Source organism: Flavobacterium sp. CBA20B-1 (assembly GCF_028473145.1).
Taxonomy (GTDB): Bacteria; Bacteroidota; Bacteroidia; order Flavobacteriales; family Flavobacteriaceae; genus Flavobacterium.
Genome location: NZ_CP092370.1, coordinates 1,036,599 through 1,094,269, shown reverse-complemented (window position 1 = coordinate 1,094,269; position 57,671 = coordinate 1,036,599). Strand labels below are relative to the sequence as shown.

52 protein-coding genes and 1 pseudogene (2 of these 53 cut by a window edge) are annotated in these 57,671 nt (G+C 33.9%); 25 read left to right on the top strand and 28 right to left on the bottom strand.

Annotated features, from left to right (window positions below; genetic code table 11):
• The 4 genes from MG290_RS05465 to MG290_RS05450 all read right to left on the bottom strand — a co-directional run.
• Nucleotides 1–183 carry the 5' portion of an MFS transporter gene (locus tag MG290_RS05465; protein ID WP_264562859.1) on the bottom strand. 1,473 nt of this gene lie to the left of the window's left edge, so only the first 183 of its 1,656 coding nucleotides appear in the window; it begins with the start codon at nt 181–183; its stop codon lies beyond the left edge, outside the window.
• Nucleotides 184–289: 106 nt separating this feature from the next.
• Nucleotides 290–1,882, bottom strand: coding sequence for a peptide MFS transporter (locus MG290_RS05460; RefSeq protein ID WP_264562858.1), 1,593 nt, complete (start codon nt 1,880–1,882; stop codon nt 290–292).
• A gap of 53 nt (nt 1,883–1,935) precedes the next feature.
• Entirely contained in the window at nt 1,936–4,107 is a 2,172-nt protein-coding gene (locus MG290_RS05455; protein ID WP_264562857.1) for a S9 family peptidase, read from the bottom strand.
• A 110-nt stretch (nt 4,108–4,217) separates the two neighbouring features.
• Complete coding sequence (locus MG290_RS05450; protein WP_264562856.1) at nt 4,218–4,715, bottom strand: hypothetical protein; 498 nt, start codon at nt 4,713–4,715, stop codon at nt 4,218–4,220.
• A gap of 149 nt (nt 4,716–4,864) precedes the next feature.
• Here MG290_RS05450 and MG290_RS05445 point away from each other — a divergent pair.
• The 3 genes and pseudogenes from MG290_RS05445 to MG290_RS05435 all read left to right on the top strand — a co-directional run bounded on the left by MG290_RS05445 (nt 4,865) and on the right by MG290_RS05435 (nt 7,585).
• Nucleotides 4,865–6,182: pseudogene (locus tag MG290_RS05445) on the top strand (hydroxymethylglutaryl-CoA reductase, degradative).
• Nucleotides 6,183–6,213: 31 nt separating this feature from the next.
• Nucleotides 6,214–6,648: a hypothetical protein gene (locus MG290_RS05440; RefSeq protein WP_264562854.1), complete on the top strand. Its 435-nt coding sequence runs from the start codon at nt 6,214–6,216 to the stop codon at nt 6,646–6,648.
• A gap of 28 nt (nt 6,649–6,676) precedes the next feature.
• A complete protein-coding gene (locus tag MG290_RS05435) occupies nt 6,677–7,585 on the top strand; it encodes a GYDIA family GHMP kinase (RefSeq protein WP_319800355.1) in 909 nt (302 codons plus the stop codon).
• A gap of 129 nt (nt 7,586–7,714) precedes the next feature.
• Here the strand turns inward: MG290_RS05435 and MG290_RS05430 are convergent, their stop codons facing one another.
• Genes MG290_RS05430 through MG290_RS05420 form a run of 3 tightly spaced genes read right to left on the bottom strand, consistent with a single transcriptional unit; the run spans nt 7,715 to nt 9,291 of the window.
• Complete coding sequence (locus MG290_RS05430) at nt 7,715–8,245, bottom strand: hypothetical protein (RefSeq protein WP_264562853.1); 531 nt, start codon at nt 8,243–8,245, stop codon at nt 7,715–7,717.
• A 16-nt stretch (nt 8,246–8,261) separates the two neighbouring features.
• On the bottom strand, nt 8,262–8,966 hold the full coding sequence (locus MG290_RS05425; RefSeq protein WP_264562852.1) for a DUF4369 domain-containing protein: 705 nt from the start codon (nt 8,964–8,966) through the stop codon (nt 8,262–8,264).
• 1 nt (nt 8,967) lies between these two features.
• Nucleotides 8,968–9,291: a YbaB/EbfC family nucleoid-associated protein gene (locus MG290_RS05420; RefSeq protein ID WP_257500764.1), complete on the bottom strand. Its 324-nt coding sequence runs from the start codon at nt 9,289–9,291 to the stop codon at nt 8,968–8,970.
• A 135-nt stretch (nt 9,292–9,426) separates the two neighbouring features.
• Between MG290_RS05420 and MG290_RS05415 the strand changes: the two genes are divergently transcribed.
• The 4 genes from MG290_RS05415 (at nt 9,427) to MG290_RS05400 (ending at nt 13,870) form a co-directional block, all read left to right on the top strand.
• Entirely contained in the window at nt 9,427–11,490 is a 2,064-nt protein-coding gene (locus MG290_RS05415; protein ID WP_264562851.1) for a S9 family peptidase, read from the top strand.
• A 114-nt stretch (nt 11,491–11,604) separates the two neighbouring features.
• On the top strand, nt 11,605–11,949 hold the full coding sequence (locus MG290_RS05410; protein ID WP_264562850.1) for a cysteine-rich CWC family protein: 345 nt from the start codon (nt 11,605–11,607) through the stop codon (nt 11,947–11,949).
• 53 nt (nt 11,950–12,002) lie between these two features.
• On the top strand, nt 12,003–12,941 hold the full coding sequence (locus tag MG290_RS05405) for a mevalonate kinase family protein (protein WP_264562849.1): 939 nt from the start codon (nt 12,003–12,005) through the stop codon (nt 12,939–12,941).
• Nucleotides 12,942–12,946: 5 nt separating this feature from the next.
• Nucleotides 12,947–13,870 (top strand): geranylgeranylglycerol-phosphate geranylgeranyltransferase, encoded by a 924-nt coding sequence (locus MG290_RS05400; protein WP_413614621.1) that lies wholly within the window; start codon nt 12,947–12,949, stop codon nt 13,868–13,870.
• On the opposite strand, the gene MG290_RS05395 is transcribed toward MG290_RS05400, so the two are convergent.
• Nucleotides 13,861–14,232: a hypothetical protein gene (locus MG290_RS05395; protein WP_264562847.1), complete on the bottom strand. Its 372-nt coding sequence runs from the start codon at nt 14,230–14,232 to the stop codon at nt 13,861–13,863. The two genes, MG290_RS05400 and MG290_RS05395, sit on opposite strands and share 10 nt — an antisense overlap.
• Nucleotides 14,233–14,284: 52 nt before the next feature.
• Nucleotides 14,285–14,755 carry a hypothetical protein gene (locus MG290_RS05390; protein ID WP_264562846.1) on the bottom strand — a complete coding sequence of 157 codons (471 nt, stop codon included), beginning with the start codon at nt 14,753–14,755 and terminating at the stop codon, nt 14,285–14,287.
• Between the two features lie 70 nt (nt 14,756–14,825).
• Here MG290_RS05390 and MG290_RS05385 point away from each other — a divergent pair, with 70 nt between their 5' ends.
• Entirely contained in the window at nt 14,826–15,734 is a 909-nt protein-coding gene (locus tag MG290_RS05385; protein ID WP_264562845.1) for a pseudouridine synthase, read from the top strand.
• Between the two features lie 64 nt (nt 15,735–15,798).
• On the opposite strand, the gene MG290_RS05380 is transcribed toward MG290_RS05385, so the two are convergent.
• From MG290_RS05380 to MG290_RS05370, 3 genes are read right to left on the bottom strand one after another with little or no spacing between them, the layout of a single operon-like run.
• Nucleotides 15,799–16,527: a tRNA threonylcarbamoyladenosine dehydratase gene (locus MG290_RS05380; protein ID WP_264562844.1), complete on the bottom strand. Its 729-nt coding sequence runs from the start codon at nt 16,525–16,527 to the stop codon at nt 15,799–15,801.
• 49 nt (nt 16,528–16,576) lie between these two features.
• Entirely contained in the window at nt 16,577–17,212 is a 636-nt protein-coding gene (locus MG290_RS05375) for a TatD family hydrolase (protein ID WP_264562843.1), read from the bottom strand.
• Nucleotides 17,213–17,215: 3 nt separating this feature from the next.
• Nucleotides 17,216–17,800 (bottom strand): DUF1684 domain-containing protein, encoded by a 585-nt coding sequence (locus MG290_RS05370; RefSeq protein WP_264562842.1) that lies wholly within the window; start codon nt 17,798–17,800, stop codon nt 17,216–17,218.
• Between the two features lie 59 nt (nt 17,801–17,859).
• On the opposite strand from MG290_RS05370, the gene MG290_RS05365 reads away from it, so the two are divergent.
• The 3 genes from MG290_RS05365 to MG290_RS05355 are packed head-to-tail and all read left to right on the top strand — an operon-like array spanning nt 17,860 to nt 19,897.
• Nucleotides 17,860–18,483: a hypothetical protein gene (locus tag MG290_RS05365; protein WP_264562841.1), complete on the top strand. Its 624-nt coding sequence runs from the start codon at nt 17,860–17,862 to the stop codon at nt 18,481–18,483.
• 41 nt (nt 18,484–18,524) lie between these two features.
• Nucleotides 18,525–18,986, top strand: a complete 462-nt coding sequence (locus MG290_RS05360; RefSeq protein ID WP_264562840.1) for a hypothetical protein — start codon at nt 18,525–18,527, stop codon at nt 18,984–18,986.
• Between the two features lie 44 nt (nt 18,987–19,030).
• Nucleotides 19,031–19,897, top strand: a complete 867-nt coding sequence (locus MG290_RS05355) for a hypothetical protein (RefSeq protein WP_264562839.1) — start codon at nt 19,031–19,033, stop codon at nt 19,895–19,897.
• Here MG290_RS05355 and MG290_RS05350 read toward each other — a convergent pair.
• The gene (locus tag MG290_RS05350; protein ID WP_264562838.1) at nt 19,894–23,586 is read right to left on the bottom strand and encodes a metallophosphoesterase; all 3,693 of its coding nucleotides are present in this window, start codon (nt 23,584–23,586) and stop codon (nt 19,894–19,896) included. The genes MG290_RS05355 and MG290_RS05350 overlap by 4 nt on opposite strands.
• 25 nt (nt 23,587–23,611) lie before the next feature.
• Here MG290_RS05350 and MG290_RS05345 point away from each other — a divergent pair, with 25 nt between their 5' ends.
• Nucleotides 23,612–24,793 (top strand): Pycsar system effector family protein, encoded by a 1,182-nt coding sequence (locus MG290_RS05345; RefSeq protein ID WP_264562837.1) that lies wholly within the window; start codon nt 23,612–23,614, stop codon nt 24,791–24,793.
• On the opposite strand, the gene MG290_RS05340 is transcribed toward MG290_RS05345, so the two are convergent.
• Nucleotides 24,780–27,170 carry a GAF domain-containing protein gene (locus MG290_RS05340; protein ID WP_264562836.1) on the bottom strand — a complete coding sequence of 797 codons (2,391 nt, stop codon included), beginning with the start codon at nt 27,168–27,170 and terminating at the stop codon, nt 24,780–24,782. The two genes, MG290_RS05345 and MG290_RS05340, sit on opposite strands and share 14 nt — an antisense overlap.
• Nucleotides 27,171–27,300: 130 nt before the next feature.
• Between MG290_RS05340 and MG290_RS05335 the strand changes: the two genes are divergently transcribed.
• The 4 genes from MG290_RS05335 to MG290_RS05320 all read left to right on the top strand — a co-directional run bounded on the left by MG290_RS05335 (nt 27,301) and on the right by MG290_RS05320 (nt 33,004).
• Nucleotides 27,301–29,307, top strand: coding sequence for a M43 family zinc metalloprotease (locus MG290_RS05335; RefSeq protein WP_264562835.1), 2,007 nt, complete (start codon nt 27,301–27,303; stop codon nt 29,305–29,307).
• Nucleotides 29,308–29,469: 162 nt separating this feature from the next.
• Nucleotides 29,470–29,835, top strand: coding sequence for a BlaI/MecI/CopY family transcriptional regulator (locus tag MG290_RS05330; protein WP_264562834.1), 366 nt, complete (start codon nt 29,470–29,472; stop codon nt 29,833–29,835).
• A 3-nt stretch (nt 29,836–29,838) separates the two neighbouring features.
• Nucleotides 29,839–32,214 (top strand): M56 family metallopeptidase, encoded by a 2,376-nt coding sequence (locus tag MG290_RS05325; RefSeq protein ID WP_264562833.1) that lies wholly within the window; start codon nt 29,839–29,841, stop codon nt 32,212–32,214.
• Between the two features lie 172 nt (nt 32,215–32,386).
• Nucleotides 32,387–33,004: a porin family protein gene (locus MG290_RS05320; RefSeq protein WP_264562832.1), complete on the top strand. Its 618-nt coding sequence runs from the start codon at nt 32,387–32,389 to the stop codon at nt 33,002–33,004.
• Between the two features lie 449 nt (nt 33,005–33,453).
• Here the strand turns inward: MG290_RS05320 and MG290_RS05315 are convergent, their stop codons facing one another.
• Nucleotides 33,454–35,916: a hybrid sensor histidine kinase/response regulator gene (locus MG290_RS05315; RefSeq protein ID WP_264562831.1), complete on the bottom strand. Its 2,463-nt coding sequence runs from the start codon at nt 35,914–35,916 to the stop codon at nt 33,454–33,456.
• Between the two features lie 72 nt (nt 35,917–35,988).
• Entirely contained in the window at nt 35,989–37,128 is a 1,140-nt protein-coding gene (locus tag MG290_RS05310) for an acyl-CoA dehydrogenase (RefSeq protein ID WP_264562830.1), read from the bottom strand.
• 92 nt (nt 37,129–37,220) lie between these two features.
• On the opposite strand from MG290_RS05310, the gene MG290_RS05305 reads away from it, so the two are divergent.
• From MG290_RS05305 to MG290_RS05290, 4 genes are all read left to right on the top strand, one after another.
• On the top strand, nt 37,221–38,309 hold the full coding sequence (locus MG290_RS05305; RefSeq protein WP_264562829.1) for an anhydro-N-acetylmuramic acid kinase: 1,089 nt from the start codon (nt 37,221–37,223) through the stop codon (nt 38,307–38,309).
• Nucleotides 38,310–38,361: 52 nt separating this feature from the next.
• Nucleotides 38,362–39,588, top strand: a complete 1,227-nt coding sequence (locus MG290_RS05300; RefSeq protein ID WP_264562828.1) for a Glu/Leu/Phe/Val dehydrogenase dimerization domain-containing protein — start codon at nt 38,362–38,364, stop codon at nt 39,586–39,588.
• Between the two features lie 123 nt (nt 39,589–39,711).
• Nucleotides 39,712–40,587, top strand: coding sequence for an energy transducer TonB (locus MG290_RS05295; protein ID WP_264562827.1), 876 nt, complete (start codon nt 39,712–39,714; stop codon nt 40,585–40,587).
• A 416-nt stretch (nt 40,588–41,003) separates the two neighbouring features.
• Nucleotides 41,004–41,708 carry a hypothetical protein gene (locus tag MG290_RS05290; RefSeq protein WP_264562826.1) on the top strand — a complete coding sequence of 235 codons (705 nt, stop codon included), beginning with the start codon at nt 41,004–41,006 and terminating at the stop codon, nt 41,706–41,708.
• 107 nt (nt 41,709–41,815) lie between these two features.
• Here MG290_RS05290 and MG290_RS05285 read toward each other — a convergent pair whose 3' ends face one another.
• Both MG290_RS05285 and ribD read right to left on the bottom strand, forming a co-directional pair.
• Entirely contained in the window at nt 41,816–42,424 is a 609-nt protein-coding gene (locus MG290_RS05285) for an IMPACT family protein (protein WP_264562825.1), read from the bottom strand.
• Nucleotides 42,417–43,466, bottom strand: coding sequence for a bifunctional diaminohydroxyphosphoribosylaminopyrimidine deaminase/5-amino-6-(5-phosphoribosylamino)uracil reductase RibD (ribD, locus tag MG290_RS05280; protein ID WP_264562824.1), 1,050 nt, complete (start codon nt 43,464–43,466; stop codon nt 42,417–42,419). Before ribD ends, MG290_RS05285 begins: the two co-directional genes overlap by 8 nt.
• 29 nt (nt 43,467–43,495) lie before the next feature.
• Here ribD and prmC point away from each other — a divergent pair, with 29 nt between their 5' ends.
• Both prmC and hisS read left to right on the top strand, forming a co-directional pair.
• A complete protein-coding gene (prmC, locus tag MG290_RS05275; RefSeq protein ID WP_264562823.1) occupies nt 43,496–44,338 on the top strand; it encodes a peptide chain release factor N(5)-glutamine methyltransferase in 843 nt (280 codons plus the stop codon).
• Nucleotides 44,339–44,415: 77 nt separating this feature from the next.
• A complete protein-coding gene (gene hisS / locus MG290_RS05270; RefSeq protein WP_264562822.1) occupies nt 44,416–45,789 on the top strand; it encodes a histidine--tRNA ligase in 1,374 nt (457 codons plus the stop codon).
• Nucleotides 45,790–45,930: 141 nt separating this feature from the next.
• On the opposite strand, the gene MG290_RS05265 is transcribed toward hisS, so the two are convergent.
• From MG290_RS05265 to recF, 7 genes are all read right to left on the bottom strand, one after another.
• The gene (locus MG290_RS05265) at nt 45,931–46,377 is read right to left on the bottom strand and encodes a carboxymuconolactone decarboxylase family protein (RefSeq protein ID WP_264562821.1); all 447 of its coding nucleotides are present in this window, start codon (nt 46,375–46,377) and stop codon (nt 45,931–45,933) included.
• 63 nt (nt 46,378–46,440) lie between these two features.
• Nucleotides 46,441–47,016: a Crp/Fnr family transcriptional regulator gene (locus MG290_RS05260; protein ID WP_264562820.1), complete on the bottom strand. Its 576-nt coding sequence runs from the start codon at nt 47,014–47,016 to the stop codon at nt 46,441–46,443.
• A gap of 2 nt (nt 47,017–47,018) precedes the next feature.
• Entirely contained in the window at nt 47,019–47,567 is a 549-nt protein-coding gene (locus MG290_RS05255) for a dihydrofolate reductase family protein (RefSeq protein ID WP_264562819.1), read from the bottom strand.
• Between the two features lie 61 nt (nt 47,568–47,628).
• The gene (locus MG290_RS05250; RefSeq protein WP_264563181.1) at nt 47,629–48,147 is read right to left on the bottom strand and encodes an RNA polymerase sigma factor; all 519 of its coding nucleotides are present in this window, start codon (nt 48,145–48,147) and stop codon (nt 47,629–47,631) included.
• Nucleotides 48,148–48,199: 52 nt separating this feature from the next.
• Nucleotides 48,200–49,294, bottom strand: a complete 1,095-nt coding sequence (locus MG290_RS05245; RefSeq protein ID WP_264562818.1) for a glycosyltransferase — start codon at nt 49,292–49,294, stop codon at nt 48,200–48,202.
• Between the two features lie 59 nt (nt 49,295–49,353).
• Nucleotides 49,354–50,364, bottom strand: a complete 1,011-nt coding sequence (gene murB, locus MG290_RS05240) for a UDP-N-acetylmuramate dehydrogenase (protein WP_264562817.1) — start codon at nt 50,362–50,364, stop codon at nt 49,354–49,356.
• Between the two features lie 39 nt (nt 50,365–50,403).
• Nucleotides 50,404–51,489 (bottom strand): DNA replication/repair protein RecF, encoded by a 1,086-nt coding sequence (recF, locus tag MG290_RS05235; RefSeq protein ID WP_264562816.1) that lies wholly within the window; start codon nt 51,487–51,489, stop codon nt 50,404–50,406.
• 116 nt (nt 51,490–51,605) lie between these two features.
• Between recF and MG290_RS05230 the strand changes: the two genes are divergently transcribed.
• Both MG290_RS05230 and ribH read left to right on the top strand, forming a co-directional pair.
• Entirely contained in the window at nt 51,606–52,379 is a 774-nt protein-coding gene (locus tag MG290_RS05230; protein WP_264562815.1) for a tetratricopeptide repeat protein, read from the top strand.
• Nucleotides 52,380–52,381: 2 nt separating this feature from the next.
• Entirely contained in the window at nt 52,382–52,870 is a 489-nt protein-coding gene (gene ribH / locus MG290_RS05225; RefSeq protein WP_264562814.1) for a 6,7-dimethyl-8-ribityllumazine synthase, read from the top strand.
• Between the two features lie 342 nt (nt 52,871–53,212).
• Here the strand turns inward: ribH and MG290_RS05220 are convergent, their stop codons facing one another.
• On the bottom strand, nt 53,213–54,322 hold the full coding sequence (locus tag MG290_RS05220; RefSeq protein ID WP_264562813.1) for an endonuclease: 1,110 nt from the start codon (nt 54,320–54,322) through the stop codon (nt 53,213–53,215).
• 8 nt (nt 54,323–54,330) lie between these two features.
• A complete protein-coding gene (locus MG290_RS05215; RefSeq protein ID WP_264562812.1) occupies nt 54,331–55,545 on the bottom strand; it encodes an RsmB/NOP family class I SAM-dependent RNA methyltransferase in 1,215 nt (404 codons plus the stop codon).
• Between the two features lie 103 nt (nt 55,546–55,648).
• Here MG290_RS05215 and MG290_RS05210 point away from each other — a divergent pair, with 103 nt between their 5' ends.
• Nucleotides 55,649–56,305, top strand: coding sequence for an HAD family hydrolase (locus MG290_RS05210; protein ID WP_264562811.1), 657 nt, complete (start codon nt 55,649–55,651; stop codon nt 56,303–56,305).
• 62 nt (nt 56,306–56,367) lie between these two features.
• Here MG290_RS05210 and MG290_RS05205 read toward each other — a convergent pair whose 3' ends face one another.
• On the bottom strand, nt 56,368–57,671 hold the 3' portion of the coding sequence (locus tag MG290_RS05205) for an efflux RND transporter permease subunit (RefSeq protein WP_264562810.1). The gene runs 1,873 nt beyond the window's last position; the window shows 1,304 of its 3,177 coding nt (coding positions 1,874–3,177); its start codon lies beyond the right edge, outside the window; the stop codon is at nt 56,368–56,370.

Genomic DNA, 57,671 nt, shown 5'->3' with positions numbered 1-57,671 from the left:
TCCTTTTTGGATATGATTAAAGCCTAAACCCTGATCATCTGTAGATCCAACCAAGTATAACCCCAATATATTGAACATTCCATACCAAGCCCAGCGTTCAAAGAGCTCCATATTACTTGCTAACCAAAAGTTTCTATTTAAGGATTTTATAGTTTGAAAAAATGATTTTGAATTATCTGACATAAATTAACAAATTTTTAATCTTACAAATAAAGTAAAATATTTAAAATGATGCACAAAAAAAGCGACTAAAAAAGTCGCTTTTTGAATATATGTTTTTTATATACGATTAATTAATGCCGTGCATTTTTTTCTTTAATATAGGGTTTAGTAAAATTAGAATTAAAGCTGTTGCACCTGGTATGATAGCAAATATCATAAAGAAATACGACATAGAATGTTCGGTTGTGATTTTATCAATTGTTGATCCAAGCATACCTGCAATAAAGTTTGCAATTGCTGATGCTCCGAACCAAAAGCCGAATAGTAATCCAAGTAATTTTTTCGGAGATAATTTGCTTACATATGATAGCCCTACAGGAGATAAACATAATTCACCTGTTGTGTGAAAGAAATAAGCTATAATTAGCCAAATCATGCTTACAGAAGCAGTTTTTGCGCCTTGAGGTATTGAACTTGCACCATAAGCTAAGGCAGCAAAACCTATACCTACCAAAATAAGCCCTATTGCAAACTTTATGGGGCCTGAAGGATTCCAAATTTTTTCCCAAAATTTACTAAAAACAGATGCTAATGTAATAATGAAGAATGAGTTAAGTATTTGAAACCATGAAGCTGCAACTTCTGTTTCTAATGAACCAAACTCTCGGGAAACTTTCCATAAACCTAATCCCCAAATTATAATAAACGATATTGCAGTAAAAATAATTGTTAAAGGATATTCTTTGAATAATTTTTTGGCAAGGTTTACAAGAACTATTGTTACAATAGCAATTGGTACTATGGTTAATATAGCATCAATCCATTTAAAAGTAATGGCAGCATTGCCATCTAAAACGCGTTGTGTATAATCAAGTGCAAAGATCGACATGGAACCACCAGCTTGTTCAAAAGCAAGGAAAAATACAATACTTGCCAACATTAAAACAGCGACTACAATTAATCGGTCTCTTACTACATTTGAAGGAGTTTCAACTTCAGCTTGCTCTTCGTTATTTGCAATTTTTTTATTGTGAAATTCTTGAGTATTTTTAGGACTTTCACCATTTATACCAAATACTTTTTGGGCAAAGTAGAACTGTAACATACCAAAAAACATGAATACACCTGCTAAACCAAAACCATAGTGCCATCCTACCTTTTCACCTATATAACCGCATAGTAACATTCCTAAAAATGCCCCAGCGTTAATTCCCATATAAAAAATGGTATAACCAGCATCTTTCTTAGCACTTGTATCAGGGTATAGGTTTCCAACCATTGATGAAATATTTGGTTTAAACATTCCATTACCTAAAATCATTAATGCAAGTCCCAAATAGAAAAAGTTCGGACTAAAACCTTCTAACGCCATTGATGCATGACCTAAAGTCATAATTAAAGCACCCCAAACAATAGCTTTTTTAGCTCCTGTTAATTTATCAGCAATCATTCCACCAATAAGAGGAGTAAGATAAACCAAACCGGTGTACCATCCGTAAAGAGTCATCGCATCCTCTCGGGTCCATTCCCAACCGCCTGAGGCTAAAGTGCTAACTAAAAAAAGTGTTAATAATGCTCGCATACCGTAGTAGCTGAATCGTTCCCACATTTCCGTAAAGAAAAGGACAAAAAGTGAAGCAGGATGACCCAAAACCGTTTTTGTGTCGGCTCCTTGTCTTTCAAGATGTTTAGTTAATTCTAAATCGTTTGTATTATTCATTATATGTTGCGTTTTGTAATTTTATTTCGTAAAAATAAGTTAAATTTTTTGAACTACAATTTCTCTAAAATGTAATCGGTCATTTTTGTATATAATTGTTCGCGGGTTTTGCCACCATAAATACCGTGATTTTTATCGGGATAAATCAACCAGTCGAAATTTTTGTTCAATGCAACCAGTTTGTTGATTAAAAGCATACTGTTTTGCACGTGTACATTATCGTCTGCTGTTCCGTGAATCAATAAAAAATTTCCTTTTAATTTATCGGCATGTGTAATTGGCGAATTGTTGTCGTAACCCGATGCATTTTCTTGCGGTGTAGTCATAAAACGCTCTGTGTAAACCGAATCGTAAAAACGCCACGATGTTACCGGAGCAACTGCAATGGCAGTTTTAAACACATCGTTTGCTTGGAAAAGTGCGTTACTGCTCATAAATCCACCAAAACTCCAACCCCAAATTCCTATTCTGTTGGCATCAACAAACGATTCTTTTGCCAGTTGTTTTGCAACAAAAATCTGATCTTCAACTTCAAATTTACCTAATTCTTTCTGCGTTACCTTTTTAAAATTGGCTCCTTTAAAACCCGTTCCACGCCCATCAACGCACACCACAATGTATCCTTTTTGGGCAAGCATCATGTGCCAGTAATCGTTTAAATCGTGCCATGAATCGGCAACTTCCTGCGAACCTGGTCCTGAATATTGATATAGTAATACCGGATATTTCTTTTTAGTATCGAAATTTTTTGGTTTAATCATGTATCCGTTTAAATCGTTTCCAACCTCGTTTTTAAAAGTGGTAAATTCTTTTTTAGGAAGATCGAACTTTTTCAGTTTGTCTTCTAAAGCCGCATTATTTAAAATTTCTTTTACGTTTTTTCCGGTCGATGCATCAACAAGTGTGTAAGAAGGTGCTTTGGTGCTTGACGAATGATTGTTGATAAAATACTTAAAATCGGGACTAAAAGTAGCGCTATTGGTTCCGCTTTGGCTTGACAATTGTTTTTTACCAGATCCGTTGAGCTGAATGCTGTACACATCGCGTTTTGTAGAACCGTTTTCAACCGATTGATAATAAATGGTTTCATTGCTTTTGTTGTAACCGTAATAATTGGTAACCTCCCAATTTCCGTTGGTTACCTGTTTTTTTAGCGATCCGTCGTTATTGTAATGATAAATATGGTTGTAACCGTCTTTTTCGCTGGTCCAAATGAAACTGTTGTCGTTTAAAAAAGTCAAATTATCGGTAATATCCACATACGCTTTGTCTTTTTCGGTAAGAATGGTCGATGTTTTACCCGAATTGGCATCAACAAACAATAAATTCAACTGGTTTTGATGGCGGTTCAGGGTTTGAACACTTAAAACATTGGTATTATTGGTAAATTTTATGCGTGGAATATAATAAGCAGTTTCGGCATTTAAAGTTACGTTTTGAGTAGATGCTTTTGAAACATCGTACAAATGCAAGCTTACTTTTGAATTGTTTTCGCCCGCTTTTGGATATTTGAAAACCTGTTGCTGCGGATACAAACTTTCGCCATAAACATCCATAGAGAACACAGGCACTTCGCTTTCATCAAAACGAATATATGCCAATTTTGTTCCATCGGCATTCCAATCAAACGCGCGTACAAAGGCAAATTCTTCTTCGTAAACCCAATCGGTAATACCGTTTATAATGGTGTTTTTCTCACCGTCTTTAGTAATCTGTGTCGTTTTTTTAGTAGCCACATCAAAAACATACAAATTGTTTTCAAACGCATAGGCTATTTTCGATCCGTTTTTGTTCAACAAAGGTTCTTGAATGGCGTTGTCGCTTACTTTTACAAGTGATTTTGAAGCGATATCGAACAAATAATAAACCGATGTAAACGAATGACGGTAAATAGGAGTGTAGTCCGTTGCAATTAATATTTTATCGTCGGTTATATTGATGGAATAATCTGAAATTTGATTGATTTCCGGAAAATCGGCAGTAGAAAATAAGGTTTGCACTTTTTCTAACGTAGTAAAATCAAACGCATCGATCGTAAACGTACCCGTATTTCGGTTATAATCCAAAACGCTGTATTGGTTTTTTGTATGTAGCGTATTTAAAGCATTTAGTTGGTTGGTTCTAAAAGTTCCGTTCCAAATTTGAGCAACTTCAATTTGTTGTTGCGCCTGTATCGTTGTAATTGGTGCTGCAATAAGTGTAAGCGGCAGTAAAATTTTCTTCATAAAATAAAGCTGAAAATTAAAAAGGAGCAAATTACTTCTTTTTTTTATTTTTTGGGTTGATTAGATTTAGAAATTGTTTTTTTAATTATTTCAGGAACTATAAATCAAGATTAATTACTAGAAATATTTCGTTTTTGAATTTCGATCTTATCTTTCCAAATCTTTCTATTGTTCACAACAAATTTTTCAATTCCATTATCTGTTCTTAGAAAAAGTCCGTTTGGAATGATACCTAAAGTGTAACAAAAGCCAATTTCTTTAATATCTTTTAATAAAATAATTTGGCTATGGTTTTGGATATTGAAATTATGAGATTTAAATTGAACACGATTTGTCAATAAGTACAATTTGCCTCCAACAGCCTCATTATTTACGAAATGGTTCGCACCGCCTGAGTAAATAATTTCTTGTCCTTCAATATTTTTAATTTGAGTTTGATTTTTTACTGTTTTAGAATTTACGAAGAGATATATTGCAATTCCAAAGAATGAACCAGATACTATTCCTGAAACAATTCCATATTTACTTTCATAAATTAGACTAAATACAATTCCCATTGAAACACCAAAGAATATTCCTGCTAAAATTGAATTTTTAATTGCTGCCATTTTAATTTATTAATTTACTATTAACTCTCAAATATACAAATCTATCCTTTCTGATAAAAAATCTGTGCATCTGTGGCAAAAAAGCCTCTGGCAAATCAAAATCTAAAACCCAAAACCAAAAAAATGTATCTTTGCAAAAAAAATTTCTCATGAATATCGTTAACGGTTTTTCTAAACTTACAAAAGAGCAAAAAATAAACTGGCTGGTTGAAACTTATTTTAATAACGACCAAACGGTGGTTCAATTGTTACAATCGTACTGGAATAGCAACAACGAACTGCAAAAACTGCACGATGAGTTTATAGAAAACACCATTACCAATTTTTATTTGCCAATGGGTATTGCGCCCAATTTTGTAATTAACAGCAAAACTTACGCGCTGCCAATGGTTATTGAAGAAAGTTCGGTGGTTGCAGCGGCAGCAAATGCGGCGAAATTTTGGAGTAAACGCGGCGGTTTTAAAGCAACTGTTCTATCTACCGAAAAAATTGGAAACGTGCATTTTATGTTTGCTGGTTCTGGCGAAAAATTAGTTCAATTTATCGAAAAAGTGCAACCTATTTTTAGAACGCGAACTGCAGCAATTACCAAAAACATGGAAAAACGTGGCGGCGGTATTTTAAATATTGAGTTGATTGACAAAACGTTAGAACTTGAAAATTACTACCAACTACACGCTACGTTTGATACAAAAGACAGCATGGGTGCTAATTTCATTAACTCGTGCTTAGAAGAATTTGCAAATGTGTTGCGTGAAGAAGTTTCCAATTTTGATTTGTTTTCTACCGAAGAAAAAGAATCGTTGCAGATTGTAATGTCGATCTTATCGAACTACGTTCCCAATTGTTTGGTTCGTGCTGAGGTTTCTTGTAAAATTTCCGATTTAAAATCAAAAGAAATAGAAAATCCGCAAGAGTTTGCCGAGAAATTTGTGCAGGCGGTTCGCATTGCCGAAATAGAAACGTATCGTGCCGTAACTCATAACAAAGGAATTATGAATGGAGTAGATGCGGTGGTTTTGGCTACAGGTAACGATTTTAGAGCAATTGAAGCCGGCGTGCATGCTTTTGCTGCAAAAGATGGAAAATATACATCGCTTTCTCATGCCGAAATTGTTGGTGATGAATTCCGTTTTTGGATGGATCTTCCGTTGGCGTTGGGAACTGTAGGCGGATTAACAAACTTGCACCCCATGGTAAAATTCGCTTTGCAGTTGTTGGAAAAACCCGATGCCAACGAACTTATGCAAATTATTGCCGTTGCTGGTTTGGCACAAAATTTTGCGGCCATAAAATCATTAACAACAACGGGTATTCAAAAAGGACACATGAAAATGCACTTAATGAATATTTTGAATCAAATGAATGCTTCGGCTGATGAAAAAGCGGCAGTTTTACAGCATTTCGCAGAAAAAAACGGTTTCGCACAGTGCTGTTGTTGATTTTATTGAGGGTTTACGAAAGTAATTTAATTGTACTTCAAAGTTTATAATCTCCCATGAAGAATATTTATTTAATTTTCATATCCTTTATTTTTCTATCTTGTTCTAATAGAAATGAAAGAGTTTTATCTAGTATTGAAGATTTTGAAAAGAATATAGGAAATTGGAACGATTTGACAGAAGATATATTAAAGGATGAGATTGTTAATCAAAAATTGGAAACTTTAATTAAAGTTACAGATTTAAACCAATCAATTTATAATAGATTACATAAAGAGAATGTTATTTACATAATTGTCACAAATAATCTTAACTGCCAAAAAGTTGAATATCAAAAGAAATGGTCAACTTCAGTTGGTACTCAATATTTAGAATGGACAAGTTGTGACTCTATTAAAACTCAAAAAGGTTATTATGAAGATTTAAATCCTATTCATGTATTTGGTATTGGTAATAAATGGTTGACTTGGATTGATTTAGATCCAATATAAACCGATTTTTTTATAAGTAAAAATAATTATGGAATTTTACAGCAACGGTAAACTCTTTATTTTAGGCGAATATTATGTGTTAGAAGGCGCAAAGGTTTTTGCATTGCCCACAAAGTTTGGTCAATATCTACATGTTTTTCCTTTAAAGACAAAAACCTTAAGCTGGAAAAGTTATGATGCTGATGGCTCGGTTTGGTATTACGATGAAATTGCTGTAAACGATATTTTATCAAATAATCAATCCAGCGATGACAAAGTGCGAAACACCCTGATTGATATTCTGCATCAGGCACATTTAATGAATCCTACCATATTAGAAAATAACGGCTTTTTAGTTGAAACGAAACTGACATTTCCACGGAATTGGGGCTTGGGAACATCATCTACTTTAATAAATAATATTGCACAATGGTTTCAAATTGATGCTTTTGAATTGCTACAAAAATCGTTTGGTGGCAGTGGGTTCGATATCGCTTGTGCACAAAACAACACGCCTGTAACGTATCAGGTTGTAAATAATGAACCTATTGTTGAACAGGTAACTTTCAATCCGAATTTTAAAGAGCATATTTATTTTGTGTATCTGAATAAAAAGCGCGACAGTAAAGATGCTATTGCTAATTTCAGAAAAAAGCAAAAGAATTTATCAGCAGAAATACAACAGGTTTCACAAATGACCAATGAATTATTACAGATTCAAGATTTACAGTTTTTTATTAATTTCTTAAAAAAATATGAACAAAATCTCGGCGAGATTTTAGAAACACCAACAATTCAAAAAGAATTGTTTCCAAATTTTAACGGGTTGGTAAAAAGCCTTGGCGGCTGGGGTGGCGATTTTGTTATGGTTGCATCAGAACAAAATCCTACAGAATATTTTAAAAATAAAGGATACGAAACGATTATTGCTTATAGTGATATGATTTTGGGTGGTTAAATTGAAGCATCAATTCATACAGATTTTTTAGCAGTTTTCTGATAATTATTAATCGTTATGCCATTAAAAATCTAAATTCGTTTTAAGTTGCTTTCAGCATGACAAACTTTATGAATATTTAATTTAATCTTATTGTTTTATGGTTGTTCCTTCTAATATTTCAAGAAAAACTTTCTTATGCTCTTTAATCTTATTTTCCTTTGTACTTAATGATAGAATATAACAATCTTTGTTATTAAACAACCTGACATTATAATATATTAAATCTTTATCAATCTTTAATTCAGAAGATTTCGCTTTATAAGAATTAATTACAGTATCATTATAAACTGTTGGTGTATCTACATTAAATATTTTCGAGTGCTTTCTATCTATTTCTTGAAACTTTTCTTCATCATCAATAAATATTTCGTCATAAACATCAATTCTAAAATCATCGTTTGTAACATACAAATATAAGTAACTTAAAGAATCTTTGAAGTTGATTTGCTTTAATAACGAATTAGGTATTAATTCCTTGTTAACTTTCAAATCATACTTACTTTTAATTATAAAATGATCTGTTTCAATTACTTTATAATCTTCAACAGGTTTATTTTCGACTTTATTACAACTTATAACAAGGAAAAATAAAGCACTAAATAAAAATATTATTTTCATAATTCAATAAATCAATTCACTGTTTATCAACCAATTCCAAATAATTTTTAAGAATAACGCCGTATTTACTTTTTGCTACGTGTGGGGATAGGTTGTTGTAAATAGTATCTAAATGGTTATTGTTCATAGTGGCAACATCGGTCAATGTAATGTACGGAGCTACTTCGTTTTTATTATTTTTCAGTGCAAAATTCACTGCATTCCAATAATACCTGCGTTTGGTGCGGTTCAATACATTTTCTAAACTATCTGCTTTAGCTGTTTGCTGGTTTTGTTGAGCCAAAATAATAGATCGAACCAAATCGATTTGTTTGTTGGTATAAATAGCTCTTGTTTCTAAGTATTTTGAATATAAATCTTGGTTTTTAGAACCCTCAACTACTGCTCCGCTTGAGAAATTATCTAACGAACTATTAATTTTTAAATCTCCTGGTTCGGCAAAAAACAAAATCAGGTTGTCCATAGACTGTGTCGTTCCACGGTTTAATCCCAAATATAAAACTTCGGGTTCTTGCAAATCAAATGATGTTTCAAAAGTAGAAGTTCCTTTCAACACCACACTGTCTAGCGTTATCAACATACTGTCTTTTAATTGCTGCACGTACAAAGTTCCTTGTTTCAATCCTTTTATTTCGCCGGTTATGTGTGTGTTTCCCGCTTTTTTGTCGCTACACGAAACCATCGCAGCCACACTTATTAGTAGTAAAAATAACTTTTCCATTCTACTTAAATAAATCCATTCCTGGAATATTTGGCATTCCGTCTTTTGCAGCAGCAGCAAGTTCGGCTTCATTAATTGCTCCGGCTTTTTCTAATGCCTTATTCAACGTTAAAATCAAATAATCTTCTAGTTGTTCTTTATCGCTTAACAATTCATCATTGATATCTATGGTTCTAATTTGTCGGTTTGCTGTGACAGTAACCTTCAATAATCCGTCGGCCGATTGTTCATCAATCAAAACCGTATTTAAACGTTGTTTTGTTTCTTCTACTTTTTTCTGGGCTTCCTGTAATTTTCCCATCATACCCATTAAATCTCCAAACATATCTTAAATTTTAATATTTAGTACAAAAGTATTAAATTCAACCGAAATCATTAATTATAAATTTATGAAACACTCAAGTATTTTTATGCTGGCTTTTTGTAGTATTTTTGCAGCATGTTCAACAACAAAGATAAAATGAAAAACACTATAAAAGAACCAATTGCCAAGATAAACCCTACCAATTTAGAAAAACACGGCGATGTTCGCACAGATAATTACTATTGGTTAAACCAGCGCGAAGACCAAGAAGTGATTGCTTATTTGGAAGCAGAAAACGCTTATTACAATGAAATGACGGCGCATACCAAAGATTTTCAGAAAGATTTGTTCGAAGAAATGAAAAGCCGTATTAAAGAAGATGATGCTTCTGTTCCGTATTTTAAAAATGGATATTGGTACATAACGCGTTTTGAAAAAGACAAGGGGTACCCTATTTATTCAAGAAAAAAAGGCACTTTAGATGCACCAGAAGAAATCATGTTTGATTGCAACGAACTGGCAAAAGGGCATGCTTATTTTCAATTAGGTGGATTAAATATTAGCGACGATAATAAATTTGCTGCTTTTGGAGTGGATACCGTTTCGCGCCGAGAATATACCATACAGATTAAAAATTTGGAAACAGGTGTAATTTTGCCTACCAAAATAGAAAAAACAACAGGTGGAAGCACATGGGCTGCCGATAACAAATCGTTGTTTTATTCGCGTAAAGATGAACAAACCTTGCGTGCCGACCGTATTTTTAAACATACTTTAGGAACCAATGTGGCACAAGATGAACTAATCTTTAATGAAAAAGACGAAACTTTTTCTACTTATGTATATCGATCAAAGTCGCGTAAATACTTAATTATTGCTTCTGAAAGCACTCTTACATCTGAATATCAGATTTTAGAAGCGGCAAACCCCAACGGAGATTTTCGGGTTTTTCAGAAACGTACGCGCGGATTGGAATACTCGATTTCGCATTACAACGATCATTTCTATATCGTTACCAATAAAGACAATGCTACCAATTTCAAGTTGATGATTACGCCCGAAACAGCTACCATCAAAGAAAATTGGAAAGATTTAATACCGCATCGCAAAGAAGTATTGCTAGAAGGAATCGATATTTTTAAAGATTATTTAGTGGTTTCTGAACGATTTAATGGGTTGTCACAAATAAAAATAATGCCTTGGCAAAACCCCGATGGCGTTTATTATTTGCCTTTTGACAGCGAAACCTTCACCGTTTATACAACTACAAATGTTGATTTTGATACAGAAATTCTTCGCTTTGGCTACCAATCGTTGGCAACACCTTCTTCAGTAATCGATTTTAACATGCGTACCAAAGAAAAAACGGTTAAAAAAGAACAAGAAGTTTTAGGCGGAACATTCAATAAAGACAATTATTCCGAAGAACGCGTTTGGGCAACGGCTGCCGATGGTACTAAAATTCCAATTTCTTTGGTTTACAAAAAAGATTTGAAGAAAGACGGAAAAAACCCGCTGCTGCAATACGCTTATGGTTCGTACGGTTCAACCATGGAACCTTATTTCTCAACCGTTCGTTTAAGTTTATTAGACCGTGGATTCATCTACGCCATTGCACACATTCGTGGAGGTGAAGATTTAGGCAGAGAATGGTACGAAAACGGAAAACTGCTTAAAAAGAAAAACACGTTTACCGACTTTATTGATTGTTCAAAGTTTTTAATTGATCAAAAATATACATCGCCTCAACATTTGTATGCCGAAGGCGGATCTGCCGGTGGTTTGTTAATGGGAGTTGTTTTAAACGAAGCACCTGAATTGTACAATGGTGTGATTGCTCAGGTTCCGTTTGTTGATGTAGTTACGACGATGCTTGATGATTCCATTCCGTTGACTACTGGGGAATACGATGAATGGGGAAACCCCAACGAAAAAGAATATTATGAGTATATGAAATCCTATTCGCCATATGATAACGTAAAAGCGCAAGATTATCCGAATTTATATATTTCCACAGGTTTCCACGATTCGCAAGTGCAGTATTGGGAACCAGCAAAATGGATTGCAAAACTGCGAACGCTGCGAACCAACAAAAAATTATTGTTTTTAGACACCAATATGGATGCCGGCCACGGCGGTGCATCTGGGCGTTTTGAAGCTTTAAAGGAAGTGGCTAAAGAATTTGCTTTCTTGTTAGATTTGGAGGGGATTAAGAAGTAAAGTTTAACCTTGTTTAAAAACATTTTTTTGTGTATTTTAAATAACGATTGAAACGGTACAAGCTATCAAAACCTCATAGGTATTAAACAATTACAGCTTTTAAAAATTAATCTATTGAAAACCGAAAACTGCACCCATTGCCACAAAACCATCACTTGTAATGTAGATGATATTGCAAACTGCGATTGCCAAAAAGTGGAGCTTTTAGATGAAACTGTTGCGTTTTTATATGAAAAAACACAGCACGATTGTTTATGTAACGACTGCCTAAAAAAGTTCGATGAACTCACAAAGTTTTCATTGACCAATAAGTTTCCAAAACGTCCAACAGAGTTGGTGGAAGGTTTGCATTTTTACATAGAAAATGGCTTGTTTGTGTTTACCGAGACCTATCATTATTTAAAAGGAAGGTGTTGCCAAAACGGCTGCCGACATTGTGTGTACGGAATTCATAAATAATTAACCAACTTATTAATTAAATTTGTACATTTGTTTTACAAAATAGAATGATTATGAAAGGTCCGTTGTTTTACTCAAAGATCTTATTGTTTGGCGAATACGGAATTATTAAAGATTCTAAAGGCTTAGCAATTCCGTATAATTTTTATAACGGAGCGTTGAAGATTGATGAAAATCAAACCGAGATTACGCAAAAATCGAACAAAAGTTTAAAAGCATTTGCAACCTACTTAAACCAGTTAATGGTAAACGAGCCAGAGTTGGTAAAGTTTGATATGGAAGCTTTAAACAAAGATGTAGAAGCTGGAATGTATTTCGATTCCAGTATTCCACAAGGATACGGCGTAGGAAGCAGCGGTGCTTTAGTAGCTGCGATTTACGATAAATATGCAACCGATAAAATCACTGTTTTAGAGAATTTAAATCGAGAAAAATTACTTGTGTTGAAGAAGATTTTCGGTAGAATGGAATCGTTCTTCCATGGCACATCTTCCGGATTAGATCCTTTAAACAGTTATTTAAGTTTACCTATTTTAATCAATTCAAAAGATCACATCGAACCTACTGGCATTCCATCGCAAAAAGAAGAAGGAAAAGGCGCTGTGTTTTTAATTGATTCTGAAATGGTTGGCGAAACCGCACCAATGGTCACTATTTTTATGGATAACCTTAAAAATGAAGGTTTTAGAAATATGATGAAATCACAGTTTGCAAAATATACCGATGCGGCTGTTGAAAACTTTTTGAAAGGCGATTTTAAGACCTTGTACCAAAACACTAAAGAGCTTTCTAAGATTGCATTGAGCCACTTTAAACCAATGATTCCTGAAAAATTTCACCACATTTGGCAACAAGGAATTGATAGCAATGATTATTATTTAAAGTTGTGCGGATCGGGTGGAGGAGGCTACATTTTAGGTTTTGCACCTGATTATGATAAAGCTAAGGAAGCGTTAAAAGATTATAAATTAGAATTGGTTTACAAGTTTTAAAAATGATACAAAAACGAAAACTCAAAAGAACATTATTAAAATTTCTAAGTTTCTTTTCGGTTGTTCGTGGATACAATATAGCTGTTGTAGTGTTGGCACAATACTTATCGGCAATCTTTATTTTTGGCTCTCAATCGAGAGCCATTACTGTTTTAACAGACGGTGGCTTGTTTTTAATCATTTTCAGTAGTTCGCTTGCAATTGCATCTGGATACATCATCAATAATTTTTACGATACCGAAAAAGATCTTATCAACCGACCTTATAAATCAATACTGGATAAAAAAATTAGTAAAACCACTCAGCTTCGGGTTTATTTTTTCTTAAATTTTTTAAGTGTTGCCATTGCTTGGTTGGTTTCGTGGCGGGCTGCATTTTTCTATGCTGTTTATATTTTCCTGTTATGGTTTTATTCACACAAGTTGAAAAGATTCCCAATCGTGGGAAATATCACGGCATCGCTCTTGGTTTTAATTCCATTTTTTGGGATTTTAATGCACTTTCAAAATTTTAGTTGGGGCATTTTCGCCCATGGCTTTTATCTCTATTTAATTCTTTTTATTAAAGAATCGGTAAAAGATTTAGAAAATTTAAAAGGTGATTTTGCTAATAATTATCAAACCATACCGGTACGTTTTGGAAGCAAAGTCTCAAAAAGTTTAATTACTTTTTTGGTTTTGCTAACTTTAGTACCTGCATTTGCGCTAATTGCTTACTATAAAATAGGTTATATGCAATACTATTTTTATGTAAGCAGTGGGTTGTTGCTGGCGTTTTTAATATTTTTATATCAAGCATCAACACAAATCGAATACAAAAAACTGCATATTTTATTAAAACTCATTATTCTTTTAGGAGTGCTTTCCATTGTTTTGATCGATCCAAATGTAATCATCCATGGGAAAAACCTCGTAGTGCCTTATTTATAAACAATTGCTTTAGGATTTGATCTAACGAGATATTTCCATATCATTAAAATTGCAACAATGATTGTTCCTAAAAAATAAGCAAGTCCAATAAACAGCAATCTTTGTGCTTCGCTGTTAAAACTTTCAAATTCATTTACTTCTGAAAAAAGAGCCAAAAGCATATACATAGACAACAAAATCAGTGTACTAGCTATCAATACACCTACAACATTGTTTTTAATAAAAAGTTGAAAAACGAGAACAGCCAATAACCCAATCGCAAATGGATTTAATAGGTTTGATGTTCCATGCCAATAAATAAGCACAGCAATTATCAATAGATATTCTACAAAATTTGAAAGAAACGAAATACTATTTTTCATAAACTAGGGTTTTAAATACCAACGCAATATTTAGGAAAAATAGTATGCGCTACTATAAATTTAAGTCATCACTATTGGTAACTTCTGCTGTATTTGTTGGTGTAAGCACGGGTTTTGGCTTCACACGGGCAAAAAAGAAAAAGATACATGTTACAAACCATCCCGCCCAAAACAAGTAGCCGCCTGCATGAAACTGACTGTTCATATACTGATGGCTGGTTGATGTGAAATCGTAAAAAGTATAGATAAGACCGATTAACCCCAAAATGATAAAAACTAAATTTACAATGCTAAAGTTTTTAAAAGTGGTGGTGCGTTTCACAATCCACAGAATAGAGATTAAAAGCAGTTGAATCACAAAAACCGCAGCAAAACCTTTATACCAATGTTTCATAAAAGCATATTCGGTATAAACAGTTGACACGCCAATGCGGCCAATAATTGACATTTTCGACAATAAAATTCCGGCAACCAAACTAATAATTGCCTGAATTAAAACAAGGATAACCCATTTATTTTTCATAACGTTTTTACAATTTAAAACTTATGGTAAAGATGCTAAATATTCTCGTATCTTTGTAAAAATTTTTTTAATGAATACGCAAGGCGGAAATAACGGCAATAAAAATAATAAAAAATCTTCTTTTTCTAAAAAGGGATCTTACGATAAAAGCAAACAAGGTGGGTCGGCATCGGGTTCAAAATTTGGTAAACCATTTAAAAAAGACGACAAACCGTTTAAAAAATGGACCAACGACAAGCCTTCAAAAGCCTTAAAAACTACAACTGTTATAGACGATACCATACGTTTAAACAAATATGTGTCCAATTCAGGTGTGTGTTCACGTCGTGATGCAGACTTGTACATTCAATCGGGTAACGTCACCGTAAATGGAGAGGTTATCACCGAAATGGGCTACAAAGTAAAACCAACCGATAAAGTGGTTTTTGACGGCGTTTTATTAAACCCAGAGAAAAAAGTATATGTTTTATTGAACAAGCCGAAAGGTTTTTCTACCTCAGACGATGAAAATGTTTCTAGCGTGTATGATTTGGTTCGCAATGCTTCCACATCGATCTTAAAACCAGTGGGCAGAATGGATAAAAGCACAGTGGGGCTATTGTTGTTTACAAACGACAACGAAATGATTCAGAAATTTACAAATGCCGCACAACACTCTTCAAAATTGTATCAGGTTTCGTTAGATAAAAACTTAAAATACGACGATTTAGAGAAAATTCAAACAGGTGTTTATATCAACGAACATAAAGTTTGGGTGGAAGAAATTTCGTATGTTGAAAATCAACCAAAAAGCGAAGTAGGCATAAAAGTAAAAACATCAAACGTAAAAGTGGTTCGTGCTGTTTTTGAAAAATTGGGCTACAACGTGATAAAATTAGACCGTGTGATGTATGCCGGATTAACCAAATGGGGTATTGCCCGCGGACAATGGCGTTTTCTTACCGAACAAGAAGTCATAAATCTTAAAAATATAAAATAAATGAAAAGCCGTTTCAAACAAAAGAGTGAAACGGCTTTTTATATAATGCTGGAAGAGTATTTTTTTACACCTCCGTTTTTGTAGTCAATAAATGTCTAATCACGGTTTCGGCGCTGTGAAGTCCAAACAAGCCCGGCATCCAACTATTGGTACCAAAAAATGATTTTTTAAAGTTGGTTCCGTCGGTCATTTTTAAACTGCTTTCATCAGGTTTTTCTAAAGAAAAAACGGCTTTCACTCCACTTTTAACGCCCATTTTTCGCAAGCGTTTACGCACTACTTTTGCCAAAGGACACACATCGGTTTTGCTAATATCTTTAACAACCACTTTGCTGGCAAGCATTTTTCCACCGGCTCCCATGTTTGAAATTACTTTTACACGTGCTTTTTTTGCGGCTACAATTAAGTGCAATTTTGGCGTGATACTGTCAATACAATCTAAAACGTAATCGTATTCGGAAGTTACAATTTCATGAGCACGTTCGGGAGATACAAATTCTTGAATACGTGTTAAATTTAATTTCGGATTTATATCCATTAAGCGGTTGCCCACAATCTCTACTTTTGGTTGACTAACCGTGCTGTGCAAAGCTGGTAATTGTCGGTTTATATTAGTGATATCTACCGTGTCGCCATCCACAATAGTTACATTTCCAACACCTGCACGCACTATAAATTCTGCTGCAAACGATCCAACACCTCCTAAGCCAACAATTAATACATTTGCTTTTTGCAAAGCTTCAATTCCTTCTGGTTTAAATAATAATTCTGCTCTTTCTTGCCAAACAGCCATCTAAAAATAAATTGTGTAAAATTTCTTCGATCGAAAAATCGATTCCGTTTTACTGGTTAAAAACTCGGTTATAATTTTCTGCAATTATAGGTTCTAAATTGATATTTAAAACACTTTTTGCTTTGCTATACACTTCAAAAATTGTTTGATCAATCATATCTGTTTCCAAAAAAAGCCGATTGAGCGGAATGATTTTCAGCACCATTTCCAAGTCGGGGTTTTGTAACAAATATTTTCCAAACGATAAATAAAACCCATTGTTAACTAAACTTTCAGCTACTTGACTGTTTTTTGAAAAGCCATGAATAATCATAGGAATAGTTAGTTTTAATTCTTTTTTAATCTCAATGATTTCTTGATAGGCAGCAACGCAGTGCAAAATTACTGGTTTTTTATGTTTTTCCGCCAAAAGCAATTGCGGAATCACTATTTTTTTCTGAATTTCAATCGATGTTGCAATCCGTTTGTCTAAACCGCATTCGCCAATTGCTTTAAAATTGGGAAGATGTATCGCATGCTCAATTGCTGCCATGTCATTCAAAAAGTTTTCTTCATTGATATACCATGGATGAATACCTACCGTGAAATGCGGTAATTCTGTATTTATTTCGTTTGGATATTGATTTACTAATTCTACAATTTCATTATTGTTTGAAAAATGGTGGGTGTGAATATTGTAATACATGAGCTAGAATTTTACACCTGCCGTAATTGCGGTATTCAAAAAGTTCACATCGGGCGTTATTGGGCATGAATAACCAATAGTATAAGCACAATATGGATGATAGGCTTTATTAAAATCAAGTACAATTTCGTTTCCATCAGGAATTTCAATATCTAAATAACGTCCGGCTCCGTAGGTTTCATTTCCACTGGTTTCATCGATAAAAGGCAGAAACAAGTGTTTTTTGAAGCCTTTTCGCTTTATAAGTTCCATATTTTGATACACTTCTAATTGATAATTTACATCATCAATCGTGAAATGTAAAATTCCAAAACGTTTGTAATTTGGAGTGTATTTTCCAGAAGTTGGCATTTTAAAAACAGTTTGCTTTTTTAAACGTTCTAATCGGGCCTTAACTACAAATTTTTTATTATATGGATAGAAATTTAAACCTTTAAAATCCTTCAACTCATCTGTTTTTAAAGGAGTTGTTTCTGGATTAAGATATGATTCGTTGAGTGCCTTTTGATAAGCAAGCACTTCCTTTTCAGATTGTTGAGAAAAAGTTAAATTGCTGCATAAAAGAAAAAAAATCAGTAAATTTCGCATGTTATTTTTTTATTCAAATTTACTATTTATTTTGTTTAACTCTTTAAATAAGAATTGAAATGAAAAATTTTAAAATTTATTGGTTGTTCGTTGCATTTTTTATGTTTAGTGGCATTGGTTTTGCCCAAGAAACGCAATCTGCACATACTGTTGACAGTGTTCAAACAACATTTTCTGTAGAAATTAATGCAGATACCACGCTAAAAGATCTTAAAGAAATTGAAGAAATGTTGCAAAAAAACTACAACATACATGTAACATTTGAAAATGTAAAGACAATTGATGATAAAATAGTTGCTATACGCATGCAACTCATAAACGGAAATCAATCGTTTATGAGATCAATTAAAAATTCGGATCGAGCTATTGACCCGTTTGCTATACGCATTACCAAAATTCAGGGTGATAAATACGATGTGCAACTCGCTACTAATTCAGCAAAAATGGGTCTAAATAGTTTGTCTAAAAATCCATTTTCAGCATTTGATTCTTTATCAGAAAAAACATTCGATTTCCAATCCGAATTTTCAAATTTCAGTGAAGAATTTGAACAAATGTATCAGCAAATGCAGGCCTCGCAAGAAAGATTCCAAGAATTTTTCAAAGATTTTAGAGAAGAAGCCAAGCAATTCTTAGAGGTGCCTGCAGAGCAAAATGAAAAACAAATTAAAAAGGAATTATAATAAACAATCACTTTTTTCGTTACAATTAGAAAAATATAAAAATGAAAAAAATTGTTTGTAGTATTATTGGGTTGATGGGTTTCTTTGCAAGTGCACAAGAATCTTATGCGAAAGTAGAAGAAACCGAAAAGAAACTGCCTAATAATTATGCGGTTACTTATGAACTTACTGGCAGTAGTACAGGTTTGATAAAAGTTTCGGGAAGCTCGTCACTAAACGATTTAAAAGAGATTGAGCAGCTAGCCGAAAACCATGGAATTAAAATTTCATTTGTAAACGAAAAATTCAACCAGAATCGATTAGAGTACATAGAGCTTATGTATTTGAGTAACGGGAAATGGGAAACTTTAACTTTTGGAACCGACGATTTAAAACTTTTGCCATTTGGCATTTCGTTTTTTCAAGATAAAAGACAAGGAAAAGAATCGAAGCGTTTTTCTATTAAAAATAATAAAAATAATAGAGCAGCATTTTCCGAGAATATTGATTATGAAATTATATAACTGAACAAGAAAGGCTTTTAAAGCCTTTTTTTATAAACCACCAAATGAAAAAATATATCGTGTTTTTTGGTATTTCGTTACTGTATGCGTGTTCCTCCAAATCGCAAGAGCATCAATTGAAAGAGGTTTTTTCATTGTATAAAAAACATACAGAAATATCAGGAATGATTTATCAAGAACCAACTCAGCAATTGTGGATGTTGCAAGATAAAGGCAATCCACCGGAATTGTATGTATATTCGGTTGATGGAACTTTTAAACATTCGGTTTTTGTGAATGATCAAAAGAATACGGATTGGGAAGATTTATCGCAAGACGGTTTTGGAAATATTTATATTGGCAACTTTGGAAATAACGAAAACAATCGTAAAGACTTGCGTATTCTAAAGATTGATGCCTCACAGCTGCATTTAAAAACGGTTGATGTGGTTCAAGAAACTACTTTTTATTATGAAGATCAAACGGATTTTCCACCGAAGAAAAGTAATTTGTGGTACGATTGTGAAGCCTTTGTAACCACTACCGATGCATTTTATTTGTTTACCAAAAACAGAGCAAAAGGATTTGATGGATCTTTTTTTGTTTATAAAATTCCGAATAAGGCAGGAAATTTCAAAGCTCAGAAAATAGCAGTTTTAAAAACCTGCGAAAATTTTAAAAGCTGTGCTATCACAGGTGCGGCAATGAACAAAAACGGCAACCAAATAGCATTGTTAACGCACGATAAGGTGCTCTTGATTCCATTTGAAAACGATGCTTCTTTCAATCAAGAAAATATTACGATAAAGGAATTGGGGCATTATTCGCAAAAAGAAGCGATAACTTATAAAAATAACCAAGAGCTTTTTGTGGCAGATGAAAAGGAAAAAGGTAAAGACGGAGGAAAAGTTTTTGCATTGCAATTAAACTAAAAAGTAAAACCAATACCAAAACTCACTAAACTGTTTTCTTTGCTGGTAAAAATACCTCCGTAGGCCGTAAAAGAATCTAAGGCATTTAACCATAAACCGCCGCCATAACTGTGGTACCATTTATTGTTTGGATCCCATTTATTCCATACCTTGCCCAGGTCGTATCCGGCATATAATCCATAACTCAACGGCAATATGCCATTGGTGATGTGTTTCATTTTATAACGAATATCTTGGCTGGTTACAAACGATGTATCGCCCATAAACCTTTGCTGGCGGTAACCTCGTAAACCATTATTCGCACCCAAAGTAGCAGCTTGGTAAAATTTATAATCGTTTCCAAAAACTTTCTCTAAGGTATAAGTAGAAGACCATGTAAGTTTTTTATTGTTCGAAATTGGCGTTACAAAATTTAATTTGGTGTTTAAATACTGATGTGTTTTACTAAAATCTTCCACAAAGAAACGGTTTCCAAACAGCAGCATAAATCCTAATCCAACCGTAGGTTCTTGCGTGTTGTCGTAATTCTCGAACTGGTATTTAATGCGTGTTCCCACAAAATCGGTTCGGGTGTAGGTATCAAATAGATTAATAAGCAGTTGCTCATCAATTAAGCGGTTATTGGTTTCTTCGATTTTAACAGATTCATACGTTGCACCAATTAAAAGCGAACTTCCGTTGCGGCCTTTCCATTCGTAAGCCGGTTTTAGTTCCATTTGCGAAGTTCGAACTCGGTAATAATTATCTCTAAAAGCATCTTTATTATAGGTTGCAAAATTATCAAATCCAAAAAAGTTTCTGGTAAAGTTTGATGAAGTAGCCAATGCCTCTATATTCCAATAGCCTGTGTTGGAATAATCTTTAAAACTGCCTTTATAAGCAGCAAAAATTCCTGATGTGGCAAAATTAAATTTAATACGCAGTTGATGCTTTTGCGAATAGGGGTTTTGGTTGAATTTTCTAATAGTGTAAGTTCCGTTTAAGCCCAACATCACTCCGTTGTCGCGGTTGTAACCAGCATCCGGCAAAATGGCTAAAATATTTAAAGGTGCTTTGCGGTAATCATATTGATTCAAATTGTACTGATCGCGCAACACCACTCGTGCATTTCCTTTTTCTTCGATTGTAATTGGTTTTGATGCATAATCGAATATTTTAGTGTTTGTTTTTGAATTGATTTGATACACATCATGGTTTTTTCCGCCGACTAATTTTAAGCGAATAGATGATTTTTCTCCGGTTACTTTGATAGCATCATCACCATCTAAACCATACACCCAGATTTCTTTTGTAGTTTTTGGATAATAGGTATAAGAATGCATCAATGTATCGGTAGATTTTTTGGTGCGGTAATGATCAATTGCTACTTTGTCTTTTGAAGTGTTTATAACCAATGAATCCTTTTTATTGGTTCCGGTTACAACGCCGTATTTAAACAATTCTTTGTAATATTTATCCGAAAAAGCAACTAATTTTGATCGGCGTTCTTTTAAAATTTCAATGATTTCATCACTGTATTGGTTGCGAATTTCCTTAGGCAAGCTGTTAAAAGCGTCTTCAATCACTTGATCATTCATGCCTTTTACCACTTCTTCGGCGCTTTGTTGCCAATCTTGTAAGGTGGTGTTTTGAAGAAAAACTTTATCCAGCGGAAAAGCCGACTTGGTAATCCATCGTGGTTTGCCATAATTGCCTTTAAAATGTTGCATGTGGCGCAACGGATTCAATTTATTTGCAAGCATGAGCAATTTTCCATCGATTTTTGCAAAAGCCTGGTCGCGGTCTCTTGGAATAGGCTGATAAATCACTTCGTGGTCGGTTTTTTGCTCCACCCAACGCCACTGATCGGCATGTCTGTCCCAATCGCCAATTAAAAAATCAAACATTCGGGCGCGTAGATACATTTTAGTATCAACTTTATATTTTGCATCTTTTTCCAAATTCACAAGCAATTCTTGGGTGCTGATGATATCTGCTCCTTTTCCCAAAGAAGGAACATCTGCCTGCGATTTGTGTGGGCGTTCTTCAATCATATACAATTCGTTTCCATAGGTAGCATTGTATTTGCCCAGTGCATTTTGTTTGGGAACGAAATAAAGCTTTGGATTGGTGTGATACAATTGCACTGCATCAGACAATTGGCCTAAGATAAATGCCGTGTAGGGGTGAGAAGTGGTGTAATAATCATCGATAAAGGTTAATACAAAAGTGTCGTCTAATTGATCTTCAATATAAGTGTCTTTAAAAATGGCCGACTGTAAAAACTGTTTGGAACTTTTGCGCAAGCCCCGCATTACAAATTGTTTTCCGTTTTTATCTTCTAACCATAACGACATTGATTGATTGCCACCACCTGAAATTACAGGTTTTAAACCACCGTATAGCGTTTCCAAATTAGCCACATTAGCGTTTACTTTGGTTCCGTAAATGCTTCGGTAATGATTGCCAAAAAGAAATTTATAGGTGTTTGATTTTTTTGTAGCTTCTAATGGATAAACCGATGCCATGATTGTTTTTTCGGTGACTTCAGGAAAATTTGCCTCGTAATCATCCGGACACATAATGGTTTTCTTGAAAACAACTTCCTCACCCAATTCGGTCATTTTATGAAGAAACACATCTACGTGATTGTCTTTGTAAATTTTTAAAGTAGCAAACCCCAAACTTCCGATGGAATAACTTGTTGGTTGCACGCTTCGTGCTTCTTCGGTTTTTGATCCGGCACCGCTGATGAGTTGTTTAATACCATCATTTTCGATATACTGCAAATTGTGTTCATGACCCGAAACAAAAACCACTTGCTCTTTATCTTTTGTAAGCGTTTTTAAGCGATCAATCATCATTCTGTAGTAGGTGTGTTGCGTATCTGCCGGACTTGCACCCGATGTTTTTCGAAGGTAGTTTGCAATACTTCCTAAAACCGGCATTGGCACTTTTTTATAAGGAAAAAGATGATTACGGGCAGAAAAAAAGCCTCCGTGTGTTCCATTTGTCAAAATAGGGTGGTGGATGGCTACTACGGTAACTTTGTTTTGATTTTTATTGATTAAACTTCGAAATTCTTCAAAAAAATCTTCACGCGTTTTAACGGCACTTTCTTCGTTTATATTGGGATATTTGTCCCAATTTTGAATAAACCATTCACTGTCAATGGTGATAATAATAAGTTGATCATTGATTTCAACCGCATCAATTGCTTCATATTTTTTTGGAAGAAAAGCGTTTTTACCCAATTTTTTTTCAACATATTCTTTTTGTTCCATTAAGCCATCAAGTCCGTGGTACCAATCGTGGTTTCCAGCCAAAAAAATTGTTTGCCCGTTTACAAATGCCGCCAAATTGATTTGTGCATCTAATTTTTCTTCGGCCATTTCCCGGTTTTTATCTATCGGTTTTGGCATTCCCAAAGGATAAATGTTATCGCCCATAAAAAGCAAGGTTTTCGGGTTGTTTTCCTGTTTTAAATAAGCTTCAACTGTTTGCAATAATTGCTGTGATTTTGGTTCATTGGCATTTCCTGCATCGCCCACAACAACAATTTCATGCAATAAATTACCTTTGCCATCGTTAGTAATCATATCGCGCGAAAATTCCTTACCCACTTGTTCATGAAATGATGCACAAGCATTCAGCAAAAAAAAGATAAAAACAAAAGCAGATATCTTTGCAATGTGTAAGTTAAATTTCATAATTTTAATTTGTAAAAAAACCTCAATGGAACTTTTATTAAAAGCCGAATCATATATTTTTAAGCTGTTCAAAGATAAACTATCTTCTGAATATATGTATCATGATTATTTGCATACTTTGCGAGTGGTGACAGCTGTAAATGAGTTGATCAGTGGCATGCCTATTTTAGAGCCCGATGCCACTGCATTGAGACTTGCTGCTTGGTTTCACGATTCGGGCTATGTGGATGGATGCGAAAATCACGAAGAAAAAAGTTGTGCTATTTTTAAAGATTTTCTTGCGGAACATCAATTTGAAACAGTAGATGCAAAGAAAGTGTGTAGCCTTATTTTAGCTACAAAATGTGCTCATTTTCCTGAGAATTTATTAGAAATGTGCATGAAAGATGCCGATTTTTATCATTTTACGCTAGATAATTACAGTGAATTGGCAGAATTGCTAAAAGTTGAAATTGAGAAAACCTGCGACAAACAAATTGCAGAAGTGGATTGGTGCAATGAAAATTTAATTTTTCTAACCCAAAAACATTATTTTTTTACCGATTATGCCAAACAAAATTGGCAGCCTAAAAAAGAAAAGAATCTTTCAAAAATCCGTGAAAACCTTGAAAAATTAAAGAGCAATAAAAAAGGCAAAAGCAAAGAGTTAAAAGCAAAGAAGTTAGAAAAACTAGAGCGACCAGAACGTGGTATAGATACCTTGTTTCGTGTAACTTTGAACAACCACACCCAATTAAGCGCCATTGCAGACAGCAAAGCCAATATTTTGTTGTCTGTAAATTCTATACTAATCACCATATCGCTAACGGTAATTATACCAAAATTAGACAGTCCAAGTAATGCACATTTAATAATTCCTACTTTTATATTGTTGATTTTTAGTGTGGTAACAATTGTTTATACCATTTTGGCAACAAAACCAAAAGTGAGTTCAAATACCATTAGCAAAGCAGATATTGAACAGCGCAAGGCGAATATTTTGTTCTTTGGAAATTTTCATCAATTGCAATTGACCGATTTTAACGAGGCGATGAACGATTTAATGAAAGATCGCGATTATTTATATGATACACTCATCAAAGATTTGTATTTTTTAGGTTTGGTTTTAAATAAAAAATACAAACGATTGAGTATAGCCTACACGGTTTTTATGTATGGAATTATAATTTCGGTAGCCGCATTTTGTTTTGCTTTTATACGGATTTAGTTAAATAATCTACATAATCGGTATAGGTGAACACTTTAAAATCAGCTGAGTTAAAATCTTTATTGATGCACACCCGCAATGCTTTCAAATCGGTGATGCCTTGCAAATCTTCAACAGTAATAAATTCGGTTTCGCCAATAAGATATTGTTTGTTTTTTAAAAAATCGATATAACTTAGATAGTCAATTTTGTCTGCATCGCTTAGATAAACAATGCTTAGTTGATTGGATTGTACCAAGCGTTCTTGGGTGTTTTTAATCAAAGCTTTTGCCAAGCGTTTTTTAATAAGTTCAAACCGAACATCGTCATTGCTTTCCACATCAAACCTTTTTTCATCCATTCTAAATTTAATCGAGATAGGTTCATTGTATGCTAAAATTAAACTGGTTAATTGCATATCAAAATGTAACTGAGGCTTTAAATACTGATGCATCACCACAGCTTTGCACATAACTTGCAATTGCCATAAGCGCAAATTGTGCAGGTACATAATGTCATAAATTTGTGTAGGTGTGATGCTGTTGCCAATAAACAAATTGTGTTCCACACCATCTGTTCTAAAACGTTCAAAATAATGGGGATATAATTTTTGTGCCGCAATTTGTTCACTATCTAAAATGTCGGTAAGTTGCTTGTTTACAGTCTGTAAAGCCAGTTCGTATTTTTTGCGTTGATGCCAAAAAAGCTCATGTTTTTCATCTAAATGCTCTTTATACTTTTCAATAATTGCGCTAAATTCGTCTTTTTCGCCTAATTGTTTAAAAAGAGGGTGAATGGTATCGGTTATGTAGCGATAAATTTGGCTTTCTGCTACAAAATGATGCGTTTTTAATTGATTTTGAAAATAAGCAATTTCGTTGATTCGTTGCTGAAATAATATGGAATTTTCAATGGGTTTAATGGCTTCAAGCACTTTCAAAATTTCTTTTAATTGCTTGCGCAAATCTGCAAGCATGGCTTTGTTCCGTAGTTTGGTTGATGATTGAATATCGGTTTCACCATATAACGGATAAATAGCATCAAAAACAATTTCTTTTAAAACGGCTTCTTTATTGTGTGTTTTTGCAAAATAATAGTTTTTTGCTTGTTCTTCAAACTTCCAGTTTACGCTTGGGTGAAAATTGGTGTATTCGCGCTGAATGATCGCATCAAGTTCATTTTTCACATCGATTTGATATTTAACAAACGTGTCGTTGATAAGTGGCATTACATCGTTTAACTTATTTGCATTTACTGTGTGCAAGGCAAAAGGAGTGCCGCTTGTGAGTTCTATATATGCCTGATAAGCATCGGTTTTTTTTATGGGAGCTAGGATAAAACTGCGAATGTTTTTTGATTCCAAATATTTTAAATAAGGCAACCAATCTTTTTGGTGATACAGTTCTAAAATGTCGGTTACACAGTAATAATTAATCGCATTGTTAAATTGTTTAAAAAACTTTTTTGCAGCAGTAACAATGTCTTTTGGAGTGTTTTTAGGAAGTTTAAAAACACTTTTAAAATCGGCTGCCAGCGGCAAATCGATAAAGTCAAAATGGATGTCGTTTACAAAGAAAATCCCATAATCAATATCTTTTTGTTTAAAAATAGATTGAAAAATTTCCTTTCCCGCCGTAATACTCATGCCTTCCTGACCGGGTTTTAAAAGATTTGTTTTAATGTTTGATATAGTGTTTTCGGTGGTTACATCGGTTAGCGTGATGATACCAAATCCTTTCAAAATCCAACTGTTAATTGGAAATTTTTCTTTCCAAATCGCGATATTATTGTAATTGCGTTTGAGTATTTTAATATCTTCTGAGGTAATTTCCTGCGCCTTTTCCGTTGGAATTAATTCGGTAAAATCTACATTTAGTGTGATTCTGTAATGCTTAATAACGCCGTTTTTATCAGGTATATCGTAAAACATTGGTCTTGAAACATCGAAATTTTCGCCATACCAACTGTTTAGAATAATACAGCAGCTAAAAATATAGTATTCATCGCTATTAAATTCGCGAAAATTAATTTCAAAAGCTTCACCCGCTTCGTTAATTATTTTTTGAAAACGCTGTGTGAAATTAAAATTGAAATTTTGCAATGGCAAACTCACCGCCTTTATTTCATTGTGCGTTAAAGCAGTAGGAAAAAGGTCTGCTAATAAGTTATGAATCAAAGGTAAATTATCGTAAATCTCTTTTTTAGAGGTAATTCCGGTATATAGTTGAGGTACTTTTGCAACATCTTCTAGTAATGATTGAGCATAAATAGCGCGATAAGGCGTTTCGGTTTCTTTTGCAATTTCCTGCAAAGCATCAATCACTTTATGAAAAGAAATAACAGAATACAACGGACTTTCGTTGAAATAATCAAGACCTAAATTCAACTCTTCGCTCATAGAAAAAACTTTTCACAAAGGTACAATTTTGGATGTTTACTGCTGGCACTCTGTGAATTAAAAACATGATTTTTATAAAAAAGAACGAAAGTTATAATATTTTATATATTTTTGAATAAAACAACCATTCATGAAAGAACTACTTACTTTAGCGCTGCTTTTTTTTACTATTTTTGTTAAAGCCCAATCAGAAAATACTTTAGATTCTTGTGGAACAATATATACTGTTGAAGAAAATTATGATAGCGATTTTGAGAAATTTTATCAAAGTAAGCTGCAATTGCAATCAAAAAATCCGGTAACATATTATATACCTGTCGTTTTCCATATCATACATATTGGTGAGCCTCTTGGTTATGGTTCAAATATTGCAGATATTGAGGTGTACAAAGCCTTAGAACGTCTAAATAACAATTTTAAAAACAACCACAATCATCCAAACAATAGTAATACAAGTATCCAATTTGTTTTAGCTACAAAAGCACCAGACGGCTCCTGTTCTAACGGTATCAATAGAGTGAATTTTGGCAGTAATCAAAATTATGTTGAATATGGAAATGCCTATAGAACTACAGATAATGGTGTAGATGCAGCTACGATAAGAAGTTTATCTAACTGGAATTCAACACAATACTATAACATTTGGGTTGTAAATAAAATTACAGCAGTGCCAGGTGTAGGTGGTTATGCGTATTACCCAACAGAGCATGGTACAACACACGATGGTACGTTTATATATTATCAGTATCTAATTTTTGAAAATAATCCAGTATTTACACATGAATTAGGACATAGTTTAAATTTAATGCACACCTTTCAAGGATCAACAGGAACAAACTGCCCAGCGCAAGTAAATGGCTGTGGCGCAGATGGCGATTGCATATCAGATACACCACCTCACTCTCTTAATCATGCCGATGATTTAGTTTTAAATGCACCAAATATTTGCTCAGGAGACAACAATTCAACTTATAAACATAATTATATGTCTTATGCAAGAGCTGCATATCGTAATGTATTTACGCCTATGCAAATTACAAGAATGCAAAGTGCGACGACTTTTTACAGATCATCCTACTTACCAGCTAATAATTCTGTATTCACCATGACACAAAAACCACAAGCTCAATTTTATATAAATGAGAGTAATTCAAATTATAAACAATTTTTTTGTGCTGGAACACCAATAAATTTAAAGAATTCTTCAACTTGTTTTTTAAATACTTTTAACAACACCCCTTTAGCAAATTACACCAGCAAATGGGTTATTACCAAAAATGGACAAACATTATATACAACCACAGAGCCAAATCCAACGATCACTTTAAATCAGGCAGGTACTTACAGTATTACCTTAACGGCAAAAAACAACATTGGTGCAAGTACTTTAACTAAAAATGTAGAGATTGTTGCTAATACTAATAACAGTTATTGTACTCCCACATCATTGAATGTAGGATACTCCCGTGTTTCAGTTAACAGCGTAAGATTTTATAATATATATAATACTTCAGAAATAGGTGTTAATCTAGGTTATAAAGATTATAGTTGTACACATATCACACAAGCACCTTATGATAAAATGAACAGTATTGAAATTATTGTTACTAGTAATCAAGTTTATTTTAATCAAATTTTGCATGGTTATATTGATTATAATGACAATGGAGTATTTGAAACATACGAATTGATTTTTCAGCAAATAGTGCCATCGATGGTAAATAATATGATGTACACTTTTACTTTTACTCCTCCTTCAAATGTAATAAAAGGTAAAATATTACGAATGAGAATAATTAGTGACAATAGTAATATTACTGCTTCAAAACTTGATTGTAGCACAGCTTATAAATATGGCGACATTGAAGATTATGGAGTTATATTTGAATCATACCTCTCAACAGCAGATTTGGGAAAGGAAAAGTATAATATCTATCCTAACCCTGCTGAAAATGTACTAAATATTAATTCTACCAATTTTGATGAAAAATCAATATCTATTTATTCTAGTGCGGGACAGCTTATTAAAAGTATAAAAGCTAACGATGAAGACTTGTCTATAGATATTTCTGAACTTTCATCAGGAACGTATATTTTAAAAATAAATAATTTTTCACATACATTTATTAAAAAATAGTTGAACCTCAAAAAAATATAATTTTACCCCAAATTGCAAACAGCAATTTGGGGTTTTTAATTTGATTCAAAAAAAAAAAAACTAAAAAATTAGTTTAAAAACTAAAAAAATAGTTGTGTAACTAAAATTTTAGTTTAAATTTGTATTATCAAAATTAGAATTATGGAAAAACTGACCAATAAAGAAGAGGAAATCATGCAAATTATATGGCAACTAAAAAAAGTATTTGTAAACGATATTTTAGACGAGATGCCTGAACCAAAACCGCATTACAACACCCTTTCAACCATTGTGCGGTTGTTAGAAGAAAAGGGCTTTTTGGCACATAAAAGTTATGGAAAATCGCATCAATATTATCCACTGGTTAGTTTAGAAGCTTATCGTGGGGTTTTTGTGAAAGATTCTATTAAAAAATATTTTGGCAATTCGGTTTCAAATATGGTAAACTATTTCGTTAAAGAAGAGAAATTAACACCAACAGAAATCGATGAACTAATGAAGATTATTGAAGACAATCAAAAAAATTAGCCTATGCATCCGTTCCTTGAATACTTATTAAAAGCAAATCTGCTGCTTGTTTTTTTCGGACTTTTTTATCTGATTTTTTTAAAACGGGAAACTTTTTACCAGTTAAACCGTTGGTATTTAATTGGATCAATTATTGTTTCGGCAATCGCTCCTTTTATATCATTCACAAAAACGGTATGGGTGGATCCAATTCCTGTGGAATATTATGTGAGTGATAGTACAAATGTAATAATTAATGAAGTAGTTGAAGAACCGTCGTTTTTAGAAGCAATCGATTTGCAACAAAGTGCCGTTTTCGTACTTCTTTTTATAAGTGTTGTATTAATATTCAGAAAAATGTTTGCGATTGCGAAATTGTATCGCTCCATAAAAAAACTACCAAATTTAGGCGATTCAAACATAAAAATAAACACAAACACCGAAACAGTTTATTCGTTTTACAAATGGATTGTGGTGCCAGAAAACTTTTTTCAATGGCAAAATCACCAACTGATTCTAGACCATGAAAGCATCCACCTAAACCAAAAACACACCTTTGATCTTATTTTAGTTGAAATGGTTGCTGCGGTTTTCTGGTTCAATCCGTTAATAAAAATTCTACAACGCCACATAAACAGCAATTTAGAATTTATAGTTGATGCGCAAATGGTTCAAAAAACCGAACCTGTTTTGTATCAGAAAAATCTTTTGCTGTTTCAGGCACAAAAAACCATTCAATTTGCAAATTCGTACAGTACAAGCGAAATAAAAAGTCGCATTTTACAGCTAAACTCTAAAAAATCAACCAATATGAAAAAATTAAAATTTTTATTAGCAACACCTGCTTTGATTGCCTTTTTTGCTTTGTTTCAGGTAGAAACGGTAGCGCAGGTAAAAGAAACTATTGAAGTGCAGGAAGTTTCTGAAGGTGACACGTTAGAAGATTCTTTTTACATTCAGATTCATAGTAAATATGACGATGAATACTATGAAAGTGTGACAAAAAAATTACTAAAAGAAATCGACTTCGAAGTTAATTTCTACGATTTAAAACGAAATAAAGATGGTGATTTAACAGATATTAAAATATCGTATGTTAAGGAGCATCCAATTATATTCGGAAGATATTCAGCTGAAAATGGTAAACCTTTTGAACCTTTTAAACTTCATATTTATAAAAAGGGTAGTGGATATACCTTAGATGTAGTCTCAGATAAAGTAGAATATAATGAAATCATTTTGAAAGAAGAAGAGGTGTCATTTAATGCAGAAACTCTAAAAACCAACAGACAAGTTTTTGATGAAGTTGTGTCAAAATTCCCTGTAATTATTGATGGCGTTGCTTTTAGTAAAAAACAACTTAAAAATTTTGATAATAGTAAAATTCAATCTATGAGTTGGAATGTTGATCCAAATGCAAAAAAAAGAATGACGCTGTTATTGTCAACTAAAAAAGAAGAACAAATTATCATATCGCAAACACCGCAAAAATATAAGTTTGTTATGCCTTCTTACAAGAAATCAAAGTTTGTAAATAATTCATTGAAACAAGGTAAAACAGTAATTATTAAAGGGGAACCAACCAAAGCAAAAATTATTGCGAACAACGAGGTGTCTAGCGAACCTTTACGTTTATCTAGCAGTATATATGACTATTCAACAGTTAATGTAACCAGACCCTATAATCCATCACAACATAGAACAGTTGAAGAAATTTATACTATATCAAAAAACGGAGAAGGTAATAACACTAAACGAACTGTTTATAAAGATGCTAGTGGTAAAATTTTAAAAGTTGAAGATGCAAACGATGAGAAATCAACAGTTGGATCTATTAGGTTTGTTACTAGTAATGTAGTTTATGTTATTGACGGAAAAATTGTAATTGAAGATGACTTCAGAAAAATTGATCCAAACGATATTGAACGTATTGATGTTTTAAAAGATCAAAAATCTAAAGAAAAATACGCTGCTACAACTAAAGAAGCTGTAATGGTAATTACAACAAAAGCTAAGAAGAAAGATTCTTTAAAGGTTAGCAATAGAGGAGGAAGAGAGTTTTTTGAGAAGTTAAAAAAAAGAGCAGAAGAGCTGAAGGCTGAGCAAGAGCAGAAACGTACAAATTTTTCAAATGCAAATAAACAAGCGCAACAAAAAAGGGAAGCCCTAATTAACAGAAAAAAGGAATTGCTTGCCGAACGTAAACAAAAGCTAAACGAGCGAAAAAAAGAAATAGAAAAGTTAAAACAAATTAAAAAAGATTTAGAAACAGTGACATCTATCTTCAACGACGTAAAAGAAATTAAAAAAATCGAAGATGAACAATTCAAAATCACTAAAATATCAGCATCTATAACGCGTGAAGATGGTACAAAAGTGGAGTTGTCTGAAGATTATTAACACACTAAATAGTTTTTTTATTAACCATAAACCATCACAAAAGTTGGGAAGTTTTAAAAAACCGCAATTACATATTCGCTAAAAAAACAACAAATATCCATCAAAAAAATTATAATTGTTTATACTAAAACCGTAAATTGCACGTTTTAAAACAAAAACAAAACAAAATTTTATGAAAAAGACATTTAAAAGTGTTTTAATAGCAACATGCCTTTTGGCTGTAAGTCAGGTCAATGCACAGTCAAATGCACCTGTTAGCGTTTTCGACAACCTAAGCATCGAAGCCCAGTACGGTTTAAACAACGCTTTAAGTCCAAACGAAGGAATAACAACCAGCGACTACAGCGGGTTCAACTTTATCCAAGCAGGTCTAACTTACCATATAGACGAGGTGTGGGGCGTTCGCGGAACATTTGCAAACTCCAACTTTAAGCACAAAGATTTCGACAATTTAGGTGTAAGCTACAGTAAATTAACCTTAGAAGCTACCTACAACATTTTTACAGCTGTAAACGGAATGATGCAACCCTTTGACGTAACCGCACACGCCGGTTTTGGTGCCACATCAGGAAAAAGCGAGCAAGGAAGCGGAAAAGACATGGTAGGAGTTGCACAAATCGGAATCATGCCAAAATACAACTTCAATTCACAATTTGCCGTATTTATCGATGCCACTTTCGTAAACCAATTCAGCCAAGATTACGGTTTTGATGGTTCAGCTATAAATCAAGGATCAGGAAGCTACTTAAACGTTGGTCTAGGCGTACAATACCGCTTTAAAAAACAATAACAAAAAACCTTCAGAAATCCATCCTTAACACCGATGGATTTTTTTTATGATAATAATTAGGGCAATCCCTTCCAGGGCCGGGCTTTCGCGAGTCGCTTTTGTTTTTTTGCAAAAAACAAAGAGCTCCAACAATCGCTCAATCCCTATTGCAAATCCCCAGTACAAAGAAACAATTCAGAAAAAAAGAAAACCTTGAAATAGATGAAACATTTCAAGGTTATACCAATATTTGCTAAAAAATATTTATTTCTTCTCGTTCTTCGGAAGATATTCATCTGTTTTTTTAGCAGCAGTAAGTTTTTTGTAGCCAAATAAAACCAGCACAATCGCCGCCATAGCTAAATATACGTATTGCATAATTTCAAATTAAAAGAACAAATGTAACTTATTTTTAGAACAATAAACTGTTAAAATTTAAACCACATAAAAATCTTTTAAAACCACCATCATTAAGCAATAACCGCTGCAATTTCATTTAAAATAGCAGGCGTTTCAGTCCGAATCGCTTCAATTTGATTGGCCATTTCATCAATCGATAATTCCTCCGTTTTTTGCTCTAAAAGAAGAAGACGGTTTACAATTTGTGCTATTTTTAATTGCCTAAACATAGGCAGCATTTTGTGAGCAGTTAGTTTCACCGTTTCTAAATCACTTGCTTCAAAAGCACGTTGAATCTTCTCTATATCGGTTTTATAACTTTCAAAAAAGGCATTTAGAATTTGTTGGGCAGCGTTTTTGTCGTTTTCTAACAGCGTAAATAAATCCGTTAAATCAAACAACTCGTTTTTTAAGGTCATCGTAGAAGAATTTTTGTTGGTAACAGTCTGTGAACGTTTATTTTTAATACGCAACATTTTATAAATCACATTATAAAGCGTGTTGATATTTAAAGGTTTTTTCATGTAAAAATTAAAACCCAGTTTTTGATATTCATGTTCGTCAAAATCAATTTTTCCAGTAAGCGCAATCACAGGAATATCTTTATAATTTTCTAACGAGCGAATATCTTCAATCACTTTAATGCCGCTGTAAAAAGGCATTTGCATATCGGTTATTATCAACTGATATTGTTCTTCTTGTAATATTTTTTTAGCCAATTTTCCGTTTTCAATCGTAGTGAGTTTTTTCACTTTATTGCTGAAAATCTCTTCGATTAATTTTAACTGCAGCGGATCGTCATCAATCACTAAAATCTTTTTATTTTCTAATTTTTTGGCATTGTCGTATTCAATCTCGTTAACGGTTTTCACTTCTTTACTTTCTTCAAACAATTCCAAAGGAATATCAATATAAAAAACGGTTCCTTTATTATACTCGCTTTCAAACGAAATAGCCCCTTTTAGCAAGTTTACCAAGCGTTTGGTGATGTTTAACCCCAAGCCAGAACCGCCGTAATTGTTCTCTGAATTGTCATGGGCTTGCATAAATTCTACAAACAAATCGTCTTTGTTTTCGGTTTTTATACCAATTCCAGTATCGGTAATTTTAAATTTAGCAATATTGTTTTCCAAGGTGGCATCAACAGTTACACTGCCGTGATGCGTGAATTTTATAGCATTCGAAATAACATTGGTGAGAATTTGTTGTATTCTAAAAGAATCGGAATAGAAAGCCGTGTTCAATTGCTCATCGATATTAAAAATTAAATCTATTTTTTTGCGTTCGGCACTGTTTTTTAGGTTGTTACAAATGTTTTGAAGCAATTCATTGAAATTAAATTTCCCTTTCTTTAACTTTATTTTGTTGAATTCCAAATTGGAAAAAAGCGATAAATCGTCCACCATTTTTTTGATGTATTTAGTGGAATGAATAATGTTTTTAAGAAATTCTTTTTGTTTAGGGGTTTTTAATGAATTTTGCAATAAAGCCGAAAATCCCAATAGCGAATTAATGGGCGACACCATATCGTGTGAAATAGTGGCCATAAAAAAACTTTTTTGCTTGATTAAATCTTGCATATCGCCATTCAGCTTTTCTAATTTTTGCTTGTTGCGTGCCGATTTGTTCAAATCAATCAATATAATAAATCCAAAAACCAAGGCCACTATCGAAATTACAATTCCAATCTTTGCAATGTTGTTGCTAACAGCGTCTATTTTTTCCTTCGAAGATTCATAATTTATCGACGAATTTTGAATAATGATTTTTTCTACCTGGTTCAAAATTTCGCGCAATTCTTCGGTGAGTTTTTTGTTGCGTTTTATGAGCAATTCTTCTTTTAAATAATACTGTTTCAGCAGTTTGTTTTCTTCTTTTTTTGCCTTGTCAAGTACCGATTCTGTGGCTGCGTTTATTTTCCTTTGATGCTCTATTTGCTGTTGTGCCAGTTTGTCGTTTTCTTCAACAAGCACTTCTTTTATCACTTTTTCGTTGTCTTTAAAGCGGTTTTTTAAGCGCGACCAAAAATTAGGTCGTTCAACAGTGGTATCAATTTTAATGGTTTGTTCTTCTTTTAGCTTTTGAATTTGTTTAATTTCAGATAGTGCATTTTCATATACATTAAACTGGGCATATTTCGACTGCACATCTAAAACCTGATCAAAAGTTAAACTTTTAAGGTTGATTAAATCAATAATCGTATCTAGCTTTTGATGCAAGCTTTCATCTTGAACGTTGTTTTGTTTAAACATTTCAATATTTTGTATAAGCGAATCTAATTGCGTGTGGTATTTGGCAGCATCTGTTTTGCTGTAGGAAAGCAATGCCAATCTACCAGTGTTTTCCGTAGCGTATAAATCACTTACAATGGTTCCTAATTGGATCACTTTTGTATTCTCTGAAAGAATATCGTCTTTAGAAACGTTCAAGTTTTTAACCTCGTTAAGAATATAAAGAATCGAGACAGAAAATATCGAAATCAACAAAATATATCCAAGCGTTAGCTTGATTTTTAGGGTTTGTTCGGTGGTCATTGGGCAAATTTTTTATAAAAATAAAAAAGACTATCGAAACGATAGCCTTTTTTACAATATATTTAAGGTTGCTTATTTAGCAATTCCTCTTGAAATTACAATTTTTTGGATTTCTGAAGTTCCTTCGTAAATCTGTGTGATTTTTGCATCGCGCATCATGCGTTCTACATGGTATTCACTTACATAACCGTTACCACCGTGAATTTGAACTGCTTCCACCGTTGTATCCATTGCTGTTTGTGATGCAAACAATTTTGCCATAGCACCAGAAATAGAAATATCTTCGCCGTTGTCTTTTTCAGCTGCAGCTTTCAAACACAACATGCGTGCTGCTGTAATGTTTACCGCCATATCTGCCAATTTAAAAGCAATTGCTTGGTGGTTAATGATTTCGGTTTTAAATGCTTTACGCTCTTTAGCATATTTTAAAGACAATTCGTAAGCACCTTGCGCAATACCTAAAGCTTGCGATGCAATACCAATACGTCCGCCGTTTAAAACGTTCATTGCAAAAGCAAAACCAAAACCGTCTTCGCCAATTCTGTTTTCTTTCGGAACTTTCACATCAGTAAACATTAAAGAATGTGTGTCGCTTCCACGAATACCCATTTTCTTTTCTTTTGGACCAATTTCAAAACCTGGCCATCCTTTTTCAACAATAAAAGCGTTGATTCCTTTATGTCCTTTTTCAGGATGTGTGTGTGCAATCACCAAATAAGTAGAAGCTGTTCCGCCGTTTGTGATCCAGTTTTTTGTACCGTTCAGCAAATAATGGTCGCCCATGTCAACAGCTGTTGTTTTTTGTGAGGTAGCATCAGATCCAGCTTCTGGCTCCGATAAACAAAAAGCACCAATTACTTCACCTGATGCCAATGGCACCAAATATTTTTGTTTTTGCTCTTCAGAACAGTATTTTTCCATACCTGCACAAACCAACGAGTTGTTAACAGACATAACCACTGCTGCCGATGCATCAACTTTAGCAATTTCTTCCATTGCCAAAACATACGAAACACTGTCTAAACCAGCACCGCCATATTTTGGATCAACCATCATTCCTAAAAAACCAAGCTCACCCATTTTTTTTACTGCTTCAGCAGGAAATTTTGAGTGCTCGTCACGTTCAATAACTCCAGGTAATAATTCAGTTTGAGCGAAATCACGAGCAGCTTGTTGAATCATTAATTGCTCTTCAGTTAATTTAAAATCCATCTATATTTTTGTTTTAATAAACATATTTAATTTCCGCATCAAATATAATTGAATATTGCCAATTTTTCAAAAATTATATTTATTTTTAATTTATGAATACAGAAAAATTTAAGGTGCTTGGTGTAATGTCGGGTACTTCGTTAGACGGAATTGACTGTGCTGTTGTGGAATTCACAAAGCAAAATGCCGATTGGAGTTTCCGTTTAATAGCTGCCGAAACCATAGCATATGCAAAGGTTTGGCAAGATAAGTTGCAAAACGCCCTTCATCTTTCTGAAGCAGATTTACATCTTTTAAATATAGAATATACGCATTTTTTAGGTGGATTTTTAGCCGATTTTATTAGGGATAATAATTTGAATGATCTGGATTTTATTTCATCGCACGGTCACACGGTTTTGCATCAGCCCGAGAAGGGCATCACGCTACAAATAGGTAACTTACCTTTGATTACCGATTTATTGTCGTTGCCTTTTGTTTGTGATTTTCGGGTGCAAGATGTGCAATTGGGTGGGCAAGGAGCGCCATTGGTTCCTATGGGCGATCGGTTGCTTTTCTCGGAATATGATTATTGCTTGAATTTAGGTGGCTTTTCAAATATATCTTTTGAACAAGAGGGAAAACGCATAGCATTCGATATTTGTCCGGTGAACACCTTGTTGAATCATTTTGCAAAAAAATTAGGGAAAGAGTTTGATGAAAGCGGAAATTTTGCAGCATCTGGAACTATAAATGACGATTTGTTTAATGAATTGAACAATTTGTCGTTTTATAATCAACAAGGACCCAAATCGTTAGGGATAGAACAAGTGCATGCGATATATCTGCCTTTAATTGAAAAATATCAGTTAACCGCACAAGATCATTTGGCAACGGTAACAGAACATATTGCGTATCAAATTGCATTAATCCTTACAAAAGAAAATGCAAAATTATTGGTAACTGGTGGCGGTGCTTTTAACGAACATCTTATTAATAGATTAAAAATTTACGCACCTCATACAACCGTTGTTTTAGGGTCTAAAGAACTGATAGAATTTAAAGAAGCCATTGTTTTTGCCTTTTTGGGTGTATTGCGCATTACAAACGTTCCAAATGTGCTGAGCAGCGTAACAGGAGCAGCGCATGATCATTGTGCAGGTGTGGTTTTTAATCAGGAATTATTGCCAACTAATTGCTAAATTGATTTGTAATGAATTATATTTGTAGAGAAAATAAAAAGTAATCAATATAATGAAGGATTTATTAAAGAAATTCGAAGATAAAAAACCAGAAGTAGTTTTTCATTGGTCTGATGCCGAAACCGAAGCAGAAGGATGGACAGTAATTAATTCATTGCGCGGTGGTGCTGCCGGTGGTGGTACACGCATGCGTAAAGGTTTAGATATGAACGAGGTTTTGTCTTTAGCAAAAACTATGGAAGTAAAATTTACTGTTGCCGGTCCGGCTATCGGTGGTGCAAAATCGGGTATTAATTTCGATCCTGCAGATCCACGTAAAGAAGGCGTTTTAAAACGTTGGTACAAAGCGGTTTTTCCTTTGTTGAAAAATTATTACGGAACAGGTGGCGATTTGAATGTAGATGAAATTCACGAAGTAATCCCAATGACGGAAGATTGCGGTTTGTGGCATCCGCAAGAAGGTGTTTTTAACGGGCATTTTAAACCCACAGAAGCTGAAAAAATCAATAGAATTGGGCAATTGCGCCATGGTGTTTTAATGGAAGTGGTAGATACAAATTACACTCCAGATGCATCGAAAAAAATAAAAGTAGCCGATTTAATTACTGGTTATGGTGTTGCAGAAGCTGTAAATCATTACTATAATATTTACGGTGGAAATGTGGCCGGAAAAAGAGTAATTGTTCAAGGTTTTGGAAATGTAGGTGCAGCAGCTGCTTACTATTTTGCACAAATGGGTGCAAAAGTTGTAGGTATCATTGACCGCGATGGCGGAATTATGAATCCGGAAGGCTATTCGTTTGAAGAAATAAAAACCTTATTCTTAAACAAAAACGGAAATACTTTGATAGCAGACAACATGATTCCTTTTTCTGAAATTAATGAAAAAATCTGGAGTATGGGTGCTGAAGTATTTGCGCCTTGTGCAGCATCGCGTTTAATTACAAAAGAACAAGTTGATGCAATGATCAATACTGGATTAGAAGTGATTACATGCGGAGCCAACGTACCATTTGCAGATAAAGAAATTTTCTTTGGACCAATTATGGAATATGTTGATTCAAAAATTAGTTTAATTCCAGATTTTATTTCAAACTGCGGAATGGCACGCGTTTTTGCATATTTCATGGAAAGCAGAGTTGAAATGAACGATACAAAGGTTTTCGAAGACACATCAAACATCATTAAAAAGGCTTTAGAAAAAGCACATGCGTTGAATCCATCTACAACCGGAATATCAGCAGCAGCTTTTGAAACCGCTTTAAAACAATTGGTATAAGCAACGAAAAAAATAATTTATAAGGAAGCAAGTAGCAATACTTGCTTTTTTTATGCATAAATGTTTAAAAATAAAAACAATATAATGTATATTTACCTGAAATTTTAGCTTTTAAAAGTAATTATGATGCATTTTACCTCAGAGGAAAAAAAATCAATGGTATTCACAACCGCAGTTGCTGGTATTTTACTGTTGATTTTACTATTCATTCGGTTTGCCGATTCTGTTGCTATACCTGAATTAGCTGGTGGTGGCGGTGGCGGAGTTGAAATAAACTTTGGTGATAGCGAATTGGGTATGGGACCTGATTTTACTAGTGAAATTTTAAATGTAAACGATGCTAATAAAAAATCGGCAGCGGCTCGCGAACCTGAAGTTGAAGAAGAAATTTTAGCTCAAGAAAACACAAAAGACGTGCGCGATTTTACCGTTACAAAAAAAACAACTACCAAAGAAAAAACCAAAACAACAACTACTCCCACAAAAGAACAACCTAAAAAACGAGAGGTGTCTGACTTTGTTAAAAATGCAGCTTCAAGTTTAAACGGGAACAAATCGGGTGGAGATGGTAATGATGGCGTTGCAGGAAACAAAGGAAAAAGAGATGGGTCGTTAAATTCTAATAACTACTATGGCGATGGCGGTTCTGGCGGCGGAACAGGCGGTGGTCACGGAACAGGAAACGGAACGGGAGTAGGAGCAGGTTCGGGAAGCGGAACAGGCGGCGGACACGGCTATTCCTTATCAGGCAGAAAAGCAACCTCAAGACCTGCCCCACAAAACAATTGCAACGAAGCAGGAACAATCGTTGTCCGCGTTACGGTTGACAGAAATGGAAATGTAATCAGTGCATTGCCCGGAGTAAAAGGATCTACAAACAGTTCAAGCTGTTTAAAAAATATAGCAAAAGATGCTGCAATGCGTACCAAATGGGAACCTAAATCATCTGCCCCCGACAATCAGATAGGGAGCATTGTTTATAATTTTAAATTGAGGTAGTTTTTTTAATACAAACACCGATTACCAAAACAAATAGATAATTTAATTTGTAATGATAGCTTTAAAATCTTTGAATTATCCTTAGGCTATATAAATTAATAGCCAAATACGGATAGTGAACGGGGTTTAAAATAATAGTTCGTGCTGTAAATTTGTTACATAACTTTTTACAGACCCATTAAATAGCCACTTATTATTTTCTTTATCAATTCTTTTTGAAGCAATTATCAATAAAAATTTTACAAAGCTATCAACTGCAAGTAAATGAAAATGTACTCTTGTTTAATTCAACTTTTTGAATTATATTTAAGAGGCTAGAATATATGAATTAAATTCGTTTTCTTAACTTGACTTTAAATTTTTCAAAGCTAAAGTTTTTAAGATTGCTATTACACATTTCCTAAAAATAAATAAGTATGAAAAAAATAATTTTAATTCTGTTTCTCTTTGTGTCGGCAGTGACTTTTGCACAAGTTCCTGTTAAAGTGAAAGCACGTTTGTACAAGCCTACACAGAAAAGTGTTATTGCTATTCAGTTGAATAACGAACCAATTGTGCAGATGGGCGAAAATGTATATCAAACCTTTCAATTAAAACAAAATGATCGCTTAACATTTTATATCAACAAAAATTTGGTTGAAACTATTGAAATATCTCAAAAAATTATTGATAGGCAGTCGCTCAACATTTTATTAACCGAAACTACGGTTTTGGATGAAGTGGAAATTGAATACACCAATATGAATAATAAATTAGGACTTGGAACTTCTAAACAACTTACAAAGGCGGAACGAAACGTGAAAATTGACCGACAAATAACTTACAACGACAAAAGTTCGGCTACGGGAAATATTAAAATGGACGGTTTTGTAAATAAGCTTACGGGGAGAGCAAAAACGAATAAGAAAGCATTATCGGTTGAGCGTGAAATTCAGTCAATGGAACGGTTTTTAAAAGTTTATTCACCTGATTTTTTATATGAAAATTATAGCCTTCCAAAAAATAAAGCTCCTTACTTTGCGCTGCACATGATGGATTTTATGAATGAAAGTACCCGATTAGATTCAGATGGATTTAGAATGTTGGTAGAGGAACAGTTGCTGAATTTTAAATACGATTAGTATTATATAATGTAAGGGTTTCGTCAGTTCGAGCTTGTCGAGAACTTCTCGATACGCTTCACTTCGTTGTGCTACACGAAGTGACGTTATCTATTTATACATAACTCTTAATCTTCTTTTTCGATGATTGATACTTCAAAAATTTGATGAAAAGCATTAAAAATTTCTTCTTTCTGAGTGAGTCTGCACGAAATTTCAATCAAGCAATCCAATTCTAAAGCCTGATTTACAACATTCAGGTTTTTTTCTTTAATAACACGCATTACTTTGTTCATGTTTTTATAATCAAACCGAATAAAAAAGTGCGTATTTATTGTTTTTTCTACAATTTCAGCAACTTCTAAAGCCATTTGTGCTCCGGTTTTGTAAGCTGTAATTAAACCGCCCACACCTAATTTCACACCACCAAAATACCGAACCACAACTACTAGCACGTTGGTAACATCAAACGATTGTATTTGTCCGTAAATAGGCATTCCCGCACTGTTGTTGGGTTCGCCATCGTCATTGGCTCGATAACTTTTTGTTTTAGTACCAATTTGGTAAGCGTAACACCAATGTCTTGCCGTGTAATGTTGTTTTTTAAGTTGATCTAAAATTTCCTTAACCTCATTTTCTGACTGAACAGGAAAAGCATAACCGAAAAACTTGCTGTTTTTTTCTTTAAACAACACTTCGTCGCTTGGTTTTTCTATTGTTTTGTAAGTATCAGTCATTATTTTGGTTTTTGTAATACGTTAAGATATTGTTTTGGATTTTTTGTTGAGATACTGCAACAGTATTATTTAATTCAACCGCTTTTATGCCATCTTTTAAAATTACATCGCTTTTAAAAACTCGGGCTTCGTCCCACAATTCTGCATCAATAAACTGTTGTAAAGTGTGCGATCCGCCTTCAATAATGATTGATTGAATATTTTCTTCCACACAAATTCTATTGACTTCGGCAGGTAAATCAGTAAAATCAATTTTTTTATAAATGATTTGATCAACTGGTTTCAAAGGAAATTCCGCACACAAACAAATCGTTTTACTTGCTGAATTTGTAATTGCAAACGAAGTATCGATTTTATGATTCGCATCAATGTAAATTCTAACAGGATTTTTTCCAACAAAATCTCGCGTTGTTAATGATGGATTATCGTCTAAAACCGTTTTTGTTCCCACCAAAATAGCCATTTCTTCACTTCGCCATTTGTGCGTTAGTTGCCGAGAATAATTGTTCGAAATCCAAACGGGTTTTTGTCCGTTTTTTTCAGTCGGAGCAATAAATCCATCTGCCGATGCTGCCCATTTCAAAATAATGTAAGGTCTTTTTTTCTGAATAAACGTAAAAAAACGTTGGTTACTGGCGATACATTCCTTTTCTAAAACGCCAACAATAACTTGTACACCGGCATTTTTCAGTTTTTCGATGCCTTTACCGGCAACTTCGGTATATGGATCTACACACCCAATCACCACATTTGGAATTTGCATTTTCACGATCAAATCAGCACAAGGCGGCGTTTTTCCGTAATGACTACAAGGTTCTAGCGTCACATAAAGAGTGCTTTCTTTTAACAGCTCTTTGTTTTTAACCGAATTTATTGCGTTTACTTCGGCATGAGATCCGCCAAAAGCACTCGTTGAACCTTCGCCAATAATTGTATCTTTGTGAACAATTACCGCACCAACCGACGGATTGGGCATGGCGGCGGACAAACCTTTTTGTGCAATAAACAAAGCGCGGTACATAAATTGTTCGTGTGTGTGCATGGCAATTTTTTTTACAAAATTAAGAAAAGATGACAGTAAACGATTATAAAAAACGATTTCTAAACCAACTTCCTGCTTTTTATGACGAAACAGAGCGATTGAATTTGTTTTACATGACTATGGAATTTGTGTTGAATTATAACAAAGCCGATGTGGTTTTAAATGGAAATGAATCGGTTTTGATTGAAAATCAGCAAAAAATAGACGAAGTTTTTAATCGTTTGCAAGATAACGAGCCCATACAATACATTACGCAGCAAGCCAATTTTTTTGGATTCGATTTTAAGGTTTCGCCCGCAACATTGATTCCTCGTCCAGAAACCGAAGAATTGGTGGATTGGGTTTTAACCGAAATGAAAAAACAACCGCAGAAAAACTGGCGTGTGTTGGATATTGGCACCGGAACGGGCTGTATTCCGATTACTATTAAAAAGGAATTTCCGTTGGCTGAGGTTTTTGCAATAGATATTTCGGTTGAAGCTTTAAAAATTGCGCAGCAAAATGCAATCAATCTAAAGGCGAACGTTACTTTTATTCAACAAGATATTTTGCAAACAGAACAATTGGATGCTTATGATATCATTATATCCAATCCGCCGTATATTCGCAACTTGGAAAAAGCAGAAATAAACGAAAACGTTTTGCAACACGAACCGCATTTGGCATTGTTTGTAGATGATAACGATCCGTTGGTTTTTTATCGAAAAATTAGCCAATTGGCATACAAAAGTTTAACTGAAAACGGAATGTTGTTTTTTGAAATCAATCAGTATTTAGGAAATGAAATGCTAGAAATGGTTTCGGCATATTTTAAAACCATTGAACTAAAAAAAGATTTTATTCAGAACGACCGAATGATGAAAGCTTATTAGTTTATATTCAGACTTTACGACTTTAGTCTTTTAAACTTTAGACTTTTCAGTTTATATTTGCATAAATAAAAATTAAAATGGCACAAAAACCAAGTATTCCAAAAGGAACAAGAGATTTTTCTCCGATCGAAGTAGCAAAGCGTCAATACATCATGTCGGTTATAAAAAAGCATTTTGAACGCAGCGGTTTTCAACCAATAGAAACGCCTTCGTTTGAAAATTCTGAGACTTTAATGGGGAAATACGGGGAAGAAGGCGACCGTTTAATTTTTAAGATTTTAAATTCGGGCGATTTTTTAGCGAAAACAAATGAGGAATTTCTTCACACAAAAAACAGCTTAAAAATAACCTCCCAAATATCCGAAAAAGCGTTGCGTTATGATTTAACCGTTCCGTTTGCACGTTTCGTGGTGCAACACCAAAATGAGTTGGAGTTTCCTTTTAAACGCTATCAAATTCAGCCGGTTTGGCGTGCCGATCGTCCGCAAAAGGGGCGTTACCGTGAGTTTTATCAGTGCGATGCCGATGTGGTTGGATCTACATCATTGTGGCAAGAAGTGGAGTTAGTTCAATTATACGATGCTGTTTTTAGTGATTTAAGAGTTGAAGGTGTCACTATTAAAATCAACAATAGAAAAATATTGTCGGGCATTGCTGAAGTTATTGGCGCAAGCGACAAGTTGATTGATTTCACCGTGGCTTTGGATAAATTGGATAAAATTGGTGAAGACGGCGTGAAAGCAGAAATGCTGGCAAAAGGAATTTCAGAAGAAGCGTTGGTTAAAGTACAGCCGTTATTCAATTTTAATGGATCGTTAACGGAAAAATTGAAGCAATTACGCGAATTATTGTCATCATCTGTTGAAGGAACTAAAGGTGTTGACGAGTTGACGTTTATCTGCGAAACCGTGGAAGAATTAGGTTTAAAATCGGCTACATTGAATTTAGATGTTACGTTGGCGCGCGGATTGAATTATTACACCGGAGCTATTTTTGAAGTAGCTGCACCAGAAAACGTGAAGTTGGGCTCAATAGGAGGCGGTGGTCGTTATGATGATTTAACAGGAATTTTTGGTTTGAAAAACATGAGCGGTGTTGGTATTTCGTTTGGATTGGATAGAATTTATCTGGTTATTGAAGAATTAAATGTTTTTCCAGAGACGGTTTCAAACGTGACCGATGTGTTGTTCTTGAATTTTGGCGATAACGAAGCTAAATACTGCTTAAAAGTGATTCGTGGTTTGCGCGAAGCAGGAATCAATGCGGAATTGTATCCTGATAAAACCAAAATGGCAAAACAGTTTCAGTTTGCCGAGAAAAAAGGAATTAAATACGCCGTGATTGTGGGCGAAACCGAAATGCAGCAAAATATTTTTGGTTTGAAAAACTTAAATTCCAGTGAACAACAAAATGTTAGTTTAGAGGAATTAAAACAAGTTTTATTGAAATAGAACATTATTTAAAATGAGATTCCGAATCAAATTCGGAATCTCATTTTTATTTTTCAAACAGTATGAGAAGCTGACTCGAGCTTGCGACAGAGCGAAGTTAAACAAGTTCAGCTTAATCAAAGTTAATACATCCAATTGTTATTAAAACTCACCAACCTGTAAATGCGTACTCACTGCAATTCGGTTCCATGCGTTAATGGTTATAATTACCATGATAATTTCTGCAATCTGATTTTCGCTAAAGAATTTTGAAGCGTTTACATAAGCTTCTTCGCTTAAACCATTTTGACTGATCATGGTGATTTCTTCGGTCATTACCAAAACCGCTTGTTCTTCTTCAGTAAAAAACGATTTCGCTTCTTTCCATGCACTCAATAAAAAAATACGTTGGTTGGTTTCGCCGTTTTTCAGTGCATCTTTTGTGTGCATATCAATACAATAAGCACAATTGTTTATCTGCGATGTTCGAATTTTAATTAATTCTTTTAATGATTTTGAAATTTCTACGTTAGCAAGATACATTTCTAATCCCATCATTGCTTTATAAGCCTGTGGTGCTACTTTGCTGATGTTAATACGTTTTGTCATGATTTCTTAATTTTTATCTGATACAAATTTGAGAAACACTTCGCTGCAAAAACTTAAACTGGTTTAAGAAAGATTTTTCTTGCGGATTTCGCTTAAATATTCGGGAGTAAAACCTAAAAACGATGCAATAAGATATTGTGGAACACGTTGAACGAACTCGGGATGCTTCTTTACAAGCTGAAAGTAAAATTCATCTTTAGCAAGCGAAAAAATGTACTTTATACGCATTTGTGCAGCCGCATAAGCACGTTGATATACAAACCGAAAGTAACGTTCCAATTGTGGAAACTGACTTAAAAGTAATTCCTGATTTTTTTGAGTGATGATTAAAAGTTCTGTTTTTTCAACTGCCTGAATGTAAAATTCGGTTTGTGATTGATGTTCGTAAGCCATGTTGTCTGTCATCCACCAGTTTTCAATGGCAAATTCGGTAGTTTGTTCAGATCCTTTTTCGTTGATGTAAAATTTGCGTAAAATTCCCTTCAAAACAAAAAAATGTTCTTTGCAGATTTGTCCTTCTTCCAAAAGATTTTCCTTTTTACGTACGGTTCGCAATTCAAAAAAAGAAATTATTTCCGAGAATTCAACATTGGTTACAGAAACAAATTTATCTAAATGCGCTTTGAATAATTCAACCATATTTAGTCTTTTAAAGGTTCGTAGATCAATTGCACAACGCCCGATTTAAACGAGTTGGTTTGGATAAGTTTTAAATTCAATCGGTTTGTAAGATTTTCAAATAAGGGTTTGCCTGTTCCCAATGCAATGGGATGAACCGAAATTCTGTAAACATCAATCAGATTTAATTGGATAAAAGTTTGAATAAGACTTGCACCACCGTAAAGCCAAATGTTTTTTCCCGATTGATTTTTAATTTCGGCAACTTTATCGGCAATGTCAGAATTTATAAAAGTAGCATGTTCATCATTTCTGATTTCGCCTGAAAAAACATATTTCTTTTTAGAATGAATATTTTGCCAAAAGGCTTTTTCAGAAACATCCGCTTTATTGTCAGGTTGATAATTTCCCCATGAATCATAACTTACTCTGCCATAAAAAATAGTATCAATATTAGAAAGAAACCCATCGAAATCCATATCATCATCCATGATACACCAATCAATTTCTCCGTTTGATCCTTCAATATAACCGTCTAAACTAACCGCTAAATCTAAAATTATTTTTCTCATTTTTGTTGATTTAATAGTTCAAAAATAGTTCAATAAAAGGTCAAATAGTGTCGTTTTAAAATTACTCGTTTTGTTTTTTAATCAATTCGGTCAACAATTTTTTGGCACGCAAAATCTTAATTTTTACATTGTTTAAAGGCTCGTTGATTATTTCGGCAATTTCGTTGTAAGTACGTTCCTGAAAATAGCGTAACTGAATAATCTGTTGATAATGCGGTTTCAATTGTTTGATACAATGCTTTAAAGTAGCCAAATTTTGTTCGTAAATCAATTGGTCTTCCAAAGAATCATCATCTTCTAAAATATCAAACAAAAGCGCTTCTTCTTCATTCAAATTAATAAACTGATTGGATTTTCGCTTTCGTATTAAATCGATATGTACATTTTTGGCAATTGTGATTAGCCATGTATTAAACTGAAATTCAGGTTTATACGAAGTGATTTTATCAAACGCTTTGGCAAAAGTTTCAATGGTAATGTCTTCGGCGTCGGTTTCATTTTCTGTTCTTTTCAGTATAAAATGATATACTTCTGTCCAATAAATATCAAGCAAAGTGGTGAAAGCTTTTTGGCTTCCCATTTTTGCATTTTCGATCAATATTTCGGTTTCTTGTTTGGGTTTCAATGCCAATTTACGAATTAGATTTACGGAATAAATTACCTAAAAACAATTGAATTTGTATAAAGATATAAAACATATCGAACAAAGGAAAGTAAAATGCCAAATCGGTATATTTTAATTTTTTAGCTGCTTTTGCAAAAATAACCCATAAAATAACCATGCGCAGCAATACAATTCCCAGTGTAATATACCAAAAACTTAGTGTGGCAAAGGAAACCAAAGCTGTGGCAACAAATAAAAATTGCAACAAGTTGAAAAGCTTTATTTTAAAAGAAGTACTGCCTTTGAAAGATGTTAAAAGTTTAATTTGTTGATTTTTAAAAATATTGAATTCTTTTCGGTTCATGGGTGCCACAGCAATCATTGCTTCGGGATGTTCGCACATGATGGTGTTTTTAGAAGTGGCTGCATCGTTTACCAAATGTTCGTTCATGAACAGTGGTTTTTGCATGTGCGAAATAAAACCGTTTACGCGGTAAAAATCTTCTTTTTTAAAGGCGATTTGTTGCAGATTTAAACTATAAGGCGCACTTATTTTGGTATGGGCAGCCGCTTGTAGATGTTGCATGGTATGAAAAAAACGGAACCATTTGTTGAACAATCCTTTCTTTTTAATATAAGAAAAAGTTCCTAATACCATGGTTTTGTTCAATGTGAAATGCGAGGTTAACTGCACCAACCAGTTGTTTGAATGTATTTTTTTATCGGCATCAATACACACTAAATATTCATATTTACTGGCTTTTATGCCCAATGTAGTGGCGTATTTTTTGTTGCCCCAGAAGGCTTCATTGTTCAAAACATCAACCACCCGAATATTTGGATACATTAAGGCATATTCTTTCATCAAGTGCAAGGTGTCATCGGTAGAAGCATTGTTTACCAGAACCAATTCAAATTGATGGTAGTTTTGATTGAGGAGCACGGGCAATAAATTCCGCAATTCTTCCGCGTGGTTTTTAGCATATACAATTACCGAAATAGGTATGCGCTTTGCATTATTTTCATGTGGTTTAGAAAAAACCGAACCTGAAAAAATCCCTAAATAGTAGATTAGTAAAAAAATAAATAAACCTGCTAAAATATAAAGTAATGTTAATGCCATAGGATGTTTTAAATAGCTGCAAAAATACTTTAAATGTGAACTTCCTACAAGTTTAAAAATTAAATAATATTCACTTCTGGACTGATTTCAATACCAAATTTTTCTAAAACAGTTGCTTGCACGTATTTAGCCAGATTAATCAATTCTTCACCCGTTGCATTGCCGTAATTCACCAAAACCAAAGCTTGTTTCGCATGTACGCCTGCATCGCCTTTGCGGTAGCCTTTTAAACCGGCTTGTTCAATAAGCCAGCCTGCCGGCACTTTTACTTGCAAATCATTTACTGGATAATGCGGAATATCTGGATTTTTTTCAACTAAAGATTGATACATACTTTTGCCAATAATCGGATTTTTAAAGAAACTGCCACTATTGCCTATTTCTTTTGGGTCGGGTAATTTTGATTGACGAATGGCAATTACTGCATTGCTCACATCTTTAATGGTTGGGTTTGATACGTTCATAAGCTCCAATTCCTGTTGAATGGCTCCGTATGAGGTATGCAGTATGTGTGGTGCTTTTTTTAGTTTAAAAGTAACCGATGTAATAATGTATTGGTCTTTCAGTTTGTTTTTAAAAACGCTTTCACGGTATCCAAATTCGCAATCGGTAGCAGAAAAAGTTGCTGTTTCCAAAGTTTCCAGATTCAAAGCAGTTAAGCTGTGAAAAGTATCTTTAATTTCCACGCCATATGCACCAATGTTTTGAATAGGAGAGGAGCCTACTTTTCCGGGAATGAGCGATAAATTTTCCAATCCGCCTAAGTTTTCAGCAAGTGTGTGCAGTACAAATTCGTGCCAAATTTCGCCTGCTTGTGCTTCTATCCAAACAAAATCTGCATCTTCGTTCACCACTTTTATTCCTTTATTATTAATGTTTAAAACCAAAGCATCCACATTTTTGGTGAGCAACATATTGCTGCCTCCACTTAAAATAAATAAAGGCAGTTTGTTGTTGTTTTCGCGAATAACTTGTTTTAGTTGATCTACCGATGTAATGTTAACAAACGCAGAGGCTTGGACATCGATACCAAAGGTGTTGTATGTTTTTAAAGATTGATGGAACTGCATAACTGAAAATTTATACAAATAAACGAAAGGCTTTTTGTTTTAAGAAGATATTTTAAAAATTTCGTAATCTAAATTGGTCGATTTTACAATAAGTTCCGTTCGATCTTCATGCGTATCGGTAATAAACAACTGACCAAAGGTGGCATTGTTTACCATTTCAATGATTTGTTGCACGCGATCGGCATCTAATTTATCAAAAATATCATCGAACAATAAAATTGGCAGTACACCGCTTTGCTTTTTTATGAAATCAAATTGCGCTAGTTTTAATGCAATTAATAAAGACTTTTGCTGACCTTGCGAGCCGTATTTTTTAATGGGATGACCGTTTATTTCAAACAGTAAATCGTCTTTATGAATTCCTACCGATGTGTATTGCAACACCCGATCTTTCTGTAAAAAATCATCGAAAAGCGCTATCAAAGGTTTTTCGTGTAACTGACTTTCGTACTTAATTTTTACCGATTCACTGTTTCCAGTAATCTGTTGGTGGTATTTTTGAAAAATAGGATTAAACTCTTCAATAAATTCACTTCGTTTCTTGTGAATTTCCGTTCCTAGATCATGCAGTTGTTCGTTGTAAATAGTCAAGGTATCCGTTTCAAAAACGCGGTTTAAAGCAAAATATTTCAATAATGCGTTGCGTTGCGAAACAATTTTTTGGTATTGAATCAATTGTTGTAAATACGGACTGTTTTGTTGTGAAATCACCAAATCAATGAATTTCCTGCGGGTTTCGCTGCCTTCCGAAATCAAGTCTTGGTCACTGGGTGAAATCATCACCATTGGAATCAATCCCACATGATCGGCAAATTTTTCATAGATTTTTCCGTTGCGTTTCAATACCTTTTTCTGACCTTTTTTTAAACTACAAACAATTTGTTCCTGCTTGTCGTTTTTCTTAAAAGTTCCTTCTACCACAAAAAAATCTTCATGGTGCTTAATATTTTGTAGCGCAATTGGGTTAAAATAGCTTTTTCCAAATGCCAAATAATAAATAGCATCGAGCAAGTTGGTTTTTCCCTGACCATTTTTTCCCACGAAACAATTGATTTTCTTGGTAAATTGAAGGGTTTTTTCAGAAATATTTTTAAAATTAAGAATATGTATATGCTCTAAATTCACAAAAGCAGTTTTAGTTATTGAATGAAAATGCAAATTTCTGAAAAATATCTCACAAATAGACTTTTAAATTTAGATAAAAATCCTATTTTTGCCCAGATTAAAATTCTTACGAAATTATGGCAACATATAATAAAAGAGGTTATAAACCAGAAAAACCAAAGGCTGAGAAAGAAGAAAATGTGCACGAAGCAGTGTTGAATGATACCAGTGATACGGCAGAGGTTTTTAATTCGTTAGATTCAACAGCTAATAAAGTAGGTTCTTGGTTTACACTAAACCAATCAAAAATACTTTATGCAATTGGTGGATTGGCATTGCTTGCGGTAGGATATTTGGGTTACCAAAATTTTATTATGGAACCAAAAGAAGAAGAAGCAGCCAATGAAATGTTCCAAGCACAACAGTTTTATGAGCAAGCATTGAATGGCCAATCGGCAGATTCATTGTTCAATTTAGCTTTGAATGGCGGTGAAGGAAAAATGGGCTTTTTAAACATTGCAGAAACATACAGCGGAACCAATGCAGCTAACTTAGCACATTATTATGCGGGTACGGCTTATTTGAATATGGGTAAAAATAAAGAAGCAATTGCGCATTTAGAGCAATTCAATTCGAAAGATATGTTTTTAAAAGCAATGTCGTTAGGAGCAATTGGCGACGCATTTGCCGATTTAAACCAACCACAAGACGCTTTTGATTTCTACAAAAAAGCATCAGAACATACAACAAACGATTTTACAACGCCACGTTACGCTTACAAAGCAGGTTTAATGGCTATTGAATTAGGTAAAAAAGACGAAGCTTTGAAATTGTTTACAAACATTAAAGACAATTACAAAAGCTCTGTTGAAGCTGCAAATATTGATGTTTATTTAGGAATGGCACAATAATTATGGCAACAGCAAATAAAAATCTTTCAGAATACAACAAAGCCGATTTAATTGATGCAACAGAGTTGAAAATTGGTTTGGTGGTTTCAGAATGGAACGATAAAATAACCAACGGTTTGTTTCAAGGTGCGTATGATGTATTGATTGATTGTGGTGCAAAACCCGAAAATATTGTGCGCTGGAACGTTCCGGGAAGTTTTGAATTGATTTTTGGAAGCAAAAAAATGCACCAGCTAGAAGAATTTGATGCCATTATTGCCATTGGTTGCGTGATACAAGGCGAAACAAAACATTTTGACTTTGTTTGTGAAGGCGTAACACAAGGTATTAAAGATTTAAATTTAATCTACGATGTGCCAACGATTTTCTGTGTACTAACAGATAATAATGAGCAACAATCTATCGACAGAAGCGGAGGAATCCACGGAAACAAAGGGACAGAAGCTGCAGTAGCTGCTTTAAAAATGATTGCCCTTAATAACAATATTTAATCCGAGTTTTTTACTCGGATTTTTTTTGTAGTAGGTATTTTAAGAAATAATATACTTTTGTTAGTAGAATTAGCTCAACATGAATTTTTAGATCAATTTGAGTTAAAACTAACTCTGTAAGAACGTTATATGACTTTAATAGAAAGATTTTGTTTATTTGTAACATAATTATGCAGTTTTTAAGCTAATAATAGCAAGTGTAATCACACAATTTTACAAATGCAATTTTGAAAATCATTTTATTGCCAAACATATTTTATTTAAACAAACATCCCCCAAAAAGCATTTAGCTATTTGGGGGATGTTTATTTAAGAAAAGTTTTTTTGAGTAAATATCAATATCTATTTTACAATAACTTTTTTGTCGGTGATGTTTTTTCCGGCTTTTAATTTAATGATATACGTTCCCGATTTTATATAGTTGATAGTAAAAACTTCATCGTGAAATTGTGGATTGGAGAATTTCTTAATAAGCTTACCTTCTAAACTGTAAATAGTAATCGTATCAATTTTTTCTTTTGTAGAGATATAAATGGTATTTTTAGGTGCTGGATTTGGGTACACGTTAAATTCAACCAATTCTGCTTGAGGGTTACTTAATAAATTAGGAAACCAAACAGCAGTTACATATTGTGGATTATCTATATACGGATTTCTATTTCCTTGCTCGCTATAAATAAAATCGTTTAAGTTTGTTTCGCGCATGCTCACCGGATCTTGCAAATGCCATTGATATAACATGTCTAAAAAGTTATTACTAAACACTTTATTAGTAGATCCGTCAAACATAGCACGTATTTCAGCATTTGGGTGGTCAGTATAAAAATCATCCATAAAGTCCTCATATCGAGTAGCAAAATAAAAGTAAGCACGTGCAATATCTCCCTTGAATTCGTCAATTGGCTCCACAACCGTTCCTGAATAACCTGTTACAGCACTTGTGCCTCGTTTTGTTCCATTTAGTGAGGTATAACTTGTAGAACCAACTTTTCCAAAAGGTAAGTTTCCACGTTCTCCATTAACTTTTCCATCGGTTGGCCAAACGTGAAAAGCGTCGGTTCTCATCGGGCTGTTTTGATCGAAATATGATTGTGGAATTAAGTGTTCGCGATTGTAACAATCGCCTTCGCTTTTGTAATTTCCACATTGATCCATAATAACGGTGTAAGTATAAGGGTCAGTAGCAACGGGTTTTTCAGAATAAATATCTAAAATGGTATTGTCGTTCTCATAATATTTATCGCGAAAGCCATTTTTAATATCGCTATCACTGTATAAATCCCATAAGCCACCGTAAGTTAAATCAATATGATTTGCAGAAATAATTGTTTTTAATTGCGATTTTAAAGCGTATCCTGTTCCAGTAGCACTATTGTAATAATTTGCTGGTGCCTGCGCAAAAATTGTAAATGAACAACAAACAGTTACAATAAATGAGGTAATTTTTTTCATATTTTTAATTATTTAACACGTTCCATTAAACACATATAGAAACCATCAAAACCAGTTTGCGATGCCAATACTTTTTCATCTTTAATAAATTTAAAGTTCTGACCAAATTCGGTTTTTAGAAAATGGTTTATTTGTTTTTCATTTTCAGAAGGAAGAATAGAACAAGTGGCATAAACCAATTTTCCGCCCACTTTTACCATTTTACTGTAATTTTCTAAAACTTCTTGCTGTGTTTTTTTAATATTTTCGATAAATTCTGGTTGCAATTTCCATTTGCTATCTGGGTTGCGTTTTAAAACGCCCAAGCCCGAACAAGGGGCATCAATCAGTACACGGTCTGCTTTATCGTGTAATTTTTTTATTACTTTGGTTGAATCTATAATACGATATTCCACATTAAAAACACCGTTTCGCTTGGCACGAATTTTTAACTGCTTTTGTTTGCTTTCGTATAAATCCATAGCAATGATTTGCCCTTTATTTTCCATTTTAGCAGCAATGTGCAGTGTTTTTCCACCCGCACCCGCACAGGTATCAACCACTCGCATTCCTGGTTGCACATCTAGGAAAGGAACCACTTTTTGCGAAGATGCATCCTGCACCTCAAAAAATCCTTCCTTAAAAAGCGGTGTCATAAAAACATTTGCACGTTCTTTTAAAATTAAAGCATCGGGATATTTATCGTTAAATTCCGTTTCAATATCCAAATCCATTAATTGTGCACGGAGTTTTTGCTTATTGGTTTTTAAGGTATTCACTCGTAAAACCACATGCGCTTGTTGGTTTTGTGCGGCTAGTTCTTTAGTCCAAACTTCTTCGCCCAATTCTTTAACACCCAATTCATCCATCCAATCAGGAATCGATTCACGGTATTTTCTGATTTTAGAAAGCTCATCGAATTTTCCTTTTATTCTTCGAACCGGTGTATTTTCAAAATATTTCCAATCAGGTAATGTAATCCCACGTAAAACTGCCCAAACAGCAAAAGTGCGCCAAATATCATCACGGGTAAAAGGTTCTTTTACCTCGGCAATTTCTGTGTATAATCTTTTCCAACGAACAATTTCGTATATGGTTTCAGCAACAAACTTGCGGTCTTTTGCACCCCAACGAGGATCTCTTTTCAAAGCTTTTGCTACTTCTTTATCGGCATATTCACCATCGTTAAATATGCTTAAAAGTGAATCAATTACAGCAAAAACCAAATTTCTATGTAAACGCATTTTTTTATTTGAAAAATAAGCCTACAAAGTTACAATTTATATGTTGGTTCTGAAATAATTTTTTTACATAAGCTTTGCGTAAATTTGCATAAATATTTATTATATGGTTAAAACCGTTATTTTTGATATGGACGGGGTGATTGTTGATACAGAACCTGTGCATAAATATGCTTACTTTAAGCATTTTGAAGAGTTAGGAATTGATGTTTCTGAAGAATTATATGCTACTTTTACGGGGAATTCTACACGAAATGTTTTTCAAAAATTGAAAGATCAATTTGGCTTGGATCAGGAAGTGGAAGATTTAATACAACGCAAACGTTCACTTTTTAATGATGCGTTTGATACAAAGCCCGATTTGGAACTAATTGCCGGAGTTGAAAACTTAATCAAAGATTTGCACGCAAGTGATGTGGAGCTGATTTTGGCTTCATCGGCTTCTAAAAGTACGATTAGCCGAGTTTTTAATCGATTTAACTTGAACGATTATTTTTCTCATAAAGTGAGTGGGGAAGATTTTGTGAAATCAAAACCCGACCCTACTATTTTTATACATGCAGCGTCTTTATCTAAAAATAAAAAAGAAGAATGTATTGTTATAGAAGACAGTACAAATGGTGTAAAAGCGGCTTGCGCTGCCGGAATTTATTGTTTGGGATACAACAGTGAAAACTCAAAACTTCAAAATTTAGAAGGTGCCAGTATTTTAGTCGATGATTTTTTTAAAGTTAATGCTGATTTTATAAAGAGTTTGAAATAAAAAAAAAAGCCGGCTCAAAATTTAATTCTGAGCCGGCTTTTTCTATATAATTAACAAACTAACTAGCTTTGTTTTTCGCCAAATTCGTCCACATAATTTTCATTTGCTTCATAATCTGCTTCCATTAATTCAGCGTAATCTGTTTTCGGACCTCTTCTTAATCTTCTTCCGATTCCATCAAAAATAGCATACACCACCGGTACAATAATTAAGGTAAGGAATAAAGACGAAATCAATCCACCAATAATTACAATAGCCAAACCTCGGTTAAAATCAGACCCGTCGCCTTGTGCCAATGCAATCGGCATCATACCAATAACCATTGCAATCGTTGTCATAAGAATAGGACGGAAGCGGGCATGATTTGCTGCCACTAAAGCATCATAAGTACTGTAGCCCAATTCTTTTTTATGGTTAGCAAAATCTACCAACATAATAGCGTTTTTCGCCACCAAACCAATCAACATGATAATACCTAAAATGGTAAAGATGTTTAGGGTTTCGTTGGTTAGCGCTAAGAATAATAAAGCACCAATAAAAGAAAGTGGGATAGAGAATAAGATGATAAATGGTTTAGAGAAACTATCATACAAAATCACCATAACTGCATATACCAATAAAATCGAAGCTAATAAAGCGATACCTAATGTACCAAAACCTTCGTCTTGGTTTTCTTTGTTACCACCCCATTTGAAAGCAACCCCTGGTTTCAATTTCAATTTAGAAAATTGTTCTTCCCATTCTGTTGCTATATCACCTTCCGATTTACCAACAACTTGCGCTTGAACAGATACTGCTGGCGATTTATCGCGACGTTCTAATAATGTGGGACCAGATCCATAGCTGATATCTGCAAATTGTTCCAACTGAATGGTTTGTCCTTGTTGATTAATGAATTTTAAGCTTTTTACATCTTCCATAGTACCGCGACCTATTTCATCGTATCGAATGTTAATGTCATATTCGGTGTCACCTGCACGGTATTTGGTATCGGTATTTCCGGCAAAAGCAGTCTGCATGGTCATACCCACTGTGGCTACGTTTAAGCCTAAAGCATTCATTTTATCGCGATCTAATTTCACCACAACTTCAGGGTTTCCGTCTTCAGAAGTTAAACGTACTTCGTTTGAACCTGGGATTTTTCGTAATAAGTCGGCTGCTTTTTCAGCATATTCTAATGCATCTTTTTGGTTCGATGCAATTACGGTAAGCATTAACGGCGCTTGTTCGGCACCCATGATGCCCACTTCAACGGTTTTCACTTTTACACCAACCAATTCACGCTCCATTTCTCGTTTTAATTTGGCAGCATAAACCTTTGTTGGTTCTTTTTTCTTGTGACCGTCTTGCAGATAAATTTGTATTT

Bases quoted from the DNA above. Each gene is read 5' to 3' on its own strand.
- MG290_RS05460 (WP_264562858.1), bottom strand. From the start codon at position 1,882: ATGAATAATACAAACGATTTAGAATTAACTAAACATCTTGAAAGACAA.
- MG290_RS05455 (WP_264562857.1), bottom strand. From the start codon at position 4,107: ATGAAGAAAATTTTACTGCCGCTTACACTTATTGCAGCACCAATTACA.
- MG290_RS05450 (WP_264562856.1), bottom strand. From the start codon at position 4,715: ATGGCAGCAATTAAAAATTCAATTTTAGCAGGAATATTCTTTGGTGTT.
- MG290_RS05440 (WP_264562854.1), top strand. From the start codon at position 6,214: ATGAAGAATATTTATTTAATTTTCATATCCTTTATTTTTCTATCTTGT.
- MG290_RS05435 (WP_319800355.1), top strand. From the start codon at position 6,677: ATGGAATTTTACAGCAACGGTAAACTCTTTATTTTAGGCGAATATTAT.
- MG290_RS05430 (WP_264562853.1), bottom strand. From the start codon at position 8,245: ATGAAAATAATATTTTTATTTAGTGCTTTATTTTTCCTTGTTATAAGT.
- MG290_RS05425 (WP_264562852.1), bottom strand. From the start codon at position 8,966: ATGGAAAAGTTATTTTTACTACTAATAAGTGTGGCTGCGATGGTTTCG.
- MG290_RS05420 (WP_257500764.1), bottom strand. From the start codon at position 9,291: ATGTTTGGAGATTTAATGGGTATGATGGGAAAATTACAGGAAGCCCAG.
- MG290_RS05415 (WP_264562851.1), top strand. From the start codon at position 9,427: ATGAAAAACACTATAAAAGAACCAATTGCCAAGATAAACCCTACCAAT.
- MG290_RS05405 (WP_264562849.1), top strand. From the start codon at position 12,003: ATGAAAGGTCCGTTGTTTTACTCAAAGATCTTATTGTTTGGCGAATAC.
- MG290_RS05395 (WP_264562847.1), bottom strand. From the start codon at position 14,232: ATGAAAAATAGTATTTCGTTTCTTTCAAATTTTGTAGAATATCTATTG.
- MG290_RS05390 (WP_264562846.1), bottom strand. From the start codon at position 14,755: ATGAAAAATAAATGGGTTATCCTTGTTTTAATTCAGGCAATTATTAGT.
- MG290_RS05385 (WP_264562845.1), top strand. From the start codon at position 14,826: ATGAATACGCAAGGCGGAAATAACGGCAATAAAAATAATAAAAAATCT.
- MG290_RS05380 (WP_264562844.1), bottom strand. From the start codon at position 16,527: ATGGCTGTTTGGCAAGAAAGAGCAGAATTATTATTTAAACCAGAAGGA.
- MG290_RS05375 (WP_264562843.1), bottom strand. From the start codon at position 17,212: ATGTATTACAATATTCACACCCACCATTTTTCAAACAATAATGAAATT.
- MG290_RS05370 (WP_264562842.1), bottom strand. From the start codon at position 17,800: ATGCGAAATTTACTGATTTTTTTTCTTTTATGCAGCAATTTAACTTTT.
- MG290_RS05365 (WP_264562841.1), top strand. From the start codon at position 17,860: ATGAAAAATTTTAAAATTTATTGGTTGTTCGTTGCATTTTTTATGTTT.
- MG290_RS05360 (WP_264562840.1), top strand. From the start codon at position 18,525: ATGAAAAAAATTGTTTGTAGTATTATTGGGTTGATGGGTTTCTTTGCA.
- MG290_RS05355 (WP_264562839.1), top strand. From the start codon at position 19,031: ATGAAAAAATATATCGTGTTTTTTGGTATTTCGTTACTGTATGCGTGT.
- MG290_RS05350 (WP_264562838.1), bottom strand. From the start codon at position 23,586: ATGAAATTTAACTTACACATTGCAAAGATATCTGCTTTTGTTTTTATC.
- MG290_RS05345 (WP_264562837.1), top strand. From the start codon at position 23,612: ATGGAACTTTTATTAAAAGCCGAATCATATATTTTTAAGCTGTTCAAA.
- MG290_RS05340 (WP_264562836.1), bottom strand. From the start codon at position 27,170: ATGAGCGAAGAGTTGAATTTAGGTCTTGATTATTTCAACGAAAGTCCG.
- MG290_RS05335 (WP_264562835.1), top strand. From the start codon at position 27,301: ATGAAAGAACTACTTACTTTAGCGCTGCTTTTTTTTACTATTTTTGTT.
- MG290_RS05330 (WP_264562834.1), top strand. From the start codon at position 29,470: ATGGAAAAACTGACCAATAAAGAAGAGGAAATCATGCAAATTATATGG.
- MG290_RS05325 (WP_264562833.1), top strand. From the start codon at position 29,839: ATGCATCCGTTCCTTGAATACTTATTAAAAGCAAATCTGCTGCTTGTT.
- MG290_RS05320 (WP_264562832.1), top strand. From the start codon at position 32,387: ATGAAAAAGACATTTAAAAGTGTTTTAATAGCAACATGCCTTTTGGCT.
- MG290_RS05315 (WP_264562831.1), bottom strand. From the start codon at position 35,916: ATGACCACCGAACAAACCCTAAAAATCAAGCTAACGCTTGGATATATT.
- MG290_RS05310 (WP_264562830.1), bottom strand. From the start codon at position 37,128: ATGGATTTTAAATTAACTGAAGAGCAATTAATGATTCAACAAGCTGCT.
- MG290_RS05305 (WP_264562829.1), top strand. From the start codon at position 37,221: ATGAATACAGAAAAATTTAAGGTGCTTGGTGTAATGTCGGGTACTTCG.
- MG290_RS05300 (WP_264562828.1), top strand. From the start codon at position 38,362: ATGAAGGATTTATTAAAGAAATTCGAAGATAAAAAACCAGAAGTAGTT.
- MG290_RS05295 (WP_264562827.1), top strand. From the start codon at position 39,712: ATGATGCATTTTACCTCAGAGGAAAAAAAATCAATGGTATTCACAACC.
- MG290_RS05290 (WP_264562826.1), top strand. From the start codon at position 41,004: ATGAAAAAAATAATTTTAATTCTGTTTCTCTTTGTGTCGGCAGTGACT.
- MG290_RS05285 (WP_264562825.1), bottom strand. From the start codon at position 42,424: ATGACTGATACTTACAAAACAATAGAAAAACCAAGCGACGAAGTGTTG.
- ribD (WP_264562824.1), bottom strand. From the start codon at position 43,466: ATGCACACACACGAACAATTTATGTACCGCGCTTTGTTTATTGCACAA.
- prmC (WP_264562823.1), top strand. From the start codon at position 43,496: ATGACAGTAAACGATTATAAAAAACGATTTCTAAACCAACTTCCTGCT.
- hisS (WP_264562822.1), top strand. From the start codon at position 44,416: ATGGCACAAAAACCAAGTATTCCAAAAGGAACAAGAGATTTTTCTCCG.
- MG290_RS05265 (WP_264562821.1), bottom strand. From the start codon at position 46,377: ATGACAAAACGTATTAACATCAGCAAAGTAGCACCACAGGCTTATAAA.
- MG290_RS05260 (WP_264562820.1), bottom strand. From the start codon at position 47,016: ATGGTTGAATTATTCAAAGCGCATTTAGATAAATTTGTTTCTGTAACC.
- MG290_RS05255 (WP_264562819.1), bottom strand. From the start codon at position 47,567: ATGAGAAAAATAATTTTAGATTTAGCGGTTAGTTTAGACGGTTATATT.
- MG290_RS05250 (WP_264563181.1), bottom strand. From the start codon at position 48,147: ATGGGAAGCCAAAAAGCTTTCACCACTTTGCTTGATATTTATTGGACA.
- MG290_RS05245 (WP_264562818.1), bottom strand. From the start codon at position 49,294: ATGGCATTAACATTACTTTATATTTTAGCAGGTTTATTTATTTTTTTA.
- murB (WP_264562817.1), bottom strand. From the start codon at position 50,364: ATGCAGTTCCATCAATCTTTAAAAACATACAACACCTTTGGTATCGAT.
- MG290_RS05230 (WP_264562815.1), top strand. From the start codon at position 51,606: ATGGCAACATATAATAAAAGAGGTTATAAACCAGAAAAACCAAAGGCT.
- ribH (WP_264562814.1), top strand. From the start codon at position 52,382: ATGGCAACAGCAAATAAAAATCTTTCAGAATACAACAAAGCCGATTTA.
- MG290_RS05220 (WP_264562813.1), bottom strand. From the start codon at position 54,322: ATGAAAAAAATTACCTCATTTATTGTAACTGTTTGTTGTTCATTTACA.
- MG290_RS05215 (WP_264562812.1), bottom strand. From the start codon at position 55,545: ATGCGTTTACATAGAAATTTGGTTTTTGCTGTAATTGATTCACTTTTA.
- MG290_RS05210 (WP_264562811.1), top strand. From the start codon at position 55,649: ATGGTTAAAACCGTTATTTTTGATATGGACGGGGTGATTGTTGATACA.